56 protein-coding genes (1 of these 56 cut by a window edge) are annotated in these 56,449 nt (G+C 64.2%); 35 read left to right on the top strand and 21 right to left on the bottom strand.

Annotated features, from left to right (window positions below):
* The 13 genes from FNH21_RS00280 to nusB form a co-directional block, all read left to right on the top strand.
* Positions 1-1,103, top strand: partial view of an AAA family ATPase gene (locus FNH21_RS00280; RefSeq protein ID WP_191931454.1) — the 3' portion only. It extends 457 nt beyond the left edge of the window; the window shows 1,103 of its 1,560 coding nt (coding positions 458-1,560); its start codon lies beyond the left edge, outside the window; the stop codon is at positions 1,101-1,103.
* Between the two features lie 280 nt (positions 1,104-1,383).
* Complete coding sequence (gene rpsD, locus FNH21_RS00275; RefSeq protein ID WP_055771608.1) at positions 1,384-2,010, top strand: 30S ribosomal protein S4; 627 nt, start codon at positions 1,384-1,386, stop codon at positions 2,008-2,010.
* A 161-nt stretch (positions 2,011-2,171) separates the two neighbouring features.
* Positions 2,172-2,546 carry a DUF948 domain-containing protein gene (locus tag FNH21_RS00270; protein ID WP_152811508.1) on the top strand — a complete coding sequence of 125 codons (375 nt, stop codon included), beginning with the start codon at positions 2,172-2,174 and terminating at the stop codon, positions 2,544-2,546.
* A 24-nt stretch (positions 2,547-2,570) separates the two neighbouring features.
* The gene (locus FNH21_RS00265; RefSeq protein ID WP_241742673.1) at positions 2,571-2,852 is read left to right on the top strand and encodes a hypothetical protein; all 282 of its coding nucleotides are present in this window, start codon (positions 2,571-2,573) and stop codon (positions 2,850-2,852) included.
* Positions 2,853-2,980: 128 nt separating this feature from the next.
* Positions 2,981-5,659 (top strand): alanine--tRNA ligase, encoded by a 2,679-nt coding sequence (gene alaS / locus FNH21_RS00260; RefSeq protein ID WP_152811507.1) that lies wholly within the window; start codon positions 2,981-2,983, stop codon positions 5,657-5,659.
* Between the two features lie 8 nt (positions 5,660-5,667).
* On the top strand, positions 5,668-6,282 hold the full coding sequence (gene ruvX / locus FNH21_RS00255) for a Holliday junction resolvase RuvX (protein ID WP_152811506.1): 615 nt from the start codon (positions 5,668-5,670) through the stop codon (positions 6,280-6,282).
* Positions 6,279-7,508, top strand: a complete 1,230-nt coding sequence (locus FNH21_RS00250) for an endolytic transglycosylase MltG (protein ID WP_191931453.1) — start codon at positions 6,279-6,281, stop codon at positions 7,506-7,508. The genes ruvX and FNH21_RS00250 overlap by 4 nt, the downstream gene beginning before the upstream one ends.
* An 18-nt stretch (positions 7,509-7,526) precedes the next feature.
* A complete protein-coding gene (locus tag FNH21_RS00245) occupies positions 7,527-8,390 on the top strand; it encodes a shikimate dehydrogenase (RefSeq protein WP_338403096.1) in 864 nt (287 codons plus the stop codon).
* A gap of 32 nt (positions 8,391-8,422) precedes the next feature.
* Positions 8,423-9,631 carry a chorismate synthase gene (gene aroC / locus FNH21_RS00240; RefSeq protein ID WP_152811505.1) on the top strand — a complete coding sequence of 403 codons (1,209 nt, stop codon included), beginning with the start codon at positions 8,423-8,425 and terminating at the stop codon, positions 9,629-9,631.
* A complete protein-coding gene (locus tag FNH21_RS00235) occupies positions 9,631-10,284 on the top strand; it encodes a shikimate kinase (protein WP_206687013.1) in 654 nt (217 codons plus the stop codon). The genes aroC and FNH21_RS00235 overlap by 1 nt, the downstream gene beginning before the upstream one ends.
* Positions 10,274-11,368 (top strand): 3-dehydroquinate synthase, encoded by a 1,095-nt coding sequence (gene aroB, locus FNH21_RS00230; protein ID WP_152811504.1) that lies wholly within the window; start codon positions 10,274-10,276, stop codon positions 11,366-11,368. The genes FNH21_RS00235 and aroB overlap by 11 nt, the downstream gene beginning before the upstream one ends.
* Before the next feature lie 172 nt (positions 11,369-11,540).
* A complete protein-coding gene (gene efp, locus FNH21_RS00225) occupies positions 11,541-12,104 on the top strand; it encodes an elongation factor P (protein ID WP_055771376.1) in 564 nt (187 codons plus the stop codon).
* The gene (nusB, locus tag FNH21_RS00220; RefSeq protein ID WP_055771373.1) at positions 12,101-12,511 is read left to right on the top strand and encodes a transcription antitermination factor NusB; all 411 of its coding nucleotides are present in this window, start codon (positions 12,101-12,103) and stop codon (positions 12,509-12,511) included. Before efp ends, nusB begins: the two co-directional genes overlap by 4 nt.
* 99 nt (positions 12,512-12,610) lie before the next feature.
* Here nusB and FNH21_RS00215 read toward each other — a convergent pair whose 3' ends face one another.
* The 5 genes from FNH21_RS00215 to FNH21_RS00195 all read right to left on the bottom strand — a co-directional run bounded on the left by FNH21_RS00215 (position 12,611) and on the right by FNH21_RS00195 (position 16,192).
* A complete protein-coding gene (locus tag FNH21_RS00215) occupies positions 12,611-13,387 on the bottom strand; it encodes a GAF domain-containing protein (protein ID WP_152811503.1) in 777 nt (258 codons plus the stop codon).
* A gap of 133 nt (positions 13,388-13,520) precedes the next feature.
* Entirely contained in the window at positions 13,521-13,928 is a 408-nt protein-coding gene (locus tag FNH21_RS17350) for an ANTAR domain-containing protein (protein WP_152811502.1), read from the bottom strand.
* The gene (locus tag FNH21_RS00205; protein ID WP_152811501.1) at positions 13,925-14,359 is read right to left on the bottom strand and encodes a hypothetical protein; all 435 of its coding nucleotides are present in this window, start codon (positions 14,357-14,359) and stop codon (positions 13,925-13,927) included. The genes FNH21_RS17350 and FNH21_RS00205 overlap by 4 nt, the downstream gene beginning before the upstream one ends.
* Positions 14,360-14,369: 10 nt before the next feature.
* Complete coding sequence (locus tag FNH21_RS00200; protein WP_191931452.1) at positions 14,370-14,612, bottom strand: hypothetical protein; 243 nt, start codon at positions 14,610-14,612, stop codon at positions 14,370-14,372.
* Positions 14,613-14,857: 245 nt separating this feature from the next.
* Complete coding sequence (locus FNH21_RS00195) at positions 14,858-16,192, bottom strand: NtaA/DmoA family FMN-dependent monooxygenase (protein ID WP_152811500.1); 1,335 nt, start codon at positions 16,190-16,192, stop codon at positions 14,858-14,860.
* Between the two features lie 143 nt (positions 16,193-16,335).
* Between FNH21_RS00195 and FNH21_RS00190 the strand changes: the two genes are divergently transcribed.
* Entirely contained in the window at positions 16,336-16,725 is a 390-nt protein-coding gene (locus tag FNH21_RS00190; protein WP_152811499.1) for a MerR family transcriptional regulator, read from the top strand.
* Between the two features lie 54 nt (positions 16,726-16,779).
* On the opposite strand, the gene FNH21_RS00185 is transcribed toward FNH21_RS00190, so the two are convergent.
* Positions 16,780-18,183, bottom strand: coding sequence for a DHA2 family efflux MFS transporter permease subunit (locus FNH21_RS00185; RefSeq protein ID WP_152811498.1), 1,404 nt, complete (start codon positions 18,181-18,183; stop codon positions 16,780-16,782).
* 440 nt (positions 18,184-18,623) lie between these two features.
* Between FNH21_RS00185 and FNH21_RS00180 the strand changes: the two genes are divergently transcribed.
* Positions 18,624-19,358, top strand: a complete 735-nt coding sequence (locus tag FNH21_RS00180) for an NADPH-dependent F420 reductase (RefSeq protein ID WP_152811497.1) — start codon at positions 18,624-18,626, stop codon at positions 19,356-19,358.
* 325 nt (positions 19,359-19,683) lie between these two features.
* Here FNH21_RS00180 and FNH21_RS00175 read toward each other — a convergent pair whose 3' ends face one another.
* On the bottom strand, positions 19,684-20,199 hold the full coding sequence (locus tag FNH21_RS00175; RefSeq protein WP_206687012.1) for a hypothetical protein: 516 nt from the start codon (positions 20,197-20,199) through the stop codon (positions 19,684-19,686).
* Between the two features lie 515 nt (positions 20,200-20,714).
* Between FNH21_RS00175 and FNH21_RS00170 the strand changes: the two genes are divergently transcribed.
* The 3 genes from FNH21_RS00170 (at position 20,715) to FNH21_RS00160 (ending at position 22,677) form a co-directional block, all read left to right on the top strand.
* Positions 20,715-21,125, top strand: a complete 411-nt coding sequence (locus FNH21_RS00170) for a hypothetical protein (RefSeq protein ID WP_191931451.1) — start codon at positions 20,715-20,717, stop codon at positions 21,123-21,125.
* A gap of 236 nt (positions 21,126-21,361) precedes the next feature.
* Complete coding sequence (locus FNH21_RS00165; RefSeq protein WP_152811495.1) at positions 21,362-21,622, top strand: hypothetical protein; 261 nt, start codon at positions 21,362-21,364, stop codon at positions 21,620-21,622.
* A 362-nt stretch (positions 21,623-21,984) separates the two neighbouring features.
* Positions 21,985-22,677 carry a helicase associated domain-containing protein gene (locus tag FNH21_RS00160; RefSeq protein WP_206687011.1) on the top strand — a complete coding sequence of 231 codons (693 nt, stop codon included), beginning with the start codon at positions 21,985-21,987 and terminating at the stop codon, positions 22,675-22,677.
* Positions 22,678-22,769: 92 nt separating this feature from the next.
* On the opposite strand, the gene FNH21_RS17235 is transcribed toward FNH21_RS00160, so the two are convergent.
* Positions 22,770-23,294: an N-acetyltransferase gene (locus tag FNH21_RS17235; protein WP_191931450.1), complete on the bottom strand. Its 525-nt coding sequence runs from the start codon at positions 23,292-23,294 to the stop codon at positions 22,770-22,772.
* A gap of 322 nt (positions 23,295-23,616) precedes the next feature.
* Between FNH21_RS17235 and FNH21_RS00150 the strand changes: the two genes are divergently transcribed.
* The gene (locus FNH21_RS00150; protein ID WP_152811492.1) at positions 23,617-24,033 is read left to right on the top strand and encodes an NUDIX hydrolase; all 417 of its coding nucleotides are present in this window, start codon (positions 23,617-23,619) and stop codon (positions 24,031-24,033) included.
* A gap of 149 nt (positions 24,034-24,182) precedes the next feature.
* On the opposite strand, the gene FNH21_RS00145 is transcribed toward FNH21_RS00150, so the two are convergent.
* Complete coding sequence (locus FNH21_RS00145) at positions 24,183-24,482, bottom strand: hypothetical protein (RefSeq protein ID WP_241742672.1); 300 nt, start codon at positions 24,480-24,482, stop codon at positions 24,183-24,185.
* A 487-nt stretch (positions 24,483-24,969) separates the two neighbouring features.
* Complete coding sequence (locus tag FNH21_RS00140; RefSeq protein WP_152811491.1) at positions 24,970-25,752, bottom strand: alpha/beta fold hydrolase; 783 nt, start codon at positions 25,750-25,752, stop codon at positions 24,970-24,972.
* Between the two features lie 231 nt (positions 25,753-25,983).
* Here FNH21_RS00140 and FNH21_RS00135 point away from each other — a divergent pair, with 231 nt between their 5' ends.
* The 3 genes from FNH21_RS00135 (at position 25,984) to FNH21_RS00125 (ending at position 28,107) form a co-directional block, all read left to right on the top strand.
* Entirely contained in the window at positions 25,984-26,337 is a 354-nt protein-coding gene (locus FNH21_RS00135; RefSeq protein WP_152811490.1) for a hypothetical protein, read from the top strand.
* A gap of 41 nt (positions 26,338-26,378) precedes the next feature.
* Complete coding sequence (locus FNH21_RS00130) at positions 26,379-27,431, top strand: GAF domain-containing protein (protein WP_152811489.1); 1,053 nt, start codon at positions 26,379-26,381, stop codon at positions 27,429-27,431.
* A 505-nt stretch (positions 27,432-27,936) separates the two neighbouring features.
* On the top strand, positions 27,937-28,107 hold the full coding sequence (locus tag FNH21_RS00125; RefSeq protein ID WP_191931449.1) for a hypothetical protein: 171 nt from the start codon (positions 27,937-27,939) through the stop codon (positions 28,105-28,107).
* 21 nt (positions 28,108-28,128) lie between these two features.
* Here the strand turns inward: FNH21_RS00125 and FNH21_RS00120 are convergent, their stop codons facing one another.
* Both FNH21_RS00120 and FNH21_RS00115 read right to left on the bottom strand, forming a co-directional pair.
* Positions 28,129-28,320, bottom strand: a complete 192-nt coding sequence (locus FNH21_RS00120; protein WP_152811488.1) for a hypothetical protein — start codon at positions 28,318-28,320, stop codon at positions 28,129-28,131.
* A gap of 2 nt (positions 28,321-28,322) precedes the next feature.
* Complete coding sequence (locus FNH21_RS00115) at positions 28,323-28,541, bottom strand: hypothetical protein (RefSeq protein ID WP_152811487.1); 219 nt, start codon at positions 28,539-28,541, stop codon at positions 28,323-28,325.
* Positions 28,542-29,203: 662 nt separating this feature from the next.
* On the opposite strand from FNH21_RS00115, the gene FNH21_RS00110 reads away from it, so the two are divergent.
* Complete coding sequence (locus FNH21_RS00110) at positions 29,204-30,340, top strand: IS110 family RNA-guided transposase (protein WP_241742770.1); 1,137 nt, start codon at positions 29,204-29,206, stop codon at positions 30,338-30,340.
* 151 nt (positions 30,341-30,491) lie between these two features.
* Here the strand turns inward: FNH21_RS00110 and FNH21_RS00105 are convergent, their stop codons facing one another.
* From FNH21_RS00105 to FNH21_RS00095, 3 genes are read right to left on the bottom strand one after another with little or no spacing between them, the layout of a single operon-like run.
* Positions 30,492-31,970 (bottom strand): FAD-dependent oxidoreductase, encoded by a 1,479-nt coding sequence (locus tag FNH21_RS00105; RefSeq protein ID WP_422108755.1) that lies wholly within the window; start codon positions 31,968-31,970, stop codon positions 30,492-30,494.
* 22 nt (positions 31,971-31,992) lie between these two features.
* Positions 31,993-33,003: a thioredoxin-disulfide reductase gene (trxB, locus tag FNH21_RS00100; protein ID WP_152811485.1), complete on the bottom strand. Its 1,011-nt coding sequence runs from the start codon at positions 33,001-33,003 to the stop codon at positions 31,993-31,995.
* 56 nt (positions 33,004-33,059) lie between these two features.
* Positions 33,060-33,569, bottom strand: a complete 510-nt coding sequence (locus FNH21_RS00095; RefSeq protein WP_152811484.1) for an arsenate reductase ArsC — start codon at positions 33,567-33,569, stop codon at positions 33,060-33,062.
* 181 nt (positions 33,570-33,750) lie between these two features.
* Here FNH21_RS00095 and FNH21_RS00090 point away from each other — a divergent pair, with 181 nt between their 5' ends.
* The 3 genes from FNH21_RS00090 to FNH21_RS00080 all read left to right on the top strand — a co-directional run bounded on the left by FNH21_RS00090 (position 33,751) and on the right by FNH21_RS00080 (position 36,360).
* Positions 33,751-34,140 (top strand): ArsR/SmtB family transcription factor, encoded by a 390-nt coding sequence (locus FNH21_RS00090; protein WP_422108730.1) that lies wholly within the window; start codon positions 33,751-33,753, stop codon positions 34,138-34,140.
* A gap of 91 nt (positions 34,141-34,231) precedes the next feature.
* Positions 34,232-34,666, top strand: coding sequence for an arsenate-mycothiol transferase ArsC (locus FNH21_RS00085; protein WP_338403095.1), 435 nt, complete (start codon positions 34,232-34,234; stop codon positions 34,664-34,666).
* A 158-nt stretch (positions 34,667-34,824) separates the two neighbouring features.
* Positions 34,825-36,360 (top strand): arsenic transporter, encoded by a 1,536-nt coding sequence (locus tag FNH21_RS00080; RefSeq protein WP_206687010.1) that lies wholly within the window; start codon positions 34,825-34,827, stop codon positions 36,358-36,360.
* A gap of 64 nt (positions 36,361-36,424) precedes the next feature.
* Here FNH21_RS00080 and FNH21_RS00075 read toward each other — a convergent pair whose 3' ends face one another.
* On the bottom strand, positions 36,425-37,573 hold the full coding sequence (locus FNH21_RS00075; protein WP_152813686.1) for an MFS transporter: 1,149 nt from the start codon (positions 37,571-37,573) through the stop codon (positions 36,425-36,427).
* 313 nt (positions 37,574-37,886) lie between these two features.
* Here FNH21_RS00075 and FNH21_RS00070 point away from each other — a divergent pair, with 313 nt between their 5' ends.
* Both FNH21_RS00070 and FNH21_RS00065 read left to right on the top strand, forming a co-directional pair.
* On the top strand, positions 37,887-38,450 hold the full coding sequence (locus tag FNH21_RS00070) for a recombinase family protein (RefSeq protein ID WP_152811483.1): 564 nt from the start codon (positions 37,887-37,889) through the stop codon (positions 38,448-38,450).
* A gap of 52 nt (positions 38,451-38,502) precedes the next feature.
* Entirely contained in the window at positions 38,503-38,955 is a 453-nt protein-coding gene (locus FNH21_RS00065; protein ID WP_152811482.1) for a DUF488 domain-containing protein, read from the top strand.
* A 5-nt stretch (positions 38,956-38,960) separates the two neighbouring features.
* Here the strand turns inward: FNH21_RS00065 and FNH21_RS00060 are convergent, their stop codons facing one another.
* Positions 38,961-39,803 (bottom strand): hypothetical protein, encoded by an 843-nt coding sequence (locus FNH21_RS00060; protein WP_152811481.1) that lies wholly within the window; start codon positions 39,801-39,803, stop codon positions 38,961-38,963.
* A gap of 511 nt (positions 39,804-40,314) precedes the next feature.
* Here FNH21_RS00060 and FNH21_RS00055 point away from each other — a divergent pair.
* Complete coding sequence (locus FNH21_RS00055) at positions 40,315-41,703, top strand: ParB/RepB/Spo0J family partition protein (RefSeq protein WP_152811480.1); 1,389 nt, start codon at positions 40,315-40,317, stop codon at positions 41,701-41,703.
* A 396-nt stretch (positions 41,704-42,099) separates the two neighbouring features.
* On the top strand, positions 42,100-42,378 hold the full coding sequence (locus tag FNH21_RS00050) for a helix-turn-helix domain-containing protein (protein ID WP_152811479.1): 279 nt from the start codon (positions 42,100-42,102) through the stop codon (positions 42,376-42,378).
* A 17-nt stretch (positions 42,379-42,395) separates the two neighbouring features.
* Here FNH21_RS00050 and FNH21_RS00045 read toward each other — a convergent pair whose 3' ends face one another.
* On the bottom strand, positions 42,396-42,731 hold the full coding sequence (locus FNH21_RS00045; protein ID WP_152811478.1) for a hypothetical protein: 336 nt from the start codon (positions 42,729-42,731) through the stop codon (positions 42,396-42,398).
* A 386-nt stretch (positions 42,732-43,117) separates the two neighbouring features.
* Between FNH21_RS00045 and FNH21_RS00040 the strand changes: the two genes are divergently transcribed.
* Both FNH21_RS00040 and FNH21_RS00035 read left to right on the top strand, forming a co-directional pair.
* Positions 43,118-44,362 (top strand): IS110 family RNA-guided transposase, encoded by a 1,245-nt coding sequence (locus tag FNH21_RS00040; RefSeq protein ID WP_152811477.1) that lies wholly within the window; start codon positions 43,118-43,120, stop codon positions 44,360-44,362.
* A 54-nt stretch (positions 44,363-44,416) separates the two neighbouring features.
* Positions 44,417-45,172 (top strand): hypothetical protein, encoded by a 756-nt coding sequence (locus tag FNH21_RS00035; RefSeq protein WP_241742670.1) that lies wholly within the window; start codon positions 44,417-44,419, stop codon positions 45,170-45,172.
* A 1,454-nt stretch (positions 45,173-46,626) separates the two neighbouring features.
* Here FNH21_RS00035 and FNH21_RS00030 read toward each other — a convergent pair.
* Genes FNH21_RS00030 through FNH21_RS00020 form a run of 3 tightly spaced genes read right to left on the bottom strand, consistent with a single transcriptional unit; the run spans position 46,627 to position 52,492 of the window.
* Positions 46,627-47,820: a GIY-YIG nuclease family protein gene (locus FNH21_RS00030; protein ID WP_152811476.1), complete on the bottom strand. Its 1,194-nt coding sequence runs from the start codon at positions 47,818-47,820 to the stop codon at positions 46,627-46,629.
* Positions 47,817-49,781, bottom strand: coding sequence for a DEAD/DEAH box helicase (locus tag FNH21_RS00025; protein ID WP_152811475.1), 1,965 nt, complete (start codon positions 49,779-49,781; stop codon positions 47,817-47,819). Before FNH21_RS00025 ends, FNH21_RS00030 begins: the two co-directional genes overlap by 4 nt.
* A gap of 8 nt (positions 49,782-49,789) precedes the next feature.
* Complete coding sequence (locus FNH21_RS00020) at positions 49,790-52,492, bottom strand: DNA methyltransferase (RefSeq protein WP_152811474.1); 2,703 nt, start codon at positions 52,490-52,492, stop codon at positions 49,790-49,792.
* A 486-nt stretch (positions 52,493-52,978) separates the two neighbouring features.
* On the opposite strand from FNH21_RS00020, the gene FNH21_RS00015 reads away from it, so the two are divergent.
* From FNH21_RS00015 to FNH21_RS00005, 3 genes are all read left to right on the top strand, one after another.
* On the top strand, positions 52,979-53,821 hold the full coding sequence (locus tag FNH21_RS00015; protein WP_152811473.1) for a restriction endonuclease: 843 nt from the start codon (positions 52,979-52,981) through the stop codon (positions 53,819-53,821).
* A 1,015-nt stretch (positions 53,822-54,836) separates the two neighbouring features.
* Positions 54,837-55,034 carry a hypothetical protein gene (locus FNH21_RS00010; protein ID WP_152811472.1) on the top strand — a complete coding sequence of 66 codons (198 nt, stop codon included), beginning with the start codon at positions 54,837-54,839 and terminating at the stop codon, positions 55,032-55,034.
* Between the two features lie 89 nt (positions 55,035-55,123).
* Complete coding sequence (locus FNH21_RS00005) at positions 55,124-55,579, top strand: hypothetical protein (RefSeq protein WP_241742668.1); 456 nt, start codon at positions 55,124-55,126, stop codon at positions 55,577-55,579.
* Positions 55,580-56,449 lie beyond the last annotated feature (870 nt).

Below are 56,449 nucleotides of genomic sequence, written 5' to 3'. Positions count from 1 at the left end.
CCCTGCTGCCCGGCGTGGAGAACGGCTGGGTGGTGCTGATCGCCGCGACCACCGAGAACCCCTCCTTCTCGGTGGTCTCGCCCCTGCTGTCCCGGTCCCTGCTCCAGACCCTCAGGCCGCTCGACGAGGCCGACGTCAGGGGTCTCCTGGAGCGCGCCGTGACCGACGAGCGCGGCCTCGCCGGGTCCGTCGAACTGTCGGAGGAGGCACTCGAACACCTCGTCCGCCTCGCTGCGGGCGATGCCCGGCGTGGGCTGACGGCCCTGGAGGCGGCCGCCGGCGTCGCGCAGTCGGAGCAACCGGAGCAACCGGAGCAACCGGAGCAACCGGAGCAACCGGAGCAACGAGCACGACCGGAGGGGCAGGGCGACCCCTACGCGGGACGGTCCGGTGCAGACGACGGGGATGACGACGGGGATGACAGGGACGCAGCCGGCAGCGAACCGCCCGTCCTCCCCGTCCTCCCCGTTTTGGTCACGCTCGAGCATGCCGAGAAGGCTGTGGACGTCGCAGCTCTGCGCTACGACCGGGCAGGGGACCAGCACTACGACGTCGCCAGCGCCTTCATCAAGTCGCTCCGCGGATCCGACGTCGACGCAGCCCTGCACTACGTCGCGAAGATGCTCGAGGCGGGGGAGGACCCGCGGTTCATCGCGCGCCGGCTCATGATCTCCGCCGCCGAGGACGTGGGGATGGCCGATCCGTCGGCGCTGCAGACCGCCGTCGCGGCCGCGCAGGCCGTCCAGCTGGTCGGGATGCCCGAGGCGCGGATCATCCTCGCGGAAGCGGTGGTGCACATCGCGACGGCGCCCAAGTCCAATGCCGCCTACAACGGCATCAATGCCGCCATCGCCGACGTCAGGGCGGGGCGTGGCCAGGGCATCCCCGCGCACCTCAGGGATGCGCACTACCCCGGTGCGTCCCAGTTGGGGCACGGCAAGGGCTACGTGTACTCCCACGACGAGCCCCACGGGATCGCCCTCCAGCAGTACGCACCGGACGACCTCGTGGGTCGGGACTACTACGAGCCGACGGACCGTGGTGTCGAGCGCGACATCGCGTCGAGGGTGTCGAGGCTGCGCCGCATCATCCGCGGGACGTAGGCCCGGGCCCGGCGGATCAGCCTGGGTCCCCGTGATTCGGACCCGCCCGACGGCGCTGGTAGCATTGGACGCTGACTGGCAAGTCGTCGTGTACCAGCCTCCCCTCGCATCCCGGCAGTTCCGCTGATGGTGTGCGCGCGGGCGGCCAGGGTCGCGGCGGACTGTAGTACCGGGAAGCGGCCAATCCCGGCTCTCCGCAAGTGGAGGCCAGCGACACCAGGAAGTGCGGACGTCCCCGTGGCTCACTCCGCTTCTTCGCCGCAAAAATCGAAAGGTGAACGTGGCTAACAACACACGTGCCCGCCGCAAGGTCCGCATCTCGCGGGCCCTCGGCATTGCTCTGACCCCCAAGGCCGAGAAGTACCTCGAGCGTCGGCCCTACGCGCCGGGCCAGCACGGCCGCGCGCGTCGTAAGCAGGACAGCGACTACGCCGTCCGTCTGCGCGAAAAGCAGCGTCTCCGTGCCCAGTACAACATCCGCGAAGCGCAGATGGCCCGTATCTTCGAGGAAGCGCGCCGCACGGCAGGCCTGACCGGTGAGAACCTGATCGAGCTGCTCGAGATGCGTCTCGATGCCCTCGTGCTCCGCGCCGGCTTCGCCCGGACGAGTGCACAGGCCCGCCAGCTGATCGTGCACCGCCACATCATGGTCGACGGTGCCCGCGTGGACCGCCCGTCCTTCCGCGTGGCCGAAGGCCAGCTCATCCACGTGCACAGCCGCAGCGAGACCATGGTCCCGCTGCAGGTTGCCGCCGCTGGTGCGCACCGCGACGTCCTCCCCGCCGTCCCCGGCTACCTGGATGTCCAGCTCGACAAGCTCCAGGCGCGCCTCGTGCGTCGCCCGAAGCGCTCCGAGGTCCCCGTGACCTGCGAAGAGCAGCTCGTCGTCGAGTACTACGCACGCTAGTCGCCCGATACCGGCTGCGAACCAGCCGGCATCTTGCGAGGAGTGTGGACCAAGAGCCCGCGGCACACGCCGCGGGCTCTTCGTTCTGTAAGGTACTAGGAGCCAAGAATTCCCACGCCCGCCCATGGAGGCGGTGCACCCCTGCGTAAAGGAGACCGCCCATGTCAGGTGGAGATATTGCGGGCCTGATAGCTGCTGGCGTGTTCGCCGTCCTGGTCCTGCTGCTGGCCGTACCGATCTGGAAGCTCGGGCGGGTCCTCGACGAGCTGCGCAAGGCGATCCGGACCGTGACCGACGAGACGACGCCGCTGATCGAGGAAGTCACCAGCACCGTGAGCACCACGCACCAGCAGCTCAAGACGGTCGACGGCATCACCTCGAACGTCTCCGACGCCTCGGCCAACATCTCCGCGCTGTCCTCGCTCATCGCCGCGACGATCGGTTCCCCGCTCATCAAGGTGTCGGCGTTCTCCTACGGCGTCCGCTCCGCACTCGCCGGCCGGACCGCTCCCGCGCGCCGACGCCGCAGCCGCTAGCCCCACGAACCCCGGAGAGAAACGATGATCAGAAGAGCTTTCTGGCTGGCCGCCGGCATCACCATCGGCGTCGTCGCCGTACGCAAGGTGTCGCAGGCGAAGTCGAACCTCGGGCCCGAGGGGCTCAACCGTGCCGTCGGACAGATCAGCGACAGCCTCGCCGATTTCACCGACGCCCTCCGTTCCGCGATGTCCGAGCGGGAGAACGACCTCCGCGCCGCCCTCGGCGTAGAGGTGCCCGCGGCCCCCGCTGCCCCTGCGCCGGAGGCCGACACCGCTCCCGCCTCGCGCCGCTCCCTCCGTTAGCAGACCCTCCGGCACGCGGCACGTCCTGTCGGCGTCGCAGCCACGGGCCGGCGCCGGCGACCATGCCCGGACCTGCCCGGACGCGCCCACGGCAGCGTCCAGACCACTGAACGAAGGATGTTCCTCCCATGAAGTCCCACGAGATCGCCAGCCGCTGGCTGAGCTACTTCGAGAAGAACGGGCACACGGTCGTGCCGTCGGCCTCGCTGGTCTCCTCCGATCCCTCGCTCCTGTTCACCGTCGCCGGCATGGTGCCCTTCATCCCGTACCTCACCGCCCGCGAGGAGGCGCCCTACGACCGTGCGACCAGCGTGCAGAAGTGCATCCGCACGGGAGACATCGAGGAGGTCGGGAAGACCGCGCGCCACGGCACCTTCTTCCAGATGTGCGGCAACTTCTCCTTCGGCGACTACTTCAAGGCCGAGGCCATCCGCATGGCCTGGAACCTGCTGACCAGCGACGTCGCCGACGGCGGGTTCGGTTTGCCCGCGGAGAAGCTCTGGATCACCGTCTACCACGAGGACGAGGAAGCGCTGGGCATCTGGCGCGACAGCATCGGAGTCCCCGCCGATCGCATCCAGAAGATGGGCAAGAAGGACAACTACTGGTCCACCGGCCAGCCCGGCCCCGCCGGCCCCTGCTCGGAGATCTTCTACGACCGCGGCCCGGAGTACGGGATCGACGGCGGCCCGGAGGCCGACGACACCCGGTACGTCGAGATCTGGAACCTCGTGTTCATGCAGTACCAGCGCGGCGAGGGCACGGGCAAGGACGACTTCGAGATCCTCGGCGAGCTCCCCAGGAAGAACATCGACACCGGTCTCGGCCTCGAGCGGCTCGCCATGATCCTGCAGGGCGTCGAGAACATGTACGAGACCGACCAGGTGCGCCCCGTCCTCGACCGGGCCGCAGCGCTGAGTGGCAGGGCCTACACGAGCGCCGAGTCGCCCGAGGACCCCCACCACACCGACGACGTCCGGATGCGGGTGGTCGCCGACCACATCCGCTCCTCACTGATGCTCATCGCCGACGGCGTGTCACCCTCCAATGAGGGACGCGGGTACGTGCTGCGCCGCCTCATCCGCCGCGCCGTGCGCGCCATGCGGCTCCTCGGCGTCGAGAAGGCCTGCCTCCCCGAACTGCTCCCCGCATCACGCGACGCGATGAAGGGTGTATACCCGGAGGTCGAGAGCGACTTCGAGCGCATCAGTCGCATCGCCTACGCCGAGGAGAAGGCCTTCCTGCGCACCATCGCCTCCGGGACGGCGCGTCTCGAGGACGCCGTGCGCGAATCGCTCGCCGAGCAGCGCCCGCTCTCGGGCGAGGAAGCCTTCACGCTCCACGACACCTACGGCTTCCCCATCGACCTCACGCTGGAGATGGCGGAGGAGGCCGGCCTCGCCGTCGACGCCGACGGCTTCCGCTCGCTCATGCTCGAGCAGCGCCGGCGGGCGCAGGCGGATGCCCGGGGCAAGAAGGCCGGCCACGCCGACCTCTCCGTCTTCACCGAACTCCTCGGCCGGGGCCAGACCGTCTTCACGGGCTATGACGAGCTGACCACCGAGGCCATCGTCGTCGCGGTCCTCGACAAGGGCCAGTCGATCCCGAGCGCCCTGCAGGGCGACGAGATCGAGGTGGTCCTCGACCAGACGCCCTTCTACGCGGAAGCAGGCGGCCAGGCAGCCGATGTCGGGCTCATCACGGGTGACGGCTTCGTGGTCGAGGTCCTCGACGTCCAGCGCCCGGTCAAGGGCCTGAGCGTCCACCGCGCCGTCGTGCGCGAGGGTGAGATCGCGCAGGGCGCCACCGTCACGGCCGCCGTCGACCGGCAGCGCCGCCACGCGGGCGAGCAGGCCCACTCGGGCACGCACATCGTCCACGCGGCACTCCATGAGATCCTTGGCCCCGAGGCGCTCCAGCGCGGATCCTTCAACAAGGCCGGTTACCTCCGTTTCGACTTCTCCTGGGGTGAGGGCATCAGCGCCGCCGCGCGATCGGAGATCGAGGAGGTCTCGAACATCGCGATCCGCAACAACTACGAGGTCGAGACGAAGATCATGTCCCTCGCCGACGCGAAGGCGCTCGGTGCCACGGCGCTTTTCGGCGAGGCGTACGGCGACACCGTGCGGGTCGTCGAGATGAATGCCGAGTTCTCCCGGGAACTGTGCGGAGGCACCCACGTCGCCTCGACGTCGCTCATCGGCAGCCTGACCCTGCTCGGCGAGCAGTCCGTCGGGTCGGGGAACCGGCGCGTCGAGGCGCTGGTGGGGCTCGACGCCTTCCGCCACCTGGCGGCCGAACGCGCCCTGGTCTCCGAGCTGTCCGACATGCTCAAGGTCCCCTCCGCGCAGCTGCCCGAGCGGCTCTCCGCCACGCTGTCCAAGCTCAAGACGGCGGAGAAGGAGCTGGACCGCCTGCGGAAGGAACAGCTCGCCGTGGCCGCGGGATCGCTGGTCGACACGGCGGTGGACGTCGACGGCGTCCGCCTGATCGCCCATGATGCGGGCGAGATCGGAGGCGCGGACGAACTCCGCACCCTCGTGCTGGACCTTCGGGGCCGGCTCGGCTCCGAACCCGCCGTCGTCGCCGCCACCGGTGTCTCCCAGGAACGCCCGCTCGTCCTCGTCGCGACCAATGAAGCGGCGCGGGCCGCGGGCGTGAAGGCGGGTGCCCTCGTCCGCACCGCCGCAAAGATCCTCGGGGGCGGCGGTGGCGGCAAGGACGACGTCGCCCAGGGCGGCGGGTCCGACGCCGCACGCATCCCCGACGCGCTCTCGGCGATCCGCTCCGCGGTCGCCGAGCGCTGACCGGTCCGTTGTCCAAGGGCGGCGGGGGAGCGGAGGCCGGCCGGTCCGCGGCTCCGTACCCCTGGGGGCCCAAGCTGGGCGTCGACGTCGGGCAGGTCCGTGTCGGTCTTGCGGCGTCGGACCGTGACGGCCTGCTCGCCACGCCCGTACGCACCATGAAGCGGGACCCGCGCAGGAACAGCGACATCCGGATCGTGGTTCGGGAGGCCATCGAGCGGGGCGCCGTGCAGATCATCGTGGGGTTGCCGAAGAACCTGTCCGGCAGGGAAGGTGCCTCCGCGGAGATGGCGAGGACGTACGCCGACCTGCTTGTGGGGGAACTATCCCGGCAGTCCCATCCGTTACCGGTACGGCTGGTCGACGAGCGGCTCAGTACCGTATCCGCGCACCGATCGCTACATTCCGCTGGTCTGAGCAGCCGGGAGCATCGTAAGGTAGTGGATCAGGTGGCGGCCGTCGAAATTCTCCAGCACGCCATCGACATGCAACGTTCACGTGAACGGGACGTGGGGGATCCGGTTCCTGTGCGTGACGCACCGGGCGCTCAGGGCCCGTTGCTGACCCCTACGGAGGAGCCAGTTATCAAGCACAGCACGCCGAGCAGGAGGGACCAGGAGTCGTGAACAATCGGACCCACAACCCCTCCACGCCCCAGGACAGCCCGGACCAGCACGCGGACGAGTACGACGACGACGCCGACTACGCGCACCCCGAACCCGTCGAGGAGTTCTTCGCCGCCCAGGAGGCTCCCCGGCGCAACCGTCGCCGGCCGGCCTCCAAGGCCAAGCAGCGCCGGCGTCTCCGCCGGACGGTCGTCATGCTCGTGGTCCTCATGCTCTTCGCGGGAACGGTGTACGCGGCGGCGCTGATGCTCCGGGACGCGATCGGCCTGAACGAGGTTACGGACTATGCCGGACCGGGCGGCGAACCGACCGTCTTCACCGTTCCCGAGGGCGCCGGCGCGCTGGCGATCGGCACCGGACTCGAGAGCGCGGACATTGTCGCGGACTCGCAGACCTTCATCGACGCGCTCGGTGGTATCTCGGAGGGCCGCGAGGTGCAGCCCGGTGAGTACGAGATGCGTCTCCAGATGCCGGCCGCCGCTGCCGCAGAGGCACTCCTCGGGGAGGATCCGTCCCTCGTCTCCTACGCCGCGGTCGCCCGCGACCTGCGCCAGGGTGAGGTGTTCGACATCCTGAGCACGTCCACGGGTATCCCGCGGGCGGAGTTCGACGCCCTGGCCGCCGAGCCCACGCAGTTCGGGCTCCCACCCGAGGCGCTGTCCCTGGAGGGCTACCTGCACCCGGGCGAGTACCGCTTCGACGTCGAGGCCACCGCCACCGAGATCGTGGCGGAGATGGTCAAGGCGACCACCGATCGCCTCGCGCAGGACGGCGTCACCGACCCGAGCGAGCAGTACCGGATCCTGACCATCGCGAGCATCGTGCAGGCCGAAGCCGGCGAGGGCGACTACGCGACCGTCGCCGGGTCCATCAACAACCGCCTGACCCCGGGGAACACCGAGACGAACGGCCTGCTGCAGTCCGACGCCACGGTGGCCTACGGACTCGGGAAACGGACCTACCAGCTGAGTCCCGAGGAGAAGGCGGACACCAGCAATCCGTACAACACCTTCGCCAATCCAGGGCTCCCGAAGGGTCCGATCGGCTCGCCGAGCGACGAGGCGATCGACGCCACCGTCAACCCCGCCGACGTGCCGTTCTACTTCTGGGTGACCGTCAACCTTGATACGGCCGAGACCAAGTTCTCCGAGACCTATGCGGAGCACCTCCGGTACGTCGCCGAGTACGACGCCTGGTGCGGGGACAACCCCGGGCGCTGCGAGTAGGTGGTTCCGGGAGGATCGGTGGCGTGTGACCTGCGCGCCGCCGTGATCGGTTCGCCGATCGGTCATTCGAAGTCGCCCGTCCTGCACGCGGCGGCCTACCGCTTCATCGGCGTCGACTGCGACTACAGCGCCATCGACGTGCCGGAGTCCGCGCTGACCGGGTTCATCACCGACGTGAGGAGCACGCCGGGCTGGCGGGGACTGTCCGTCACCATGCCGCTCAAGCCCGGCATCGCACGGCTGGCCGACGGCGTCTCGGAGCTCGCTGCAGTCCTCGGCGTCGCGAACACCGTTGTGGTCGATCACGCCGGCGGTGGTATCCGCCTGCAGGCGTACAACACCGACGTCACCGGTATCTCGCATGCCCTGGCCGCCGCGGGTGTCGACGGTCCTGCGCGCGGCGTGATCCTCGGAGGTGGTGGCACCGCAGCCGCTGCGGTGGCAGGTCTGGCCGGGCTCGGAGCGCGCTCCGTCTCGGTGGTGGTCCGGCGCCCTGGTGCGGCCGCCGATCTGCTGCGGATCGGCTCGGCCCTCGGGCTCGACGTCTCCCTCCAGCCCTGGGACAGGGCGGGGGAACGCGTGCGGTCCGCTGACGTCGTCGTCTCGACGCTCCCGCCGCGGGCGGCCGACGGTCTCGGCAGGGAACTCGCCACCGATGCGCGCTTCCGGACGCAGGCGACACTGCTCGACGTCGCCTACGACCCCTGGCCGAGCGTGCTCGCGGACGCGTGGGAGCGCGCCGGCGGGACCATCGTCCCCGGCCTCGACATGCTGCTCCACCAGGCGGTGGAGCAGGTGCGCCTGTTCTTCCCCGAGGTGGCGCAGGACCGTGCCGCGGTGCTCGGCGTGATGTGTGACGCGGTCGGCGCGACCCGACGCTGATCACCGCCGTGCTGCATGGCAGTATGGGAGCCATGTTGCGTTGGCTGACGGCAGGAGAATCGCACGGCCCCGCCGTGGTCGGGATCATCGAGGGGATGCCCGCCGGGGTGGGTATCACGAGTACCGACATCCAGGAGTCCCTGGCCCGGCGCCGGCTCGGCTACGGTCGCGGCGCCCGGATGAAGTTCGAGCAGGACCAGGTCCGGATCATCGGCGGTGTGCGCCACGGCGTGACGCAGGGCGGTCCCGTGGCCATCGAGGTCGCGAACACCGAGTGGCCCAAGTGGGACAAGATCATGTCCGCCGATCCACTGAGCGAGCAGGACGCCGCCGAGCTCGCTGATTCCGCGCGCAACGCACCCCTCACGCGGCCGCGGCCCGGACACGCAGACTTCACCGGGATGCAGAAGTACGGCTTCGACGAGGCGCGCCCCGTGCTGGAACGGGCCAGCGCCCGCGAGACCGCCACGCGCGTGGCGCTTGGCGCCGTCGCCGTGAAGTTCCTCGAGGGCCTCGGCATCCGCCTCGTCAGCCACACGGTGTCCATCGCCTCGGTGTCCGTGCCCGAGGACGCCCCGCTGCCGAGGCCGAGCGACGTCATCGCCCTCGACACAGACCCCCTGCGCTGCTTCCACCGCGACACCTCGGACGCCATGGTGGCCGAGGTCGACGCCGCACACAAAGAGGGCGAGACCCTCGGCGGTGTCGTCGAGGTGGTGGCCTACGGCCTTCCGCCCGGGCTCGGCAGCTACGTGCACTGGGACCGGCGCCTCGACTCCCGGCTCGCCGCGGCACTCATGGGCATCCAGGCGATCAAGGGCGTCGAGGTCGGCGACGGCTTCGAGACCGCGGCGCGCCGCGGCACCGCCGCCCATGACGAGATCATCCGCGACGACGACGGCAAGATCGTTCGTGCCAGCAACCGTGCCGGCGGGATCGAGGGCGGCATGAGCATCGGGGACGTCCTGCGCGTCCGCGCTGCCATGAAGCCCATCGCGACCGTACCGCGGGCCCTGCGCACCGTGGACGTGAGCACCGGTGCCGCCGCCCGTGCCCACCACCAGCGGTCGGACGTCTGCGCCGTGCCCGCGGCCGGCGTCGTCGCCGAGGCCATGACGGCCCTGGTCCTCGCCGAAGCGGTCACCGAGAAGTTCGGCGGCGACTCCCTCGAGGAGACCAGGCGGAATCTCCGCACCTACCTCGAGAACATCCCGGAGTTCCTGGGCTCCGCGCAGGCCTGATGCAGCTGGACCGGCCTGTGGTGCTCGTGGGTCCCATGGCCGTGGGCAAGTCGACGGTGGGCCGGGTGCTGGCGCTGCGCACGGGTGCGCGGTTCGTCGACACCGACCGCACGATCGTCTCTCGCCACGGCAGCATCGCCAGGATCTTCGAGCGCGACGGCGAGCAGGGCTTCCGTACCCTCGAGGCGGAGGTGGTGGCCGAGGCACTGGTGCCCGGCGCGGTCGTGTCCCTGGGCGGTGGCGCGGTGCTGCACGACAGCACGCGGAAACTCCTCGCCGACGCCGTCGTCGTGTTCCTGGACACCGATCTCGCCACCGTCCTCCCGCGGATCGAGAAGGACGCCGCACGCCCCCTGCTCGCGGGCCGGCCCGCCGAGCGGTGGCAGGAGCTGTACCTCGCACGCCGACCGGTGTACGAGGACGTTGCCGACGTCGTCGTCGACTGCCGTGGATTGTCGGTCCGCGCGACGACGGACGCCGTCCTGAAGGCCCTCTCCCCCGATGCCGGCCGACCACCGGCGCATCCGTATCCCGCACCGTCGAAGCGGACCGGCACCCGGCAGCACGCCGAGAACGACCAGCACGACGGGCCTGACGACACGCCCGCCCCCGACCAGAACCACGAGATCGGACTCCACCCCCATGGCCCCTGACGACGCAACCATCATCCCGGTCACCGGAAGCACCACCGAGAGCACCTATGACGTCGTCGTGGGACGCGGGCTGCTCGGACGCCTCCCGGAACTCCTCGGTGAGCGCGTGCGCCGCGTCCTGGTGATCCACCCGCGCGCCCTGCGGGCCACCGGGGACACGGTCCGCGACGAACTGGCGGAGGCCGGTTTCACCGCGGTCACAGCGGAGATCCCGGACGCCGAGGAAGGCAAGCACATCCAGGTGGCGGCGTTCTGCTGGCAGGTCCTCGGACAGAACGACTTCACGCGCTCGGACGCGGTGGTCACCGTGGGCGGCGGCGCCGTGACGGACCTGGGCGGCTTCGTCGCCGCGACCTGGCTGCGGGGCGTCAAGGTGGTCCACCTCCCTACGAGCCTGCTGGGCATGGTCGACGCCGCCGTGGGTGGCAAGACGGGGATCAACACGGCCGAGGGCAAGAACCTCGTGGGTGCGTTCCACCCCCCGGCCGGCGTGCTCGTGGACCTCGATGCCCTGGGGACCCTGCCCAAGAACGAGCTCGTCACGGGGCTCGCCGAGGTGGTGAAGTGCGGCTTCATCGCGGACCCGGCGATCCTCGAGCTGATCGAGGGGGACATCACCGCGGCGACGGACGCCGGCTCACCGGTGCTCCGCGAACTCGTCGAGCGATCCATCCGGGTCAAGGCGGAGATCGTCTCCGAAGACCTCCGCGAGTCCGGCCGGCGCGAGTACCTCAACTACGGGCACACGCTCGGGCACGCCATCGAACTGGCGGAACGGTACTCCTGGCGGCACGGGGCCGCGGTGTCCGTCGGGCTCGTCTTCGCCGCCGAACTCTCCCGCATGGTGGGGCGGCTGAGCGATACCGACGCCGACCGACACCGCAGCGTCCTCGAATCCCTCGGGCTGCCCGTCACCTACCGGCGGGACCGCTGGGCCGCCCTGCTGGACGGGATGCGCCGGGACAAGAAGTCGCGCGGCGACCTGCTCCGCTTCGTGGTGCTCGACGGCGTCGGACGTCCCGGCATGCTCGAGGTCCCCGACACGTCGCTCCTCTTCGCGGCGTACCAGGAGATCGCCTCCTGACCAGGCCCCCGGCCGTTCCACGGACTGCTGGGTCCCTAGCAGCCGGTCCGCGTGCGCAGGGTAGACTGGACCACGGACTTTCGGCGCGCTCCGGCGTGCCCGCTGCGCCTCGGCCGGCCCATCCGCTCCCGTGTCCGACGACGACACGTACGAAACCGACGAAAGTGAATCTGTGGCGACCACGAACGACATCAAGAACGGCACTGTGCTGAAGCTCGAGGGCAACCTCTGGAACGTCCTCGAGTTCCAGCACGTCAAGCCCGGCAAGGGTGGCGCCTTCGTCCGTACCAAGCTCCGCAACATCCTCTCGGGGAAGGTCGTCGACAAGACCTTCAACGCCGGCCTGAAGATCGAGACGGCCACCGTGGACCGCCGCGATTACCAGTACCTGTACAAGGACGGCGAGGACTTCGTCTTCATGGACACCACGGACTACGACCAGATCACGGTCCCGGGCAAGACGGTCGGCAACGCGGCCAATTTCATGCTGGAGAGCCAGATGGCCACGATCGCCATGCACGAGGGTTCGCCCCTCTACGTCGAGCTCCCGGCCTCGGTCACGCTCGAGATCACCTACACGGAGCCCGGTCTGCAGGGTGACCGCTCCACCGGCGGCACCAAGCCGGCCACCGTCGAGACGGGCCACGAGATCCAGGTCCCCCTCTTCCTCGGCAACGGCACCAAGGTCAAGGTCGACACCCGCACGGGCGAGTACCTGGGACGCGTCAACGAGTGAGCGCACGCAGCAAGGCGCGACGCCGGGCCCTGGACATCCTGTTCGAGTCGACGCAGCGTGAGATGCCGGCCCTGGAGGTCATCCGCGCCCGCCGGGAGAAGACCGACATGGTGATCGCCGACTACACCGTCGATGTCGTCGAGGGCGTCCTGGAGCACCAGGAGCAGATCGACGAGTTCCTGAGCACCTACTCCCAGGGCTGGACCCTCGACCGGATGCCCGCCGTCGACCTCATGATCCTCCGGATCGGGAGCTGGGAACTGCTCTACAACGACGACGTCCCCGACGGCGTCGCCGTGAGCGAGGCGGTCGAGCTCGCGAAGATGCTCTCCACCGACGAGTCGCCCAAGTTCGTCAACGGGCTGCTCGGCCGTCTGCAGCAGCTGAAGCCGACGCTCCTGGCGTAGTCACCGCCCGCGCGACCCGAAGCTCCCGTCACCCGCCTCCCGCGGGACGGGGGCTTCCTGCGTCCAGCCGACGCATCCGATCCTGCCGCGTCGAGTATGTCAGCGGGCGATCTCGGCCTCGACCGCGAGGGCCACCTCCTGCAGGAACCGCTCGTCCGCTGCGCTGAAGTCGCGCGGCGCCTGGTCGATCGCGCAGAGGGTGCCCACGGTCCACCCGCCCTGGCCGCGCAGGGGATAGCCCGCGTAGAAGCGGATGCGGGGTTCCCCGAGCACCAGGGGATTCGAGGCGAAGCGTGCGTCCTCCAGGGCGTCCGGGACGATCAGCGGCCCTGCATTCCGGATCGTCGCATTGCAGAACGTGATCTCCCGGGGCAGGTTCTGCTCGATCGGTCCGAGGACTGACTTCAGGAACATCCTGTGGTCGTCGATCAGGGCGATGATCGAGGAGCTCACCCCGAGGTGCGTCCGCACCAGGGCGGTGTACCGGTCGAATCGCTGCTCCGAAGCGGTGTCCAGCAGGTGGGTGCGGGTGACGGCGTCGAGGCGCTCCTGCTCGGCCTCGCCGTCCGTGAACAGGAATGCGGCCGCCGCTCCCAGGGCCCTCCTCGGGTCCTGTTCCGTGCCGCCGTCGGACTGCGTCCCGCTCTGCGGCACCCGCGTCAGGACGGAGGTCTGCTCGAGCAGCTCGTTCATGGCGTCAGCGAGAAGATTCCGCTCCACTCCGGGCAGGATCAGCAGCCCACCGAGATACGCCTCCACCTCGTAACCCGAGACGGCCCCGCCGATCGCGTAGTACCGCATCCAGAGCTGTGACAGCTCCAGGTTCGCCTCGGACAACGCGCGGGTGGTCGTGGTGATCTGCACCTGGCTGCTCATGGAGTCTCCGAGATCGATGGTCCCGGTCGTCCGGTCCCATTCCGTGTGGTGGGGGCGAGGCGCGGACGACGCCGGTGATCGAGCGGCTGCATCCTGCACCTGTCATCATCCGGCACTCCTGCTACGAGGCGCATCAGGTGCCGAAGTGCGTGCGGGTCCCGGCTCCGCCTGCCTGGGTGATGATGCCCGCCGCGAGGTCCTTCAGCTTGATGTTGCGGGCCATCGAGGCGCGCTTGAGGATGCCGAAGGCCTCGTCCTGCGAGCAGCGGTTCTGGGCGACGATGATCCCGATCGCGATGTCGATGCCGGTCCTGGACCGCATGGCCGCCTGCAGGTCGTCCGAAAGCTTCTCGCTGGCCTTCAGCCGGACGTGCGCCCGCGCCGTCGCGCCGGCCTGTTCCGCGAAGACAGCCGCGGTGTGCTGGCGCTCCGGGGTGAAGAACGCGGCGGGGCGCGCGTAGAAGTTCAGAGCCGCTCGGTCCCCGCCGTCGAGGGCGAGGGGGATGCTGAGAATCGAGAGGAATCCCACCGCCGCGGTCACCGCGAAGAACGGGGGTAGGTCGGATCTCTCGTGTCATCAGCCACCTGCAGGCCCGGCGCCTCGAGGGCCAGGGGAGCGGGTCCGGCGTCCGCCGCATGCTGCGTGTTGAGGGCGGCGTAGAGCGCCAGAACCGCGGGGGAGACACTGAGGAAGAGTGCCTGTCCGCCCTCGCGCCTGAACATGAGACCGCAGGGTACCGCGCGATCAGCGCCGAAGAGCTGCGCGCCGAGGTCCGTCAACTGCTCAAGGACTGCCGGGGTGGCTCCCGATCGCGCCAGCGGGCTTGGCTCGCCGTCGACAGCAGGCGTCGATACCTCCGGTACCGTACCGCCGGAGCTGCGGAGGCTCGCGACTCCCTGCACGGCGCCAGGTACTCCGCCCGCTCCGCTCGTCGCGGAGTCGAGCGTCGCGGGACCAAGGGCATCGTGCATGAGGGAAAGCCTACAGACCCGACGGGCGCTCCGGCGCCGTCGCGCCGCCGCGCGCTCCGCGCCCCAGGCCCCACGCGACCGGGAAGCCGAGCCGACGGAAGGGGGGATCGTGGTCGCGCGTACATTCAGGACCGGCAGAATTGCACCCCGCGACGGGATACCTGACGGTGGGGGAGATCGCGCTGACCATGAGGGTGTAGAAGATGACGGTGTACAGCCCGGTGCCGTCAGGGACGCTGTACAGCGTTCGCATAGGCCGCTCGTACCGGATATTCCGCGCGGTACTCCAGCGGTACATGGACTCTCTCCACGGTGCGACCGGCAGCAGGTGGATGCCCAGTGGACACCACGCCCCGGCGCCGGGTACATCATCGACGACGCGCGGCGGCGGGAGGACGAGCCGATGAGGAAAGCTGCAGTACCACCCGCGCGGTGGTCCGCGTGGAGTCGGTACTCGCTCCAGTGACGGGTGTGCGGGTGTGCTGTGCGGCTGGTTCTTCATGACGTGGAGTCGCCGAGGCGTGGGTCGAGTCCGTATTGGGCGGGTGCGTGGAGGTGGTCGCGGAGGGTGGTGCCGTCGTAGTCGTGGTGGTAGATGCCGCGTTCCTGCAGGAGTGGCACGACCTCGTCGACGAAGGTGTCGATGCCGTCCTCGTTGACGTCGATGGAGACCCAGAATCCGTCGCAGGCGCCGGCTTCGAACCATTCCTGCATGTGGTCCGCGGTCACTGATGCTTCACCGACGGGGGTGGGGTGGTAGTCGATGACGCCGTGGGCGAGGATGTCGCGGAGCGTCCATCCCTCACGGGCGACCTCGAGCGCTCGGGGTGAGCGGGGGTCGAACGGGCTCGGGGCGGCGACCGCCAGCTGCTGAGCGGTCAGTGGTTCGTCGAGCTGGCTAGGGTCTAGGTGAAGGTTCAGCATCGAGCCGAGGTAGGGGACACGGGATGCTGCAGTGAGCTCAGCGAGTTGTACGCGCCGGTCAAGGGCGGCACGTTTGGTCTTGCCGATCGCGGGCATGACTCCGGCGAAGAACGTGATCTCATCCGGGTTCCGTCCTGCCGTGGCTGCGGCGTCGCGGTATGCCTGGCGCTGTGCGCGGGCGTCGTCGATGGTGAACGTGGCACCGATGACGCCATTGGCGTAGCGGCCGGCGATCTCAAGTCCGTTTGCGCCTCCACCAGCTGAGAAGATGACGGGCTGGCCCTGTTCGGACGGTGGAATGGGCAGCGGCCCGCGGGAGGCAACATGCCCGCCCTGCATGTTGACCGCCTGGATCTTTTCAGGGTCGGCGAAGCGGCCCGTTTTCTTGTCCTTGATCCAGGCGTCCTGCTCCCAGCTTCCCCAGAGGGCCTGAGCGATCTGGATCGTCTCGTGGGCGCGCTGGTAGCGGTCCGGGCGGGATGCCAGGGCCTGGCCGAAGTTCGCCGCAGCAGCTGGGTCACTGGTCGTGACCGCGTTCCACCCGGCACGGCCGTGGCTCATCACGTCCAGGGCCTTGAACTGGCGTGCGAGGTTGAAAGGCTCAGTGAAGCTCGTGGACCCGGTAGCGACGAGGCCGATACGCTCTGTGGCTCGGGCGATCGCCGCGAGGGTCATCATCGGTTCCAAAGTCATCGAGGGGGCCTCGTGGTCCACGTCGGCCTGCAGGCCGGGGAAGTCCGGGAGGAACAGGAAGGCGAACTTCCCTCGCTCGGCGGTCTGGGCGTAGCGGACCTGCGCGTCGAAGCTCGAGTAGTTCGCAGGATCGACGCCAGGGGCGCGCCAGGCTGAACTCTGGGATCCGTATCCGTTGCCCAAGTGCATGCCCAGGATCATCTGGTGGTTCGTCATCACTTCTCCTCGTTCATGCTGTCGTCCATCATGTTCGGCGCTGGTGGATCGCGACGGCGCCCGTGGCCGCATTGATCAGTGTGGACCCTGCCACTAATGTGAAGGTCAAGTCGATGATTGGCTCGTACGCCTTGGAGGGTCGGATGCGCATTGGTGAGCTCGCGAAGAAGACCGGTGTTCCTGCCCGGATGCTGCGGTATTACGAGGAGCAGGGGCTCATTTCCCCCCGGCGCCTGGACAACGGGTACCGGATGTATGACGACTACCTGGTGGACCGGGTGAAGAAGATCAGAGGGCTGGTCGATTCCGGTATCCCGACGAGGATCATCTCGAGCATCCTGCCGTGTCTGGACCAGCCGCAGACCATCGTCGTGAAGAACGCCGAGCCCGGGCTGCGGGAACTGCTGGTGACAGAGCGGGACCGCATGTCGGACAAGATCGACTTCCTCATCCACAACCGGGACTCCATCACCCGGTACATCGAGGCCATCGACGCCGCCGCCACTCAGGAGCAATCGCTCGAAGCCGGCTGAACCACTGGAGCTAACCCCCGAACCAGCTCCAGCGGTCTATGCGGTTCAGGCGGTTCAGGCGTCCTGGGTGGTGCGGGGCTTGCTGACGAAGAGGGTGCCGATGACGGCGCCGAGGGCGAGGATTGCGGCGACGGTGAAGGCAGCCTGTCCCGCGTCGATGCTCTGAGCGGCGCTGAGGGCACCTGTCCGGGTGGCATTCGCGCCGATGGTGAAGGCGGAGATGAGGATTGCGCCTCCTGCAGCGCCGGCAAGCTGCTGGACGGTGGAGAACGCGGCGGTGCCGTGGGGGTAGAGCTCGGCCGGCAGGGATCCCAGGGCCGAGGTGGTCATGGGAGCCCACATCAGTACCTGCGTGCCGGTCATGAGCAGGTAGACGGCGAGGACCAGCCAGATGCTGGTGTCCTCATTGATAGTGGTGAGGAACCAGATGGTTCCCACCCAGATGATGGAGCCGGGGATCGCCAGGGGCTTGGGTCCGACCTTGTCGTAGATGCGTCCGCCGAGTGCGGAGACGGTCGCGATCATCGCCCCTCCCGGGAAGAGGAACAATCCCATCTGCAGGGTGTCCAGACCGAGGACGGCGGTCAGAATGAGAGGCAGGACCAGGACCACCCCGAAGCCGTTCATCGCGACGAACGTCATGACGATCGTCGGCATGACGTACTGGCGGGCGGAGAAGATCCGCATGTCCAGGAATGCATCCCCGTGCTTCTGCAGCTTCACCTGGCGGTGGACGAACGCGGCCACGCCGGCTAGCCCGATGAGGATGGGGATGTAGGGGGCGACGGGTGCGTGCCCGGACACCGATTCGCCGATGGACGCCAGGCCGAAGACCAGCCCGCCGAAGCCGACGACGGACAGCAGCAGGGACACCACGTCCAGGCTCACCCGCTCCGGTGTGGTCACGTTCGGTAGTTTCAGCGCACCCAGGATCAGTGCCACCACGGCGATGGGCAGCATGAGGACGAACAGCCACCGCCAGGACAGCTGAGAGAGGATTACGCCGGATACCGCGGGACCGACTGCGGGGGCGATGGCGGGCACCGCGGTGACGAGGGCCATCATCCTGCCCCGCCGCGATGCCGGCACCAGGCGCATGGTCGTGGTGATCAGCAGGGGCACGAAGACCGCAGTGCCGATGGCCTGGATGATCCGCCCGGCGAAGAGTACTCCGAAGCCCGGGGCGACCGCGGCGACGACCGTTCCGAGAAGGAACAGCGACATCGAGCCCAGGAAGATCCCGCGCGTGGTGAACCGGCGCATCACGAACCCGGTGGCCGGGATCAGGACCGCCAGGGTCAGCAGGTACCCGGTGGTGAGCCACTGGCCGGTCGTCGGGGTGATGTCCAGGTCCGCGATCAGCGTCGGCAGGGCGACGCCGAGCATCATCTCGTTCAGCAGGACCACGAACGCCGAGACCATCAGCAGACCGATGATCATCGCGCTTCCAGGCGCCATCCGATCACCAGGAGCGCCGGCAGCAGTATCAGTAGCTGGGGGCCTCGTACCCGGGCTTTCATCAGGCGTGTACGCGGCTGCGGCGTCGGGGAGTGGGTGGGGTGCGGTCAGGGCTGTTTCATTCGGTGTCGATCCCGGCACGGGGTTCTCCTGGTCATGACGAAGGGGGTAGAAAACGAGGTAGCAGCATGTCTTCGAGCAGCTGGTGCTACCTAAGCTTCGGTCCGCTCGAGCCGCACTCACCGAGTGCGCAGAAGGCAGCGCGACAGAACCTCATGACCTATCGTGCGACCCTCTCACTAATGGCAGGGTCAAGCCGTGGGCCTATGAGAGTTGTCACATGACCTCCAGCAGGACCGGATTCACGCCGGGATTTGACCTTCACATTGGTGGAGGGTTGGAGACTGGTGGTTCACACCTTGCTCGATGGAAGGACATTCATGAAGATCGGCATCCTCGGAGCAGGATCCATCGGTTCGACGCTGGCGCAGAAACTCGCTGAAGCAGGCCATCAGGTGAAGGTCGCCAACTCCCGTGGTCCGGAAACCATCGACGAGACGGTCCTGGCAACAGGAGCGACCGCCGTCGAGGCGTCCGACGTCGTCCAGGACGTCGACGTGCTCGTGACCTCGATTCCCCTCGCCCGGATGGCAGGGATCCGTCCGCTCCTCGAGGAGCTTTCTGCGGACGCGGTCGTCATCGACACGTCGAACTACTACCCGCTGCGCGACGGTCACATCGAAGCCCTCGATGGCGGGCAGGTGGAAGGCCTGTGGGTCAGCGAGCAGATCGGGCGCCCCGTCGTGAAGGCCTGGAACGCGATTCTCTCGGGTACTTTCGAGGCCAAGGGCCGTCCTGCAGGGCAGGCCGGCCGCCTCGCCATTCCCGTTGCAGGCGACGATGAGGTCGGCAAGCGTGCTGCGATCAGTCTGGTGGAGGATACCGGGTTCGACACCGTCGACGCCGGTACACTGTCCGAATCTTGGCGGCAGCAGCCCGGAGCTCCGGCCTACTGCACTGAACTGACCCAGGAGGAGCTGCCGGCCGCCCTGGCACGCGCCCAGAAGGACCTCCTGGCCGGCCGGCGGGATCGGGTCATGGCAACCATCGGGGACACGTTCGGCTCCCTGACCTCCGACGACATCGCTGCCCTCAACCGAGCCACCTACGCATGAGGGCCGGGGGTGGATTCGCGCCCTGCCGAAATTCCTGGTGGAGTGCCTCGTAAGCCGGGAGGTCCTGAAAGCTCACCCTGCGCCAGGGTGCCACCAGACCGACCACACCGACGTTCGCGATTCTGTTTGCCTCAGTCAGGAGCACCCCTCCAACACTTCCGGCGGTGATGAGATGTGACTCAAGTCCGACGCTCGTCAGATTTGATGGTGATCGAAGTTCAACTCATCGTGAGCCCGTCGAAGGCAAGGACTCACGTGAGGAGCCCGACAACCTCACTCGAACCAGTCAGTCTGGGTGGCCGTTGACGCTGATCGCGGTGTCCGCTCACGTTGAATGACAGATCGGCTCGTGCAGGCTTGGGTAGACAGGGTTACGGCCATCTCCTCTCAGCGTGAGTAATCCCCCTGCCACGCCCCAGGACAGCTCGTACTGTTTGTCGCCGATCGGGCGGATCCCGTCGTCGGCCGTCCATGTTCCTGTGCGCCAGCCAACTCCTATCGGGTGTATCGAGTAGACCTGGCCCGCACCAGACATGAGGAACGAACTCTCCCGGACAACGGCCCTGCAGCCTCCCGGCGCGGAGGGCTTCAAAACGGTGTAGTTAGCAGAGAAGAAGGCGTCCCCGATGAACGCAACGACGCACCCGACGGCAGCCATCGTGCTCACAACGCGCCAGAGGACTGGCATTATCCGATCTTTCTCGCCAGTCCTTACACGCCGAGCGGTGTGGTTGAGGATGATCGCCGCGATCAACAGGGCGGTGCCTGGAATCCATGGAGGAAGGACAGACGGGCCGAACACCAGGATCAGTCCGCACCACCCCAACACCACAAGCATCATCGCAGCCACCGCGCACAGGACAGAAGTCCGGCCGAGCCGCCGTTCCGACAAGCGACCCGTCGAGCGCCGGGGCATAGTCATCGCGGAAGGGTACTACGCCTGTCTTGCGGCTTCCTCGTCCGCGGACTCGATCGTGTTGCCGTTGTCCCGAAGCCAGTACAGCGTTCGTCTACCGGTTCACGACCGTGGCCGCTTGGGTTCCCGTTCTCTCGGTTCATGCCGGTCTCTGTGCGGGCCACCTCTTCGCGGGTGCTCACTGAGGTGTCACAGGCCGATCTTCACTCTTCTCATCACTGGCTCCATTTCTTGGAGGTAAGGAAGTCTTGGACTGCCGGCCGGGGGAGTCCCAGCGTTTGAGCGACTCCTGCTTTCGCGCGCCAGCTCGGCGGGAACAGCCCGTCAACCTCCGGGCGGTGAGTATGGCGTCAGTGGGGCGTCTTACCCTGACCCGACGTACTTCCACAATGACGACCAGTAATCAGCCGCATGAGTCGCCTAGTAGGAAAGAGAAGCCCGTGACCAGCAACCCCGAGGTACAAGCGCTCACGAACGAGTATCACTGCGGGCTGAGGTCATGGGCGAAAGTTACCTACACGATCGAGGCAGCAACCGAGCTGCTGATCCGCGCCCATGAAAGCTGCTTTGTCAGGTCGGGACAGCCGTGGATTGGTATGGGCAGCCGCTGGCCCTACGTCGACTTCGAAGCGATCGAGGGCAACCTTGAAGGACTTTCCGGCGGCGAACGCCGGTTCATGCTGCTGGTTGCATCTCTTGGCGACGGGGGAGCGCTGGTGGACCTCGGCGACGTCATCCCGGGTTTGGACCGTGATGTGTGCTGGCACTTGTCCTCGCCGCGATCGCGCACGCTGGCGGAAGCCATGAACACTCAGGGTTCGAGTTCACCGAGGACGGTACGCCGACGTTGATCGTGCGCCTCGCCCGGCCCTACGACTGGCCCAACGCCAACGCCAACGCCAACGTCATCTAGAGCCGCTGCGCCGCACATCCGCCGCCGGCAGACAGTCCTCACTAGTGGTGCTCGCGGGGAGTGGGAAGTCCTGCCCAGGGTGCACGGTAGGTCGAGTACGACGGACACCCCGGACAGGACTCCACGACAGAGCGTAGAACACGGTCCTGACACCGCAGCTGACACACTGAACAGATGCCCGCGACCCGCCCCGACAATGACCAAGTGGCCGAATGCGCGGAATGCGGCAGGACCGCTCCGCTGACGCTCACCGGAGACGGAACGCCGAAGGACTGGGCGTACATCGTGGATGCAGGTGTGACGTTCTGTCCGCTGCACCGGCCGCGGATGCCCGAGGGCTGGCAGGACGTCATCAGGATCTACAAGAAGGGCGAGCTGGACAAGCTCGCCGGCGACCGAAAACCACCGCCCACCGGTTCGTTCGAGGACGAATGACGAAGGCCCCGGGGAGGCTGCGTGGATGGGGGATCAACACGCAGACGACCGGAGCCTTCAGGGATAGTTCTACTGGGTGGGAGCGCTCCCCAGATAGTTTCGATGCGGAAGGTGTGACCTGATGAGCACCGGCCCTGGCGCAGTGCTGCATCTGCCGCGCCACAGCCAAGCTCCAGGAGGAGGGACGGCCCCTGCCCGAGGGCTGGCTGTACAGGACGATTACCGTCGACGTCGGCCGCTACTACTGCCCCGATCACGCCCACAAAGCCTGACCGAGCTCGCCGATACGAATTCGCGGCTCGACAGAGGTGTCATTGTCGGTGACCGTCACCGTGCAGCATGACGGTGGTTGAGTAGTTGCCATGAGGTTTGATGACCTGCTGGTGCCTGAGGACGACTACCCCTCGGGTCCCTGTGAGAGTAGGCGCGAGTGGCTTCTCACGTACTCCCGAGGTGTCTCGGTCGATGTGATCGCGTCGTGGTGCAGGGTGACGCCGGCGCGGGTGCGCCGGGCGGTTGAGAAGCAGATCCGGCACAGTCCGAGCTGGTTCGACCAGTGCCTGCGGATCCATGACCAGCCCGCTGACCTTCGGGAGAAGTTCAACCGGCCGACCCGGGAAGGGTTGTGGTGGAAGCACTATAACGACGTCGCCGCGCACGTCTCTGCGCACGGAATGCTGCCGTCGCAGAACCATGGGGACCACGCCCGGGTGCTGTACCGGTGGATTGAAGCCCAGCGCCGGCAGAACGACGCCGGGAACCTCACGCACGACAAGCTCGAGGCCCTCGACCGGCTGGGCTCCTGGCAGGGCGTCCGCCGTGGACGCCCCGACGAGCACTGGACGCGGCGTTTGACCGAGCTGTGCCTGTTCCATCGGTCTCATGGGCGCCTGCCCATGTACGACCCGGTACGCCGGCCCGAGGAAAGACTGCTCGCGGTGTGGCTGATACGTCAGCGAACCTGGGAACGCAAAGGCCGCCTCAGACTCGATCGCCGGCACCGCCTGCCCGCAGCCCTCCCCGACTGGATGCCGGCCACGCCGACTACGAAGTAGACGCACAATCAAGCGACCCTGCAGTTGGCTGGCGATGGACCGGTGACAGGCAAGCTATCGGCCGCGTGGGTCAGATACGAGTCAGATGTAGGTCAGGTGTGGGTCGCGTGGTGGCTGGTGTATTGCTGGTACTGAGGATTGTCCGCTAGGAATGTGGAGGCCATCTGGCAGCGGGGGATGAGGTTCAGGCGGCGTTTGTGGGCGTCGAGGACGACGGCCCGCATCAAGGTTGTAGCAGCGCCCTGGTCCCGGAAGCCCGACAGCTCGTTACCCATGATCAGGGTCAGGTCCCCGCCGTTCATCCGGTACTGCATGTACGCGACCAGGTGTCCGTCGATGAACAGCTCGAACCGGGAGGACAGGGAGTTGTCCCGGAACTTCTCCCGCGTCGTGCTCACCGGATGCCGTTTCTTCGCTGCCTCGGCTCTGCGCTCGAGCTCGTCGACGAGCATCTCGTACCGGTCCACCGTCCGGCTGGGCGAGAAGCCGGTATCCATCAGCGTGTACGCCTGGTTCACGAGCATCCGCAGCCGGCGGATGGAAAGTGAAGCGAGAACAGCCGGCGTCAATGGTTCACCGTCGGTGGGGGAGTCGTCGGGTTCCTGCTGGGATTCCACCCACGCGGTCAGCTGCTCCGTGTCAATCGTCCCGAACTGACTCGCCCGGGTGAGCTTTGCCGACGTCCTTGCCCTACGGGGTCCTGTGAGGACCGTGAGCGGAGCTGCAGCGGCACTGGTGCTCGTGGGTGTTACGGGGTCTTTCAGAAGTTCGGTCATGGCCGTCTCCGCGTTTAATACACATCCCTGGCCTGTGTCTAGACCTATGTGTGATTCGAACACTAGACCTAAAGCCCGCAGAAGCAACCAGCATCAGCTGAACAGTTGGCGACGGCCGAGCGTGGCCGGCTGGTACAAGGTCCCGGGTTCATACACTGGTGGCATGAGTAGCGCCGGAGCCCGTGAAGGCTGCCAGATCATCCTGGTCAATAAGGTCGGTGCTGTCCTTCTGCAGCTTCGCGATAACAAGCCCACCATCGCCTTCCCGAACATGTGGGTCATCCCCGGCGGAATGCTCGACCCCGACGAGACAGCCGCTGCCTGCATCGCTCGGGAAGTCCGCGAGGAACTCGGCGTCACCCTGCCCGCTGAGTCGATTGAATTCCTCGGACGAACTCGCCGGTCCTACGGGGTTGAGAACACCTTCACCGCACCACTGGACGCTGCCTCGACCTCGATAATCCTGACCGAAGGTCAACGCATCACCTGGTTCACCGAGCCGGACATCCGCGCCATGGAACTGGCGTACGAGGACAACGCAGTGCTCGCGGACTACTTCTGCCGTCAATCAACTAGGTAGCTCCCCCACAGGTGGATGAGCAGAATCGCCCCGATCATCACGCCAACACCTGACCGCACCCCGCAGCCCCGGTAGATCCTCGCGCTTCTCCTGCCACTCCTGGGCTTTCCCCTAGACCGGCTTACGAAAGCTTTCGATCGTCGCCGGATCTACGGATTGTGCTTCCGGTCACGGAGGTTCTCGCTGAAGGGAGCACGCGGGCTCCGACACAGGTCGTCGTACATCTCATCGAGAGACTGAGACAGCAGGTCCCTGTCGAGCGCCGGCAGTCGCATCAGTCCGTGTAAGTATGCGTTGACCTCGAACTCGCCGACGCTGCCTCCGATGCTGAAGTAATGGACCCAGAGCTCACCCGCAGTGATGCCCGCCAAGTGCATGAGCGAAAATGCCGCAGCGTTCTGATCCGCGTCATCCTTCGAGTCGTCTGCTGTGTTGTCTGCGGCGTCCAAACTACTTTTCCAGCTCGTATGCGTGGGGTGCGCCTCTGCTCGACGTCAGTGCTTCCAGCCTAGGAGCAGGTTGCAGGACCAGGTAAGGCCGATCTGGTGCTTGCAAAGCCTTGGGTGGAGGGCAACGTCGCGGGCACCCGTTCATTACGACGTTGTTCACCATGACGTTGTTGACCATGACGTTGTTCACCGCGACCAGCCACAGCTGGACGTCCGCTGTTCTTCCCGACCGTCAGCTCGTGGAGGCCGTGCAAGTGAAGAACGGTCCAGGTGTCGGGCAACGACAACAGGGAGTGGGCCATTCTGGGTAAGCGGGTCGCCCCGGAGAGGGTCTGGCCGGAATCTACTCCTGCGTTGGGTTGGTTGCTTCCACCCGACAGCGGTGTTTGATTCAACGAACCACGGCGCACTGTGCCTTGCCGAGACGGAGAGCTTTTGCGCCTATAGGCGCGGTTCTTGAGGCGTACGAGGGGTAGCGAGTTAGGGTCTAGGCCGCGATGACGGCTCGCACGACCGTGCGTGAAACGGCGAGCACCTCCCGCTCGTGGCTGAGGTGGACCTCGTGTACGGCGCCGGGCCACGACACCAGGGGAGTGCCGAGGGCGGCCGCTACTCGCTGGTGTGCGCGCCGCAGGGAAGAGCCGGGTCTGCGGTCTGCGGTCACGACAGCTGCTGGTACCAGGGGAAGCTGCGCCTCAGTGAAGCTCTGTGCGATGCGTTCGAGGCCGGTGGCGGCCGTGCTGAGTCGTGGGAGGTCGACGTCGGCGATGGTTAGAGCAGCGGCCCGCGCCGCTGGAGTCATGGAATGTCGTGTCGCCGAACGGGTGGCGCTGCTGCGTAGCAGCGCCCTGAAGGCCCGGCCGAGGCCCGGCGCTTTTGAGAGAATCGCTGTCACCGAGGCTGTTCGCTCCATCTGCCTCGCGAGCGTCACATCGTTGACGGGTGTCGGATCGAGCAGCACGAGCCCGGCGACGTCCTCGGGATGATCGCGGGCCAGCAGCATTGCGACAGCACCGCCGAGGCTCTGACCGATCACGACGACGGGTCCGACGGATAGGTCGGTTAGCACGGTGTGGATCGCGTCGGTCGCGTCAGCCAGTCCGCCGCCGACCTCTGATGCTGCGGTGCCCGGCCGGTCGTAGAGGATGACGCGGCAGCCCGGATCAGCGACCAGCCCCTCGACCAGCCCCGGAAAGAACCCCTCGACGGCTTCGCCCCCACCCGGCAGCAGAAGCACGGCCTGCCCGCCTTCACCCAACACCTGAAGCATGCGGTCAGCCTAACCGGGACGCGTTCCGGGCACGACCGACGCAATCCTCCCGGGCCCCAGAAGGATTGCGTCGAATGCGAACGTCATGAGAGTCCAATGACGTGAGCGAGGGACAAGCATGAGCCCATCGAGCTCGCGGCCAGCTGCGTGCTGGAACGCCCCGTAGTCTGAAGACGTGGCCGCCGGGGCGAAGGGCCACACCCGGAGCTGTGGGTTTCCCTTGGAGGAGCCATGCACCAAGCTTTCGACATGAATGTTCTCGCCCGCCTATGCGACGAGGTCGGCGAGATCGCGGCCAGCGCATTCGTTCGATCCTTTTCCGACATGCTCGAGGAGCGTCTGATCCGCATCGACCTCGCCCACCCGGTGATGGATCCGCAGGAGTGGTCGAGTGCCGTCACTGGGCTCGGTACCAGTGCGAATAGGGCCGGGGCGCAACGAATCGAGCAGACATGCGCGAACCTGCTCACAATCGATCCGTCGGATGTGTTTGCTCTGGAGGACTCGAAGGGGCGTCTACGAACCGATGGGAGGATCTTCGCGTTGGCGTTCGCCTCATTCCTGAATGGGCAAACCTTGGCATAGGGCGAGCGACAGCGCACACTGAAGGCTAAGCACACTGATGATTGCGCCTGTACCAGACCCGGCCCGAAGCGCTGTGCTCGAACGCACCAGCAGCGAGGCACGTCATCAACGCACACGACCAGCAATGGCTCACGGCCCAGGTCCTGTCCCACTCCGAGATTCCCGTCGATGACGTATGGGTGCGCTACGTAGCTCTCGGCGGCATCGCTGACGCGGTCGCCATCGCGGCCTACCTCCACGGCCATCTCATCCTCGACACCATGCAACGCGACCTCATCACTCATGCCATCAACGAACTCCTGAGCGAAGCCGACAACACCACCGACAACCATCCCGGTGACAGACCCGAGGTCGAATTGCCGGGTCTACGAAGCTCAGGTGGAAGCGGTTCTGACGCGATCACCGATAGTGAGTTCGAACGGATCATGATGGGCCAGGATGCAGCCCAGGACCAGGCGAACTCCTCCCGGTTTCCGGCGTTTCGCGCCCCGTACGACCACGAGCCAGCCGGCACACCCCTCCTGGCGCTGAATGAAAAGGGACAGCCACAAGCCGACGTGGGGCTCGCGCGGCCCGGAGTGTCATGGCCTCCACTTCAAACCCGGCTGGTGTCGATGTTCAACCCCGCCGAGGCCGAGAACAGGCGCCTTGAAGCCCTGCGAGTGACCAGACTCTTCGACTCGGCGCCGGAGGAGCGCTTCGACCGGATCACCCGGGAAGCGCAGCAGACGTTCGGGACAAGTTCTGCAACGATCTCCTTCATCGGTCGTGATCGGCAGTTCGTGAAGTCATCCACCGGCCCCCTCGGAACCGATGTGCCGCGGGACAAGTCCTTCTGCTCGCACACCATCGCGGAAGACAGAACCCTGGTCATCCCAGATGCCACGATCGACAGCCGATTCGTCGATAACCTGCTCGTCAGCGAAACACCACGCATCCGCTTCTACGCCGGGCATCCCTTGACCGGACCCGGAGGCTGGCGCATCGGGGCACTCTGCATCCTCGACACCGAACCCCGGTCCTTCTCCGAAGAGGACCGCCGCAAGCTCCGCATCCTCGCCGGCCTCACACAGATGGAAATCATCAACGCCTGACACAGCCTGCTAAGTACGACAGCTGAAGCGTGACTTGTCTGAGCAGGGCCAGCGAACAGCCTTCACCAATCGTGCAGCGAAAATGGGCGGCCCGGGGCATCCGAGCTCCGAGCAGGGCAATGGGTCCTTCGCTTCGCTCCGGCCTGTTCCGGCCAGGCTGCTCCTTCGTCGTGGGTGCCGGCGTGACTGCGTTCAACCACACCCAACCTTCACGGTGAATAGAGGAAGGCCCCGGGGAGGCTGCGTGGATGGGGGATATACACGCAGACGGCCGGGGCCTTCACTGATAGTTCTACTGGGTGGGAGCGCTCCCCAGATAGCTTTGATGCGGAAGGTGTGACCTGATGATTACCCCGGCCCTGGCACAGTGCTGTGTCTGCCGCGAGGGACGGCCCCTGCCCGAGGGCTGGCTGTACCGGACGGTTACCGTCGACGTCGGCCGCTACTACTGCCCCGAGCACGCTCACCGAGCTTGACCGTGATGGCTTGAGCTACGCTGCCCAGCATGGATCAGGACACGACACCAGCTGACCTGTCGCGGGAACTCGGCGTCGACGCCAAGAGGATCAGGGACTTTCTACGCGAGCGGTACGGGCTTCTGCCACCGTACGAGAGCAGATGGCGACTGAACCAGGAGCGAGCCGACGCCGTTAGAGCGTACTTCCGCACGAGGTGAGCAGACGTCCGTTCACCCTGGTCAGCGGGTCAGTGATTTGCGTTGCTCACGCCGGTAGTCGAGGACCGAGCAGGTCAGGAACGCAGACGCAGCCAAAACCATGGCGAGGATCGACGCGGGACCCCACCAGGTCGGCAACCGCTCCGCGAGGATCGTCACGCTCATCCCGAACACGAGCGAGACCCAAAACAGATTACGAGTCCAGACAGTCATATCTAGTCGTCCTGGCGTAGCGCGACAATCGCTTTGGCTACGTACACGACAGCCATGATCGCGATCAGAAAGTAGCCAGCGACCATGTACCAAGCATCGAGGCTCGGGAAGGTCATTCCGGCAATCAGCGCGAGCATCATGCCTGCGAACCCATAGATCGCTGCTCCGCGCTTTGAGCTGCGCGATCGTGCCTGTGCGTGGTTATTCGTCCCCATAGTCATGGTCACAACTCTACGGAAAGTGTCATGGCCGGCGGGCCGCGGGTGTCTCACCTGTAGTGCTTCCCTGCTCTCCGCCAGGGGGCTCCGAGCAGGGCAATGGACCTCTTGCTTCGCTCCGGCCGAATAGGGCCCGGGCGCTCCTTCGTCGCACCCGACCCTGATGTTTTTTGTCTGCTGTCCTTCGGATTGTGTGCCCCCGCTCCACAGCGTCAATCGGCTGCGCCGACGAAAGCCGGCCATAAACCTCTACGGCGCTCCTGCGTCGCTTATTTCCTTCGAAGTTTCTGGCAGGCCTCTGTCCCTTCGGGGTTGACACTGCTCCGTCGGGGACGAGCGAGCGAGCTCGCCAGCAGGTAAAAAACAACTGTGAGTCTTGACGGTGGCTGGTCTGGGACTAGCTGGCAGTGTTGATGTCGGTCGTTCTGCCTGGCGCGTGACTCGAAAAAACAATTGCCCCGCCAGGGTGCATTTCCCCCGACTTGTCCGCGCTGGGTGGAGTGGCCGGCCTTGACCTGTCCCACGACGGTGGCTTGATTAGAAGCTTGCCCAGCCTCTGGAGGTTGTGGCTCATCACAGTATTGCCTCGACGTGACTCCTCCCAGGTCAGTGCCGGTCGTGATGCGACCAGTCTTGCCCGCTCGAAAGGAAGGAGGGTGGCCGCATTGACTATCGTTGCGCAGACCCGCCCATTCGTCATCGGCGTGGACTGCCACGCCCGCACCCACACCTACGCCATCATCGAGGCCAGTACCAAGCAACGGGTCGCGTGCGAACAGTTCCCGACCACCTCGGCAGGGCTTTCGCGCGCACTTGCCTGGGTAGGCCGACGGACAGGCGGCGATACGGCCTGTCTGTGGGCCGTTGAGGGTATCGGCTCTTATGGTGCACGCCTGGCCCGAGCAGTAGCCGACGCCGGCTACGACGTCGCCGAAGCTCCACGGATGAACGCCCGAGGCCGTCGGACAATCGGCAAATCCGACCCGCTGGACGCCGCCGCCATCGGAACCGCAGTCCTCAGCTTGGAGGAGTCCCAGCTCCGAATCCCGCGCCGGGATGAAGGAACCCGTGCCGGGCTCAGGATCCTCAGCGCAGCACGGGATCAGTTGACACGCGAACGAACAGTAAACGTCAACGCACTCATCGCCCTACTCCGGGCACACGACCTGGGAATCGACGCTCGTAAACCGCTGGTTGCCGCCCAGATCGCCACAATCACCAGATGGCGGGAACGAGACGAGCCAATCGAGTTGCTGATCGCGCGCGAGGAAGCAGTCCGGTTGGCGCGCCGCGTTCTTGAAGTGACCACTCAGCTGACTGCAAACCAAAAGCGCATGACCGAGCTGATCCAGCAAAGCCCAGCGGCGCCGCTGCTGGAGATGGTGGGCGCCGGTGCTGTCACTGTCGCCACCGTCCTGACAGACTGGTCGCATCCAGGAAGGGTTCGCAGCGAAGCTGCCTTCGCCTCACTGGCAGGAGTGAATCCCTTGCCCGCCTCAAGCGGTAACACTGTCCGACACAGGCTCAACCGGGGCGGGGATAGGCGCCTCAATCGTGCCTTGCATACCATCACCATGACCCGTATGGTCCACGACCCCGGAACGCGGGACTACGTCACCAAACGCACCCGAGAAGGCCGCAGCTACCGCGAGATCCGCAGATCTCTCAAGCGCTACATCGCCCGAATCCTCTACCGCCAACTCAACTCGCTTTACGCCACAGCGGATTCAGCCCGACCCCATGTTTCAGGGGAACAGCCCCACCAGGGAGAGGTGCGGTGTCCTTCGATTGCGCTTCCCTGATGTGGCACCTGCGCTTCGACTGCGGAGGGGTCGCTTGTGTTCGTCCTTCCTGGTGCGCTCACCGGCAGGCGAGTCCGCCTGCCGGGTCCTCCTTCAACTTGCTTGCCGGCCTTTATCCGAACCGGCCACCATTCCCAGTCCTTGGTCGGTGTCAGTAGTCGGGGTCGCCGGAACGGCCGTGGGCCGTGCCGGTGGGGAACCCGATCATGACCAGTTGTGGCTCGGGCGCGGAGCAGCACCCACCAGCACCAGCCTCAGAGGCCGCATCATCGGTGGTTCCAGTTCCGCAGGACGCACCAGTGGCCGCAGTGGTTTCAGCGGGTGCTGTTGCGGCAGGGGTGTCGCAGGAGCCGCCGAGGTCCGTGCTGCAGACCCCGGTTTCGGGCAGCTCGAGCTGGAGGCGGGATGCGGCTTCGAGGTCGCCGGCGATCGCTGCGGTCACGGAGCGGACCTGCTCGTACCCGGTGGCGAGCAGGAAGGTGGGTGCGCGTCCGTAGGACTTCATCCCGACGAGGTAGAAATCCTTCTCCGGGTGCGCCAGGACGTCCGCCCCATGGGCCGGGACTGTTCCGCAGGAATGGAACTCCGGGTCGATGAGGGGTCCGAGGGCACGCGGAGCCTCCACGGCGGGATCGAGTTCCAGGCGCAGCTCGCGCAGGATGTCAAGGTCCGGCCGGAACCCGGTCGCCGGCACGAGGACGTCGACGTCCATGGTCCGGGGGCCGTCCGGCGTCGACGCGGTCACCGCCAGGCCCGTGTCGGTCGTCTCGAAGCTGGTGATGGTGAAGTTGGTGACGAGCTCGACGACGCCGTCGCCGACGAGGGTGCGCAGGCGGCTGCCGAGCTGCCCACGTGCGGGCAAGCCGTCGAGGTCCCCGCCTCCATAGAGTTTCTGTGCAGATCCGCTACCGCGTACGGCCCAGAGGATGCGGGTGCCGGGTTCGTTCTTGGCGACCTGGCCGAGGTTGATGAGGGTATTCGCGGCCGAGTGGCCGGCCCCGACAACCATCACGGTCTTGCCCGCGAAGTGGTCGCGTTCGGTTCCGACGACGTCAGGCAGCGCGGTGGTGATGAACACGCACGCCGCGTCTTCTCCGGGAGCCTGCAGGCCGGCCTGGCCGAGGGGGTTGGGCTGGCTCCACGTGCCGGAGGCGTCAATGACGGCGCGCACGAGGTAATCGGTGGTGCCCTCGGGGCTGGTAACGCGAACGAGGAAGGGTGTGGTGTCGCGGTCCTTGGTGCGGGTCTTGTCCATGCCGAGGCGGGTGACCGCAACGACGGTGCTCTTGAAGCGCAGGGTGTCCCTGATCGCGGGGATCGCGGCGAGGGGCTCGAGGTAGGCCTCCACCAACTCGCGCCCGTAGGGGAGGGCGGTCTGGCGTGGTTCGGTCCAGCCTGTGGGTTCCAGAAGACGCCGGGCGGCGGAGTCGATGTTGTACTGCCAGGGCGAGAACAGGCGAATGTGCGCCCACTGACGCACCGCTGATCCGACACTATCTCCCTGCTCGAACACGATCGGGGTCAGCCCCTGCTCGAGGAGGTTCGCGGCCGCGGACAGCCCGATCGGTCCGGCGCCGATAACGGCGACCGGCAGATCAGTGAGCTCAGTGGACTCAGGGAGGCCAGTCATGGCAGCTGAGGCGGGGGTGGTGTCAGACATGGGCGTTCTCCTCGATGAGAGCGGTGGCGATGCTGGGGGCGTCCTCGAGTGCAGCGAGGTAGCGTTCGGCGTCCAGGGCTGCGGCGCAGCCGGATCCTGCTGCGGTGATGGCTTGCCGGTACCGGTGGTCGACGGCGTCGCCGCAGGCGAAGACACCGGAGAGGTTCGTCAGGGTGGTGGGCGCGTCGACGACGATGTATCCCTCGTCGTCGAGGGTGACCTGGTCCTGGACGAGGTCGGTGCGGGGCAGGTGCCCGATGGTTACGAAAATCCCGGTCGCATCCAGTTCCCGGGTGTCCCCGGTGATGGTGTCGGTAAGGGTGACCCCGGTGACTTTCGCGTCCCCGTGGATCTTGGTGATCGCGCTGGTATATGCGAAGCGGATTTTGTCGTTGTCCATGGCCCGCTGCGCCATGATCTTCGACGCCCGCAGGGCCGAGCCGCGGACGACGACGGTGACGGTGGCCGCGAAGCGGGTGAGGAACAGGGCTTCCTCCATGGCCGAGTCCCCGCCACCAACGACGATGATGTCCTGGTTGCGGAAGAAGAACCCGTCACACGTCGCGCACCACGACACGCCCCGACCGGACAGGCGCTTCTCATCGGGTAGGCCGAGCTCCTTGTAGGCGGAGCCGGTCGCGAGGATCACCGCTGGCGCCTGGTACGTGGTGCCGCTCAGCGTGGTGACGGTCTTCAGGGTCCCGGTGAGTTCGACGGTGGCCGCGTCGTCGTATTCGATGACGGCGCCGAAGCGTTCGGCCTGGCCGCGGAGGTTCTCCATCAACTCGGGTCCCTGGATGCCGTCGGTGAACCCGGGGAAGTTCTCGACCTCCGTCGTGTTCATCAGCGCACCACCGGCAGTCACGGCGCCGGCGATGACCCTCGGTGCCAGGCCCGCCCGGGCCGCGTAGATCGCCGCCGTGTACCCGGCGGGGCCGGAGCCGACGATGATGATCTTCTCCTGTCGCACGTCCTGCTGAGAATCTGTCTGTGTGCCTGTCATGACGGTGCCTTTCGAATCCTGGAAGCGCTGAGCGACGGGTGAAGGGAGTGCGCGGGTCAGGCGCTCGGTGTACCGGTGCTGGTGCTGGAGTCGATGGTGGGCAGCAGTTCCTTGATCAGCTGCTGGATGCGGCCCTTGATCTCGTCCCGAATGGGGCGGACGGATTCGACGCCCTTGCCGGCGGGATCCTCCAGGACCCAGTCCTCGTACCTCTTGCCCGGGAAGTAGGGGCACTCGTCCCCGCAGCCCATGGTCACGACGACGTCGGAGGCCTTCACGGCCTCGGTGGTGAGGATCTTCGGGGCCTCGGCCGTGATGTCGATGCCCTCCTCCCTCATGGCTTCGACCGCAGCGGGGTTCACCTGGTCCGCGGGCTGGGACCCGGCGGAGAGGACCTCGATACGTCCCATGGACAGGTGGTTCAGGTACGCGGCGGCCATTTGCGACCGACCGGCGTTGTGGACGCAGACGAACAGGACCGACGGCTTTTTCCCGGCGAGATCATCGGGCAAACCAGCGGTATCAGAGCTGGTCTCAGGAGTGGTTTCTGCTGTCTCGGCAGTCATGGTGATCCTTCAGGTCTCGCTCTGTTCCGGTGATCCGGACAGGCCTCGTGGATAGTGGGTAGGAGTCGAACCGCTCCTCAGACACTGCCTACTCAGGTGTCCGAGGAGAGATTGACTGTCTTCGATATTGAGTATGCGGAGATATATCGACGGTTGTCAATGTGCGGGTATGCTGGGTTGCATGACGACGATTTCCGAGCCCCGAACTATGGCTGCGAACACGGGCCTCGCGACTACTGAGATGGTTGATGAGGGTCGGTGCTGCGTGCCGTCCGGTGCGCCGGCGATGAGCGCGGAGCGGGCTGAGGCGTTGTCCAGGCAGTTCAAGGCGATCGCCGACCCGAACCGGTTGCGCCTGGTCTCACTAATCTCCGCCAGCGCCGAGAATGAAGCCTGCGTATGTGACCTCACCGAGCCCCTGGAACTCGGGCAGCCGACGGTGTCGCATCATCTGAAGATCCTCGTCGACGCCGGGATCCTGCACCGGGAAAAGCGCGGCGTGTGGGCGTACTTCTCCATCGTGCCCGGCGCTCTGGACGCCCTCGCCGGCGTCCTCACCGAACCCAAGTAACACCCCAGCCACCCGGGCCAAACCTAGTTCCCGTCCGGTTCCTGCTTGGCCCCTGCTTGATTCCTGATTTCCTTCCGTCCACTCAGAAGAAGTGAGTATCCCTGTGACTTTCAAGGCCGACAAGCCCTCTGTCCTGTTCGTGTGCGTGAAGAACGGAGGCAAGTCCCAGATGGCTGCCGGCCTCATGGACAAAGTCGCAGGAGATACTGTGACCACCGCTTCCGCCGGCTCGAAGCCCGGCTCCGCGGTCAACGATCTTTCCGCCCAGGTTCTGGCCGAGGTCGGGGTCGACATCAGCCAGAACGTCCCCCGCCAGATCACCGTCGAGGACCAGGAGCAGGCGGACATCGTCGTCATCCTCGGCCCCGAAGCGCAGGTCGACGACGTCGAAGGCACCCTCTACGAGCGGTGGGAAACTGACGAGCCCAGCGACCGCGGGATCGACGGCATCGAGCGGATGCGGCTGGTCCGCGACGACATCCTCGAGCGCGTCACCGACCTTCACGCCACTCTCACCACCCGATAACGCGCGCCCAACGCTCCTCGCACCGAACGACAACGGCCCTGTTCAACCGCCGTCGTCGCCCGGTGTTCACTCCCGAGTCCGTCACGACCTCACCACGACTTCACGTGTGAGTTCGTCGGCGCGCTTCTTTCTGCCCTCCTGTTAGGAGTCCTGCTGCTATGACTGCCATGACCGTGGTCGCTGTTCTGATCTTCCTCGCCACCCTGACCCTGGTCATCTGGCAACCCAAGGGCCTCGGCATCGGCTGGTCCGCCCTCGGCGGTGCTGCCCTGGCCCTGATCACCACGGTGGTGAGTCTCTCCGACATCCCGATCGTGTGGGACATCGTGTGGAACGCGACCTTCGCCTTCGTCGCGATCGTGATCATCTCCCTCATCCTCGACGAATCCGGGTTCTTCACATGGGCCGCACTCCATGTGGCCCGATGGGGGCGGGGTAACGGGCGGCTGCTGTTCACGCTCATCGTCCTGCTCGGAGCCGCCATCGCGGCGGTGTTCGCCAACGACGGCGCGGCCCTCATCCTGACCCCGATCGTCATCCAGATGCTCCTGGCCCTGAAGTTCCCGGCTAAAGCATCCCTCGGCTTCGTCATCGCCTGCGGGTTCATCGCCGACGCCGGTAGCCTTCCCCTGGTCGTGTCCAACCTCGTGAACATCGTCACCGCGGACTTCTTCGACATCAGCTTCGCCCGCTACGCCGCCGTCATGGTCCCGGTCGGTATCGTGTCCGTCGCCGCCAGCCTCGGCGTGCTCCTGCTGTTCTTCCGCAAGGTCATCCCACGCCGCTACGACATGAGCGCCCTCGAGGCACCCAGGTCAGCAATTGCGGACCCCCTTACGTTCAAGACCGGGTGGGTCATCCTCGGTGTCCTGCTCATCGGCTACTTCGCCGCCGAACCACTGCACATCCCACTGTCCGCCGTGGCAGGTGTCGGCGCCGTGGTCCTCATGCTGGTGGCATCCCGCAAACCTGCCTTCCTCTTCCCCCGCATGCCTGTTCCGGCAATGCGGGAACCTGTGTCCGAAGTTGATGCTGCGGGGCGGGCAGCCGACCCCGACTACGAAACTGTTGGAGCGGCCCACCGCTCCACCGGGGGCGCCGCGAACAGTGCCCACCCGGCCTCTGACACGCGCAACTCGGACGTGAACGACGATGTGTCCCTCTCCTCAGTTGGTGGTGGCGTGGCAGTGCTTCCGAACGGTCGGATCTCGGTGCCGCGGATCTTGCGCGAGGCGCCCTGGCAGATCGTCCTGTTCTCCATCGGCATGTACCTGGTGGTCTACGGGCTGCGGAACCAGGGCCTTACCGACGAACTCGCCGGCGTCTTCTCAGCCATCAGCAACAACGGGGTCCTGATCACCGCACTCGGCGTCGGCGTCATCGTCGCCGTCCTCGCGTCCCTGATGAACAACATGCCCACCGTCCTCATCGCCTCCCTCGCGATCGGCGCTGCAGGAGCTACCGGGCTGACCCAGGAAGCGATGATCTACGCCAACGTCATCGGCTCCGACCTCGGTCCCAAGATCACGCCGATCGGCAGCCTCGCCACCCTGCTCTGGCTGCACGTCCTGGACCGCAGGGGCATCCACATCGGCTGGGGCCAGTACTTTCGCACGGGCATCGTCCTGACCATCCCCGTCCTGATCATCACGCTCCTCGCCCTCGCCGGCTGGCTCACCATCATCGGGGTCTGAGGACTCGGTCGCTGCCGCGCCATCCTGTTCTGGTGGCTGTGGGCGTGGGACATTAGTTCTGCGGTTAGGCGGTGGTGCGGGTGCGGGTGCGTGTTGCGGTGACGACGCCGATCGTGGCGAGGACTGCCATGACGACACCCATGATGGGGTAGCCGCCGAGCACGGTCGCCAGGGCCGGGCCCGCGGCGGGAGCCAACGCGCCCACGATGGTGACGGGCGCGGCGAAGACACCCTGCAGGGACCCGAAGTTCCGGGTACCCCACCGCTCGGACACGGCCGTGGCCTGCAACAGGGTGTTGCAGCCGCGCACCATGCCGGCGAGGACCGCGACGACAACGAGTAGCCCGGTGGGTCCCGGCACCAGTGCCAGTCCCCATACGGAAGCGGCACCGGCCGCGGTCAGGACGACGGTCCGCCGTACAGCGGAAGTACGCGAGGGCAGGGCCGAATAGGCGACCCGCCCGATGACCTGCCCGACCCCGATCAGACCGAAAGCAACAGCGGCAGTCTGATAGTCCACTCCCCGCTCGAGGAACAGGGCGATCAGGTTGAACGTGACCGCATACAGGGCCAGGGTGGACAGCGCCATCGTCGCCTGCAGGAACCGGAACGGGGCGCTTCGCACCACTGCCCGAACATCCTGGGCCGGCTCCCCCTGCACAGGCGAAACCGGCCCGGATGTCCAGTGCGCGTTGAGGAAGAACCAGTGCAGCGGGATCGTCACGATGGCCAGGATTCCGGCCAGCGTGATGTAGGCCGTTCGCCACCCGAGCCCGTCGATCAGCGCGGCCGTGATGGGGGCGAAGATCGTCGACGCGAACCCTGCCACGAGGGTCAGAGTCGTCAACGCCCGCACCCGGTGCGTACCGTACCAGCGGGTCAGGACTACGAACGCCGGCTGGTAGAACACCGCGGCTTGTGCGAACCCCGCAACCAGCCAGGCGGCCGCGAACACCGCGAAGTTCGGAGCACCACTAACCAGCAGCAGAGCCAGGACGCCGATAATGCTTCCCGCAGTCATCAGGAGCCTCGGACCCCTTTGGTCCAGCATGCGACCGACCCGGACGCCAGCGAGGGCCGACACGATCAGGCCGGCTGAGAATGCCGCCGTCAGCGCAGGCACGGACCAACCAGTATCTGCGCTGATCGGGACCAACGCCACCGGTAGGGAGTAGTAGAGCAGGCCCCAGCTCGTCGTCTGCGAGACGCACATCGCCGCCAAGCCCCCGCGAGGCCTGTCCTGTCCACCACTGATCACTCGATAACCCTAGAGTCCACGCAAGAACTCACTGTCCTAGTCATCCACCTGTGGTCGGGTGGAGCCCGAAGGAGAGAGCTCAAAGCCGTCGACCGGTGGATGAGTAGACCCCATCCAACGTTCCGGCGGATGAACCGCAACGTTCCCTTCTTACGAACGACCGTCCATAAGACGGTCAGAAGGAACGTGGCCCGAGCGGCGCGTCGTGTTCTATGGCCCGTGTCCGCAAGCTACGTACTGTCAGGTACGTTGACGATACACTCTGGGTATGGCAGCAGTCGGATACGCCCGAGTCTCGACCCGGGATCAAAATCTTCATGGTCAGACCGATGCCCTCGAAGCGGCCAGGTGCGAGAAGGTCTTCATCGAACACGCTTCAGGAGTCTTGGCGAAGCGTCCCGCCCTCGAAGACGCACTCGACTACCTGAGGACTGTCGACACCCTCGTCGTTACAAAGCTTGACCGCCTCGGCCGGTCGGTGCGGAACCTCAAAGAAGTGGTCGACGGGCTCGAAAAGCGGGGTGTCGGTTTGAAGGCCCTCTCCCAGGGCATCGACACGACGACCCCGGGTGGGCGGTTGTTCTTCCACATGCTCGCGGCTATCGCTGAGTTCGAGCACGACCTCATCGTCGAACGCACAAAGGACGGCCTGGCAGCGGCTAGAGCCCGCGGTCGCAAGGGCGGCGGTCGGATCAAGATGAGCCCGACGAAGATTCGGCAGGCACGAGCGATGTATGACGAAAAGACGTACACCGTGCAGCAGATCGCAGAGACCTTCGGAGTCTCGCGGGGGACGATCTATCGCCACCTCGGTGACGACGTCAGAGCTTGAGGCTGCCGCAGAGGGCACGGGCTAGCCGAGCTGACCGTGACATCATCAAGGAATGGAACAAGTGACTCAACGGATCGTGGGGGTCGGATACGAGGGGCATAGCCTCCCGTCGTTCCTTGCTGCCCTTACGGCCGAGAAAGTCGATTGCGTCGTCGATGTCCGGTTGAACGCCATCTCGCGTAAGAAGGGATTCTCGAAGCGCATCCTGACCGCTTCGTTGGCCGAGGCGGGGATTGAGTACCTTCACCTCCCAGCCCTCGGTAACCCGAAGGAAAATCGGGACGGCTTCTGGAAGCCTGGAACAGACCTCGCGACTCATGCCCACGCAGAGTACCGGCGGGTGCTTCAGTCAGAGCAAGCGGTAGCCGCGATGCGGGAGCTAGTGGAAAAGGCCGCTACGGCATCAGTGGCTCTGCTTTGCTTCGAAGCTCGCGAAGAAACCTGTCACCGCCATCTGATTCTTGATGAACTCAACACCTTCCAACTCGCCGGCTCGCACCGGTAGCTCCGTTATCGAGATCGGTAGACCCCAAGCACGCTGAAGGCCAGAGGATGCTTCAGCTGATTGCCCACAAAGAACATGGGTCCCCGACTCGGCGAGCACATCTGCTCAAAGAACTTCTTCCGCAGTTCACCCATGGCGGCCACATCGTCTAGATGCTTCAACCGCCTCTCGAGAGCGACTAACTCCCAATCGAGCAGGCCCTGGTTATGACCCCTGCAACTGGCGTCCTCGCAGGAGTACGAGTACTTAGCCTCGAAACGTGGAGCTTCCAGGAGCTGCACCTTTGGCGCCGCCCCAAAAAGATCCTCCTGACCAAGATTGACCCTCAGCTTCTCGGCTTGTTCCGCTGTCCAACCAGGATGCCGCACCACCTTCAAGTCCGCGACCTCCAGTGGTCTGATTACAGCGAGAGACGGATACGGTCGCCCTTCCCTCAAAGCACCGAGAATCCCGCACATCGTCCATTGAGACGACAGTGGTGACAGATATGGGTGACGAGACTTCCACCCGTCGAGGTGCTCCACCGTAGTGATGGTCGAACGGTCGGGGATATAACTCTCACTTCGCGGATCCTTGCCCGACGGCTTCACCTGCACAGTAATGAGGTCGTACTTACTAAACCGCAGGTACTCTTCCATCGACCTGAAAGGGATGGGATACAAGCGCACCCACTCGGGTCCGTCAGGGCGCATTCGTATGCCGGCTACACACACGGTGTCTCCGTGCGCAGCTGAGGGCTGCGGGGCGGCCTTCACCGTTATAAGGATCTTGGCTGTTTCCCATTGATTTCCGTGTTCCTTCGGGTAGCAGCTACGACCTTCCCCATCGAGCGGCAGCATGTCGAACATCCGTGATTCCCCCACATTTTGGTGCTACTGAGACCATCTGAGTTCAGAACCTACCGAACAAGTATTCGTTGTGGTGGTTTCCCGACGAATCGAAGCCCTCGTGTCACGGACCTCGCTTCGCTCGGGCTGTAGAAGCGTTTTTCTGTTTTTGTCTGCTGTCCTTCAGATCGTACGTGCCCGCTCCACCTGCTCAACCGTCCTGCGGACGGCTGCGCAGTCGATGCGTTGTGTCGGCGCTTCGCTTATTTCCTCCTACAACCCATCGACTGCTTGCCCTTCGGGTTGCCCCGGCTCCGTCGGGCACAGCTCCGCAAGCTTCGCCAGCAGGCAAAAACGTCGGGGGAGAGGGGACGCTGGCCGGTCACCTAAGGCGCCCCGCCACCGGCAGACAACTTGGCCCGCACCCGCTGACGACCGCTTGATAAGACATAGAAGCGTCGGGGGAAGAGCCGAGCAGCACGTGCCACCACCACAGGCCCTCCCCACCTCGTGACCGAAGGAGCAACAACCCATGACCACCCAGACCAGCACCCCAGCGAGCACCACGGCTGTCTTTGAGCACCTCGACCCGACCCAGCTCACCATCGACGCCAACGTCCGTGCTGATGTCCGGCTCGATCCTGAGTTCCTGGCTTCGATCAAGCAGCACGGCGTCCTCCAGCCGGTCGTAGCCCACCGCACCGAGGCCGGTGTGCATGTCCTGTACGGGCAGCGCCGGACGCTGGCGGCCGTGGAGACCGCACAGCCGACCATGCCCGTGTACGTTGTTGCTTCCCTGAGTGAGGCTGACCGGTTGGTGCAGCAGATGGTCGAGAACGACCAGCGCCTGGCCCTGAACGACCGGGACCGCACCGAAGCGTTCCACCAGCTGTCCCTCATGGGCATCACGGCCGCGCAAATCGCTAAGAAGACCGGAACGAAGAAGACCCTTGTGGAGACCGCGCTGAAGGACCGCGCCAACACGACAGCCTCCGAAGCGCTCACCGCAGGGTGGACGTTGGAGCAGTCAGCCGCTTTAGAGGAGTTCAGCGACGAGGAGCTGTCCGTGAAGCGCCTGCAGCACATCCTCGAGGTCCAGCCCGAGCAGTTCGACCACCAGGTCGCCTACCTCCGCGCCGAGCGCACCACCGCCCGCCTCATGGCGGCCGCGAGGGCTGAGCAGGAAGCGCTCGGCAACACCGTCGTCGAAGGGGCCGGATACGGACAACCGGAGCACCAGCACCCCCACATGCTTCTGCGGGCAGACGGCGAGAAAGCGACCAAGGATGATGCGAACGCCGTGGTGATCAGCTCGACCTACCGGGGCGAGGTTCAGGTGACCGGCGTGGTCGCGAACTTCCGGGGCCACGGGTACACGGTCCGCGAAGGGCTCGGTATGAGCCCCGCGGCGGGCCAGTCCGGGCCGGTGACGGACGCGCAGAAGGAAGAGCGCCGCACGGTGATCCAGAACAATAAGAAGTGGGACGCGAGCACCGAGGTCCGGCAGGGATGGCTGACCACCCTGCTGGGGAGGAAGACCCCGCCGAAAGGATGGGCGCAGTTCACGGCAACGACCCTCGCGAACTACGGCAACTCGGTGGCCCGGGCGACGGCGCAGAAGCACGAACTCGCTGCCGGCCTCGCGGGCGTCACCGACCCCGACTACCGGGCCTACCGGGCGCTGGTGGAGAGGCCGACCACGAACCCTGACAAGGCTGTCCTGGCGATGATGCTCGCCGCGCACGAGGCGGACCTCAGCCGCGAATCATGGCGACGCCCCGGCCCCCAGGCCGCCTACTACCTCTTCCAGCTCGAAGAGTGGGGGTACACGCTCAGCGAGGTCGAATCCCTCATCACCGCCCACGCCATGAAAGACACCAAGGGCAGCAAGGACACGGAGTCGGCCGGGTCGGCAGGGTAGGGGAGTGAGGCGGGGCGGCAGGGGAGCGCAGTGCGCAGCGATCCTGCCGCCCCCGGGCGGGTTCTGCCCACTGTTAAAACAGAAGAGCCACCCGATCTCAGTAAGCACTCCACCGCGGCCCGACGCTTCTTCGGGTGTCACCCCCGAAGAACATCTTTCACACCTGTGCGTCACACAACGCAGACTCCCCTTGGGAGATGCAGTGCAGATAACGCTTTCAACAGCGCGAATAAGGCTCCCGCCCAGATAGGGAGCCCAACAGATTTCCTTGTCACGAGGGAAAACCGGAGACGGAACCATGTGGTGTGGTTCCGTCTCCACTCGCTTAAGGCGTGTTCCCGCGTCGATCCGGAGTCGATCAGGGGATGCAGCGTTTGTGGCTGGAATGCTGGGTACATGACAGACCAACCCCACGACAACGGGCAGCCCGATCAGCCGCCCAGGCCGCTGCGGTTCCTCACACTGCAGCAGGTAGCCGACGAGCTGAACACCAAGCACAGCACCATCCGGGCGCTCATCGCCTCAGGGGACCTGCCAGCCATCCAGATCGGCGGACGCGGCCAGTGGCGCATCGAACGCACCAAGCTCGAGGACTACATCACCGGCGCCTACGCCAAAGCCCGCACCGACATCGCACGCGGCGACGTCGGGACAACCTTAGAGGCAGTGGACTAGACGACCGGAGGGCTGGACTAGCTTCTGTCAGGAGACCCGGCAGCATCGGCCGGCGTGACAGCGTTCAGCCACACCCAGCCCTCACGCTGGATCTTGATCAGCGGTTCGAGGAACCGGATCTTCACCGCAGTGCGCGTGTACGCGATCGCGTGCGCCTGAACCCGGATCGCCTTCGAGGGGTACCGCACCCAGGCGTACACCCGGCGCGGTTCCGGGAAGTCGGTGGGCCGACAGTACTCGACATCGAGCTCAGCCGCCGTCAGCATGATCAGTTCCTCGCGCATGACGAACTCCTCGATCCGCTCGTCCATCAGCCGCCCATACGTGGCCGCGTACCGCTTGCTCTGGCCCACGTGGGGGACAGTACGAGGCAGCGCCGACAATCAGACCTTGAGAGCATCTTCAGGTTCTTGTCCCCAGCCCGCACCCATGGAGGCTGTGCACGGCTACCGCTCGCTCGAGGTGAGCTGCCCCGTGTCGGTGACGCAAGTGGTTGTGTGCAGGCGGGCCCTTGGTCCCTGCTGTGCAACGGTAATGATGGAATTGATCGTGAGTCCGGCGTGGCTCTTTGTGCACCTGACGTGACCATTGGCCTCTGTCCTCCACATGACTTGTCCGCCGGCTCACGATTACCTCACACGGCACGGTCATGGCCTCATAGGAGCCTGACACACATCCCCTTACCGTATTGCCTGCCCGTTCCATCGTGTGACGCCCCCACCAGCCTAGGAAGGGACACATGTCAGATCAGGAGCAACACCACATTTTCGCCGGTATCGACACCCACGCTGACACTCACCACGTCGCAATCATCACCGGCTACGGAAAACGAGTCGCTGACCAGGAGTTCGTGGCCACCAGCTCCGGACACCGCACAATCGTCGACTTCATTACCTCTCACGGAGTTCCCGGGGGAGTGGGCATCGAAGGGACAGGCACCTACGGGGCGGCACTGACAAAAGCCTTACGACGGGCAGGTATCCCTGTCACCGAGGTCAACCGGCCCAACCGCCAACAACGACGAAACCAAGGAAAATCAGACCCTCTCGACGCCTACCAAGCAGCACAGTCAGTCCTGGCAGGGACAAGCACAGCCGTTCCGAAAGCAAAGGACGGACCCGTCGAATGCCTGCGCGTTCTACGGGCAGGCAGGGCTTCCGCAATCAAGTCTAGGACCGCGACGATCAACCAAATCCGCGACCTGCTCGTCTCCGCAGAAGACGTTGTCAGAGCAAAGTATCGGGGCATGCCCACACTCCCGATGATCGCGATGATGGCCAGATCCCGTCCCACCGGCCACACCGCCGACCCTGAATACATCACCTCCCGGGTGCTGAGGACCCTCGCTCAGCGATATCAGTACCTGACCGTAGAAATTGAGGAGGCGAGTACCTCGTTGCAGAAGATCCTCGACCTGTATGCCCCTCTACTCTGCGACCTGCCAGGCGTCGGTACGGACGTCGCGTCCCAGCTGCTCGTCACCATGGGCGACAACAAAGAGCGCATCAACAACGAAGCCCAGTTCGCGGCCCTAGCCGGCGTGGCACCTGTCCCGGCATCGTCCGGCAAATCAACCCGTCACCGGCTCAGCCGCGGCGGCGACAGGCAAGCCAACAGCGCCTTGCACCATGTCGTCCTAGTCAGGATGGGCTCGGACGCTAGGACGAAGGACTACGTAGACAAACGCACAGCCGAAGGTAAAAGCAAACGAGAAATCATGCGGTGCCTCAAACGCTACGTCGCCCGAGAGGTCTACCGACAAATCACCCACCCAGTCCCAGCACCAATGATCACCGACCTACGACTACAGCGACGCGAACTCGGCATCACGCTGCAACAAGTGGCCGAGCACCTCCACCAATGGCCTTCCTACCTCTCTCGCCTTGAGCGCGGACGAACCCGCAACGATCTTCTAGCTGTGAGGTACAGGAGTTGGTTGAACGACCAAGCATCAGCTGAACGTCGGTCTTCAGATCGCCTCTGACTTGAAGGTCCTCATTTTGTCCCATGACGCATCCACCCATGAAGGACGGTGCGCATGGAGCGTGGAATGCTGGTCTTCATGGAACCCTTACGCATGGAACGACGCGTGATCGAGGCGGCAGAGACACTTGCCCTCACGCTCGGCAACAACCCCAACCACACGGTGGCTGCCGCTGCTATGGATACAAGTGGGCGTATCCACACCGCGGTAAATGTTTATCACTTCACCGGCGGACCTTGCGCGGAGCTTGTCACATTAGGAGTTGCTGCAACCGCTGAAGCTGGGCCCCTCGTCGCTATGGCGGCGGCCGGAGATAGGGGCCGCGGCCTGATCTCACCCTGTGGTCGCTGTCGGCAAGTAATGCTGGATCTGCACCCTGACCTTCTTGTTGCCGTCCCTACCGACACCGGTCCTCAGATGAAACCAGTTGCAAAGCTACTATCGGATACGTACTTCTTTCCAGATGCCCAAGCAGAGCGAGTATTCCGCTTCAACCGGCGCTATTACGATGCAGTTGTCAGCGGACGGAAAACTTCTACCGTTCGGTGGGATGAGGACATCACAGTTGGTCCTGCGATCCTTTATTTCGAGGATGATGCAGAGCTTTCGCCACTGCACGGCGAGATTCTCGAAGCCCAGCGATACCACGTTGATGACCTGAGTCCAGAACGCCTCCGGCTTTCTGAGGGCGGAACGGTGGCTGCGTACATGGAGGGCCTCCGACAGCACTACCCCCTCATGCCCGCCGACGCGTTCGTTGATGTCGTCGACTTCCGTGTGGTCACCCCAGATACCAGCTCTAACCACTAGGGGAAGATAGCACCGCCTAGGCATCGTCCATCAGGGCAAGGCACTCAATAGTTGAGTTATAGATCTTGGGGTTGAGGTATCAAGCGACGTAGCTGACGGAAGTTGACAGCTATAGGAGCGTCGGTAATGATGGAATTGATCGCGAGCATGGGGTGACCCTTCGTCCACATAACGAGGCTTCTGGCTTCTGTCCTGCACTTGACTTGTCCGCCGGCTCGCGATCGCCTCATACGGCATAGGCATGGGTTTGAGACCGCTGATGCATAACAGGATCAGCGAAGCGACACTTACACATGAAGGTATCTCATCGCATCGACAGGTTAGGGCGAAAGGGAGTTGTGACGCACCAAGTTGCCCGGCAAAAATTGGGATCTTGTTAGCTAGGAGCGTGCAAGATGCAGGTCTGAGTGTGCAGCGAAATTAGGGGCGGTGTGCGCGTTGTAGGCACCGCACGGTCTGCCGATAAGTAGGTCTACGGCCGCTTCGACGTCTTTGGTTTCCGCCGAGATCCCCCGGCGGACTCGGCCTTCTGCGTTCACAGTGATGTATCCCCACCCGAACAACGCGTCACAGCCCAGGCTGCAGACGAGCATCGCCACTGACCGGAAGTCTTTGCGCTCCTGCTCAGTGCAGTCCCTACGAGGCTTGATGTGGGCGGCGATCAAGAGCTGCTGCGGGAGTTCTTCCCCACAAATTGAACACGCTGCTGTAACCCGGCCTCGCAGTAGATGTCGACGTAAATATTCCTGTTCCTGGCGGACATTCCCCAGGGACACTGCATCTGTGTCCTCACCTTTCCAGAAATCGTCAGGCCGTCCGAAAAGACTTCCTCCATCGGTGGTGGCAGGAGCAGGCAAATCGAGCTCGGCCAGGAGTGCCAGCCCGTCCTCCTCCGATAGTGCCGACAGGTACTTTTGTTGAGGTACACGGTTTATGTTGAGAGGTGCACTGTCTCCCACCCGAATGAGCTGGGCAACCCGAGTGTAGTGCAGCATCAGGTTGGTTCTAATAGGGTCAACGGTGACCAGCCAGCCGTCGTCGCCTTCCCCCTCGCGTTTAGAGGAATAGCCCTCCGGGCGGGGGTAGGGGTTCCATGACTCCCTCACGCTACTGACCGCACGCAGAAAACTTTCTGCGTGGTGGAACACAATATCTCCTGGTTCCAATGACTTAATCAGACCCCGCGAGACCGGCACTGTCCCGTTAGGTCGCGGGCAAGTCCACAGAGTTCCAAGGGGGATAACTAGGCGGTAATTGTCATTCTGGCTCGCCCACCAGTAATTGACCATGTAATGCTCCCGAGTGAGTAGCTCCGCGCTAATAATCTATCGGAGAGAGATGCACTGGCTGATGTAACCGGCCGTTATCGGCGCTTTCCTACCTTGGACTACCTGTTGCTCATGGCGCGGCTGTGCGTCACGCACAGCATCTCGCAGTCTACTGAGACCCCCTGCTTATCCGCGTTCGACCAGTTGCTGCAGCGCCTTGTCGTAGACGTAGTTCGTGATCTCGCCGGACATGATCATTGCGACAGCCTTGTTGATGGTCTCCAGCGGAACCAAGAACCACTCCGAGGGGTCGTAATCGCGTCCTTTCCGGTCGACCTGCGTCAGGTCCAAACGTACCTCGGCGAAAACGCGGTGCAAGAGGTGCTCCAGCCTCGACGCACGCACGTTGTAGAGCCGGTAGTCCGCCAGCACCTTCACGGGTGCCATCAGATAGGTCGGCGAATACGCTGCGTTCTTGATGCGGGTCTCGACGTTGCTGGTGGAGAAGCCGATCTTATGGAGATTCTTTATCCCCGCGACAGCAGGGTCCTCGCTGAGCGACTGCAGTACATAGATATGACCACTCTCTACGTCCGCGTCGAGGACCTCGCCCGCATCGTGGCCTGTCCGTGCCAGGACTTGGCCCTGCGCCTCGTACATACGGGTCATGAGGCTCTGCTTGTACATCGCCGACTCCGTGCCGTTCTCGAAGACGACGCGCAGGCGCTGCTTCTGCCTGGGCTTGCCACCGACGACCAGGTCTACGTCCTCGCCGACCTCAGCCACGAAGCACATGACGCCGTTCAGCACGAAGAACGCACCCATGCGGATGAGATCCATGCCAGTAAAAGGCATCAGCTTGTACGCGCCCTCGGCAAGCTCAGCGTGCTTCGCCTTAAACAGCGGCTCGAACAGGTCGAAGTCCTCGGACTTCACGCGCTGAGCGACCGAGTCTGGAGACTCGGGACGCTTGATCACGGGTAGATCCGACACGTCGAGGATGCCGCTCTCGTCGCCCAGCAGATCGTCCAGGTCATCGCTCTCGAGAAGCTCGTCCAGCGACTCGGCAGCTGCCTCTACAGCCAGCAGCTCGAACTCCGTGTCGAGGTGTCTGAGCGCCGCGACCTTCTCGTCGTTGGCGAGGATGCCCTCGAGGCGGGCCCCGAGCTTCCGCTCGGCGATCTCCCGCGTCGCTGAGCTCGGCAGGCGCCCGTGCGTCCGGCGGAACTCCACGATCTCCAGGAACGCACGCTCGAGCCGGTCGGACGAGCTGATCTTCTTGGGCTTCTCGGGCGCGTCGAGCAGCCCGTCGAGGTCGTTGTCGATGAGGTCCTGCAGGGAGGACGGTGCCGCCTCGAAGATGTCGTCGTTCTCGCTCATTCGTCCGTCGCAATTTCCGTTGCGCGCTTCTGGGCTTCGAGCTTTTGCTTGGCCCGCTGAAGCCACAGCAGTGCGTCCGCGTACCGTTTCTCGGTCGGCTCCTCGGCCCTCGAGTCCGGTCGCCGACCGTTGACCTTGATCCAGTTCTTGATCCGGGGAACGAGTGCTAGCGCCTCTTCTTCCGTGAACTCGACACGGGTGGCCGTGATCTGGTCTTGGATGATCCGGAGTACCGAGGGAGTCACCGACTTGGACATAACCTCGAAGGCGCGCTGGAAGGGGTTCACCGAGTCGATGAGGTTTATGGTGAGCTCGTCGATGTTGACAAACTTTTCGGCCATCTTGATGAACCGTTTGTCTCCGACTTCGCGAACCTCACCGTTCTTGACCACCGAGTCCACGACGACCTGCTGTCGCACCTCCTCAACCTGCGAGTCGCTGAGGTCCGGGTACTTTTCCCGGATGATCTTCGGGATCAGGACCTGGTTGGCGGTCTCTGCGTCGATCGAGCCCGCTGCTGCGCGTGCGAAGGTGTCGTCTTGCAAGATCGTAGCTTTCAAATCGTTCAGGTCCGTCTCGACGATTTGCCTGACACGCTCCGTCGAGGGCTCCTTGAAGCCCTTGATCTTCAGTTGACCGGGGATCTTCGAGTCGTCCCCGTCGAACTTCTTAGTTTTGAAGGTGAAGTTCTGTGCGAGTACCTGCTCCATCAGCAAAGATGCCGTAATGGCTTTCAGCATGTTATTCACCGAGACCTTCACTTGACCCTGAGTGGCGTCGGGCTCAGCGATCAGGTTCGTGAACTGGGCATGCTCCTTGCCGGGGCTGTCGCGGGTGACGCGGCCGATAATCTGGATGACCTCGGTCAGCGAGGCCCGGTACCCGACGGTCAGGGCGTGCTCTGCAAATGGCCAGTCAAAGCCTTCCTTCGCCATGCCCAGGGCGATGATGATGTCCACAGCGTCGCGCTCTTTCGAGGCGACATGGGATAGATAGTGGAGCGTGTCAGCACGTTTTTTCTGGTCAGTGTCATCCACGAGGTCGGCGACGCGAAGAATTTCACCGGTGTCTTTGTGGCGAATGCTGATGATTCCGGTATCGGGGTCAGTGGCTTCGACCTGGCCGATCGCATCGATGATGAACCCGACCTCTTCGATTTTGTCCTTGGTGGACTCCCCCGAGTTGACGTTCGGAATATGAACAATGGTCTTCTTGTCTAGGTGCAGGACCTCACCAATCGCATCGGTATAGCGGCCTTGGTAGAAGTGATGCCCGATGCCGAGCGAGTGCAGGTGCTCATAACCGTTGAGCTGGTCGTAGTAGTTGAACGTGACCGGCGTGAACCGGGCCTCGTCTTCAGCGGACAGCACGGGCACTGAGTCTCCGCGGAAATATGAACCGGTCATCGCGACAATGTGCACGTCCGAGCCATTCATGACCTCACGCAGGAGCGCGCCGAGGCGGTTGGCTTCAGTGTCCGCAGAGACATGGTGGAATTCATCGATCGCCAGCACGGTGCCGTTGAAGGCTTCCGGTGCGAGTTTCTCAAAGGCGAACCGCAGCGTCGCATGCGTGCAGACCAGCGTGGCGTTGGGACCTTGAAGAAAGTCGATGAATGCTCCGACCTTGCCCTGGGAGGAACCGGCATCGCAGAGGTTGTGATCGTCTTTGATTTCCCAGTCTGCAAAGAACCCGTGCGAGGTGAGCTTCGTCGAAGAGAAGGACCCGCCGATCGAGCGTTCAGGAACGGCGACAATAACCTTTTGTCGGCCCTGGTTATAGAGCTTGTCGAGCGCAACAAACATCAGCGCACGCGACTTGCCTGAGGCCGGCGGTGCTTTGACCAGCAGGTGCTGGGCATCTCTCTTGGCGAAGACACGCTGCTGCATCTCACGCATGCCCAGGGCATCGGTGTTGACCGACGCCTTAGTGCGGGCATAGGTCACATCAACGATGTTCATCGGCTTGTTCACTTCTTCTTGTTCCCCCTGGCAGATTCTGCTGCTGTCATTGCCTCATACATAGCAAAGAGGTCTGACAATCTCTGCTCATCGGTTTCGTAGACGCGCTTGGAGTAGATGGAATCCACCAGGGTGTCGACCTCGGCGTGTGCCTGCCGCAGATCGGCAGGCATAAGGTCCGGATCGTACAGCTCAGCGAGCGTCTTCTCGCAGTGATACTCACGCACATCCAGTACCCGCAACGCTGCAACTGTGAGCTGCTCTTTCATCGAACCCGAAAGTGGCGGCACCGGGAAGTTGTTATAGACGATGTATGCTCCGTACCGAATGCTCGTTCCAAGCTGACCCGCAACGGCTCTGGTCCAGATGTTATGCATCCGAGAAGTGAGCAGAGAGAAAAGCCAAGACTCTGCATCGTAGACTGCATTTGCCAGGTCAGAAACGACCGTTTCCGTGTCGAGAAAGCCAATGGGGATATATTCGCGACGCTCTGAAGAGACGCGCGGGACCACAATCGACTCAGTGGGCTTATATGCGACTTGCTTGAATCGGTTCGGGTAGGCGGCAAATGCCTTTACGCCAACTTCATCACGACTATCCCGCCACGCGGCCACTGCATCAAGTCTCGCCGCTATAGGGGCGACCTGCTTCGCCGCGGCGAGCTCGCCATCAGACACCCAAATGCAGTAGCGCTCGATGTCATTGATAAACTCTGCGGACCCCAGGTACTTCTTCAAATAGCGATCTGCAGTTGCATCGTCGGTAAGCGCTCGTCCTCGTTCAGCCGCGTCAAGAATGAGGTGTCCTCCATCTTTCGGCATGGAGCCCAGGACCATCCGTGGCAACTGCGAGCTCAGCGGGCGTGAACGTCTGTATATGAATACCGAGGGCGCATCGGCAAGATAGCCATTAATATTCTTCGCTTCGATCTGCAAGCCCTCAGTGAAGATGTACTTTGCACCAGGGCGTTCCATGCGCAGATTGATGACCACCACAGTGACGCCGGCGTTGCGCTTGGCGTTGTTCTCCCACTTGAAGGAGGTGAAGGCGTACCCAATCTCAACGCGCTTGGCAAAGATCATCGGGAACATCAGCCCGACGTGCTCACCCTGAGACACGGAGTTCGTGGTCACGAACGCAAGCTCCGCTCGGGTTCCCTCGATGTAGTCGGTTCCCTTGACGAACCACAGTGCGATGTAATCGAGATCCTTGGAATAGGGACGGTTCCCGAACACGAACGGATAGTCCGCCTTCATCTCCCTGTTCTGTGACTTCCCTCCCTTGTACGGCGGGTTCCCGATGAGATAGATCTCTTCGGTCCCGTCGTTCGGGCACAGGCTGTTCCAATCGACGCGAGTCGCGTTGCCCGCCTGGATCTGGCCTGTCTCCTTCAGCGGGATCAGCGGGATGGAGAGATTGAACTTTTCCTTGAACTCAGCGTTCATCTGATGCTTCGCGATCCATAAGGAGAGGATCGCCACTTCGACAGCGAAGTCGTCGATCTCCAGGCCATAGAAGTGTTCAATATTGATCTTCGACTCGGCGTACAGCATCTGGTGTTTCGGATCAATCTCAAATAGTCGCTCCAGGATTGCGTGCTCCAGACGGCGCAATTCCTTGTACGCAATGATGAGGAAGTTGCCGGACCCACAGGCGGGATCGAAAACCTTGATCGCACTGATTCGCCCGAGGAGCGCTTCAAGCTTCTTGACGGAATCGAACCCTTCATCAAGCTGTTGCTTCAAATCATCCAAAAATAGCGGCTCGATTGTCTTGAGGATGTTCGGCACCGAGGTGTAGTGCTGACCCAGATCGCTGCGCTTGCCCGGGGTGACGATCGCCTGGAACATCGAGCCGAAAATGTCCGGGTTGATGTCGCGCCAGATTAGCGTGCCTGACTCAATCAGCAGGTCGCGGGCCTTTTTCGTGAATTGCGGCACGACATGCTCTGGTGCCATCGTGAACAGGCGACCGTTGACGTAAGGGAACTGTGCCAGGTGCTTAGGTTTGTCTTCGGTCCGTTCGGTATCGAGGGCTGTGAACAGGTCGGTCAAGAACTCTGCGACGTCCGATCCGTCGGCTTGGGTGTGGGAGCCGACGGCGTTGGTGAACCCGCCTTCCTCAAAAATCGCGGTGTCTTCGGCGAAGAAACAAAACAGGAGCCTGGTGAAGAAGACGTTGAGAGCGTGACGCCCGTGTGCAATGTCCAGCATTCCGGGGTTCGACGCGAGCAGCTCGTCGAATAGTTTGCCCATCCGCTCGGCAGCTTTGACATCCGCGTGTGCCTCGGCAACGTATTGGGCCTTCTCCATGCCGGCCCATGGCAGGAAGAACGTGAAGTGCTGGTCGATGTCCCGGATCGGGATCATCAGGTTCTCGCCGGTCTTCGTGTCGATGGCAAGCAGTTCCGTGTAGTCGGTGACAATCACGAAGCGGGTGTTGTACCGGACGACCAACGGTGAAGTCTTCAATTCGTCGATGACCGCGAGAGGATCACCGGTCGTCTCCTTAAAGTAGACGACGTTCTTCTGCGCGACCTCAGTGGACGGGTCGTAGGCAACGTTGAGTGAGCCATTGCGCAACCTCGTCACGTTGCCTTGGGGCTTGCCGTAGGCCAGCAGCAGGCTGAAAATGAGCTCGCGGTCGTAGGATTCACGGTTGCCGAGTGGGGCGACGCGCTCCTCGACAGCTTTCAGGTTGAGCTTCACCATGGAAGGTCTTCTTCTCTCATAAACGTGGTCCCCTACTAGATTCGCCGATAGCCGCGGCTCACTCAAGTGGGACTCAAATCATTGACAAGCGAGCAGTGGCTGCCTGCCGAGACATTATCAGGACTGTGCGGTGTGACAGGTTTGCCTCTTCCGGGGTGAGCCCGAACGGCCGCGACGGCGTGGATCCGTACGGATTATGAACCCGGACTGGAGTCGGTCAGGCAGGACGACGTCGGTGGGGGCCGATGAGCGGGACAGGTGAAGGAAGCGATTCCTGTGGCAGGTGAGCGCGGATGGAACTTGCTATTGCCACGAGGGCTCACATTGAATTCGTAGTCTGCGTCATTCGGTACGAGGGAATACCCTCGTTGTACTCGATGAAGAGGTTTGGTGATAACCGCGCCTGTCGATGAGTTGTTTATCGGTTGGCTCGATGTTGGCCCCGACCGAACAGCTTCCTATCGGCCTCCTTCGTATACTCAGGTGATGACAACGGAGCCTGACGAGCAAGCACCCGTAGGCGAGCCGGACGGGGATAAACCAGACGATCAGGCGGTCGAACTCGCCGAGTTGGACGACGACTTCGCTCTTGGCTCCCTCGACTTCGACGGGCTATCTCCCACTGACTTCGAGGAGTTCAGCTTCGACCTCATGGCTGAGAGCGGCTTCTCTAACGTGGACTGGCGGAAGGGCACACCCCTGGCGGCTTCACCCTCCGACCGGGGCCGGGACATCGTTGCTCGAAAGCCGCTGCAAGACATTAACGGCCACGAGTACGAGGAAACCTGGTTCGTCGACTGCAAGCACTACAAGCGTGGAGTGCCACCCGACGCCCTCCAGGGCACTCTCGCTTGGGCTACGGCCGAGCGTCCCGCAGTCGTGCTCTTCATCGCTTCCGGCTACCTCACCAACGGTGCGAAGGACTGGATTGCGGACTACCAGCGCACCAACCGGCCGCCCTTCCGGATCCGCGTCTGGGAGAAGCCCCAACTCCTCAGGCTCGTGGAGAAGAATCTGGATCTCGCCTTCCGCCACGATGTAGGCACGAGTACGCTGCGGCGGGTGTCCGAGATTCTCAAGGCCGAGTCGGAGTTCATGGATCGGCTCTGGTACGGCAGAAAGCCCGCGGATAAGGACATTCATCTCTACGATTGGGCGGACGACGTCAAAGCGGGGATGCTCGCGTCTAAGCGCCGTATGGAGGAGCAGTACGGTGTCGAAGAGTTGGCGAAGGACGTGGAGTCGGACTGGGCTTGGGGTTACCTCTCGGGCCGGATCTCTGCGCTGCGTTGGGTTCTCGGCGACGAGTGGCACATGCTCGACAGTTGAGCACACGGGGCGCAGCCGCCGCCCGCCGGCCCAAGATTACATGCAACGCATTTCTAGTTCACGAAGACCTTATATATGGCGGCTGTCGTGATGCCCGTAAGGGCCGCCCACATAAGTGATCTCTGTGGTGCACTTATGGCTGGGTAGGCATCGTTCAAAAACGACCGATTGTGCACCACTGTTCTGGTACATGCTCGGTTCCTTAGCTACGCGGAGGGTAGCTCATAGGCAACTCTTCTTCTCGTGGAGCTGGGCGCATTTGGGATTCGTCTAGGTTGCTGCTTTTTTTCTTCGGTTCACAACCTCCGCGGACTACTATCGAGCGAAGCTCACTACGCGATACGAGGACGGCAGCATGGTCAGCCTTCACCCGGCCCGCCTAGGAATTCTGACGGTCGTTCTTAGTGCTGCGTTGACGGTTGCCTCTTGTACGACTGACTTCATGCCAGGCGAAGGACCAACCGACGCACCCGCTGGAACACCTGCCGAGACGGCTGGTGGAACGGCGGAGGGGACACCTACCTCTGAGCCAATGTCTACGGTTCCTTCATCACCTCCGTCGACGAACGCGGGTAGCCCGTCGAGTACAGCCTCGGCTTCTCCTACTGTCATCACTGACGATGAGCTGTCCGGTGACGCACTCAAGACCTTCTCGGAAACGTGGGAGGACGTTGACTACGCGTTCGATCTGCCGTCAGGTTGGGCTGTTGTGGATGACCCTTCCGGGCCTGCTGGGGTGTCCGTCATCAACTCACAGAGCGTTCGGGTGGCAAGTCTTAGCATCCTCGTGGCATGGGGCGCGGAGTGCTCGCCTGACAACTGTGTTGACCGTCCTGTCACCTATCTGGGGGATTGGGCGGGCGGGGCGCCGTTGTCGAAATCCGGCCCCTTTCTTGTCCGAAGCGTCGCGATGGATCTGTCGGCCTTTCCACGAGAGCGCGAGGTGAATGATTGGCCAACGAATGTTCAGATGGTTACCTCTCTGAGCTCCAATACAGCGGCACCCTCGCAAACCATGGTGCCTCGATACATGTATGGGCTGGGCCAGGTCGAGACGGACGTCGTAGCTTCCAACGGGGTGACTAGTCGGACCATCCTCTTCATCTCAACCCGGGACTTCAACACGCTGCAGGAAGCACAGGACTACGCCGGATCGGACGAGCACCGGAAGATCCAGAAGATCATTGCGTCCTTCCGCGAGCAGAAGAACTAGGCGCGCTGTCCGAGTCCCTGCACCTTCATCATTCGATCAGCTCGGCTGACTCGTCCTGCGTCATCGGAGCCATGTGTCAGGGTGAGTTCATGAAGAAACTCACGACATCGGTCGCCCTTACTTTCGCTGCTGCTCTAGCCCTGTCCGGTTGCGGGGAAGCGGACACCCCAACGACCGAGACAGTGGAGTCAGCGGAATCGGTAACAGAGGACGCACCCCAGATTCCAGATCTGGTCGGGTCATGGAAGCAGAGCAACCCGAACAGCGAAGAGAACTACCAGCAGGCCACAGTGACAGCGGACACCATCACGATCGAATGGGTCGCCGACGGCGGTAACACGACGTCGATCTACTGGATCGGGACATTCGAAGCACCGACGGAGGAAAACGGATCCTTCACCTCCGTACGGGACAAAGAGGCAACCAACTCTGCCTTATTGGCATCTACCGAAGACAGCAAGGACTTCATGTTCGAGGGCGAAACCATCACCTACAAGGTCAGCGCGCTCGGAACGACGACAACGGTCGAACTCGAAAAGAACTAGAACAAGCAACGCCCCGATGAGCCTCGCTCATCGAGGCGCCTTGGTACGGGCAGCTCAGGCGTCCGTAGTAGTGCGGGCCTACCTCTGGGCTTCGTTGTAGGCGTCGACGATTGCTTGGGTGATGCGTCCGCGGGAGCTGGGGTTGTGGCCATAAGTCAAGCCATCGACCAAGCTCAAAGCGATTGCATAGCGAAAATTCACCTTGCCTTCCGGCCAGGAGAAAGCAACGAGCACAAAAAAACGACAAAAGCGACCACAGTATTAGTTGGTACCCAGTCGCCTTCCTCGGACAGTGGGGCTATGGCTATGATGGGGACCGCAAGCAGAAGTGCTCCCGGGTCACCTTTGATCGGTTATCGGGTATTTCTTTTTCCATTGTGCCCTCCAGATTTGTGCCAGATGCCCCTACCTAGGAAAAGGGTAACTCCTTTGAGGTGGATCGACTATCAGGGGATCAACCGGGTGATCAAAGATCACTTAGTGTTGACGTTAAGAGTCCACCCCAGTTGTTAGTCCCTAGTGTCGCAGGGGGCGGTGTTGGGTAGACAAATACGTCACAGACCGATCTCCGTCGATGATGTATCGGATTAAGGTCAGTTTCGGGACTTTGCAATGAAGGTCAGTGAGATTCCAGATAAGACGCGTTGGACTGGGCAAAGTGCCAAGTGGTGCCTGTTAGGCCCCAGCACGGTGGCGACACCGGGATGAGCGGCAGTGTGCCTAGCTGACGTCTTGAAAAAGGATGGTGGTCTCAACCGGTCAATGCACCACTCCTTGGCAGGATGAGTGGTGGAGGTGCGTGTGGAGTTCACAGAGGAGCAGCAACAAGCGATTTGGGAGGGGTGGCGGAACGGTGAGTCGTTCCGTCAG

The organism is Arthrobacter bussei, from assembly GCF_009377195.2.
In the GTDB taxonomy this organism is placed as follows: Bacteria; Actinomycetota; Actinomycetes; order Actinomycetales; family Micrococcaceae; genus Arthrobacter_D; species Arthrobacter_D bussei.
The sequence above is the reverse complement of the archived record's forward strand: the minus strand, read 5'-3'. Positions and strand labels throughout refer to the sequence as shown.

Excerpts from the sequence above, each read along its gene's own strand:
- FNH21_RS00035 (WP_241742670.1), top strand. The coding sequence starts at position 44,417 with ATGGAGCGTGGAATGCTGGTCTTCATGGAACCCTTACGCATGGAACGA.
- FNH21_RS00195 (WP_152811500.1), bottom strand. The coding sequence starts at position 16,192 with ATGACGAACCACCAGATGATCCTGGGCATGCACTTGGGCAACGGATAC.
- FNH21_RS00140 (WP_152811491.1), bottom strand. The coding sequence starts at position 25,752 with ATGCTTCAGGTGTTGGGTGAAGGCGGGCAGGCCGTGCTTCTGCTGCCG.
- FNH21_RS00060 (WP_152811481.1), bottom strand. The coding sequence starts at position 39,803 with ATGTTCGACATGCTGCCGCTCGATGGGGAAGGTCGTAGCTGCTACCCG.
- FNH21_RS00030 (WP_152811476.1), bottom strand. The coding sequence starts at position 47,820 with ATGAGCGAGAACGACGACATCTTCGAGGCGGCACCGTCCTCCCTGCAG.
- FNH21_RS00200 (WP_191931452.1), bottom strand. The coding sequence starts at position 14,612 with ATGCGAACGCTGTACAGCGTCCCTGACGGCACCGGGCTGTACACCGTC.
- FNH21_RS00165 (WP_152811495.1), top strand. The coding sequence starts at position 21,362 with ATGCCCGCGACCCGCCCCGACAATGACCAAGTGGCCGAATGCGCGGAA.
- aroC (WP_152811505.1), top strand. The coding sequence starts at position 8,423 with ATGTTGCGTTGGCTGACGGCAGGAGAATCGCACGGCCCCGCCGTGGTC.
- FNH21_RS00015 (WP_152811473.1), top strand. The coding sequence starts at position 52,979 with ATGACAACGGAGCCTGACGAGCAAGCACCCGTAGGCGAGCCGGACGGG.
- FNH21_RS00125 (WP_191931449.1), top strand. The coding sequence starts at position 27,937 with ATGGATCAGGACACGACACCAGCTGACCTGTCGCGGGAACTCGGCGTC.
- FNH21_RS00050 (WP_152811479.1), top strand. The coding sequence starts at position 42,100 with ATGACAGACCAACCCCACGACAACGGGCAGCCCGATCAGCCGCCCAGG.
- FNH21_RS00095 (WP_152811484.1), bottom strand. The coding sequence starts at position 33,569 with ATGACTGCCGAGACAGCAGAAACCACTCCTGAGACCAGCTCTGATACC.
- FNH21_RS00020 (WP_152811474.1), bottom strand. The coding sequence starts at position 52,492 with ATGGTGAAGCTCAACCTGAAAGCTGTCGAGGAGCGCGTCGCCCCACTC.
- FNH21_RS00265 (WP_241742673.1), top strand. The coding sequence starts at position 2,571 with ATGATCAGAAGAGCTTTCTGGCTGGCCGCCGGCATCACCATCGGCGTC.
- trxB (WP_152811485.1), bottom strand. The coding sequence starts at position 33,003 with ATGACAGGCACACAGACAGATTCTCAGCAGGACGTGCGACAGGAGAAG.
- FNH21_RS00175 (WP_206687012.1), bottom strand. The coding sequence starts at position 20,199 with ATGATGCTTGTGGTGTTGGGGTGGTGCGGACTGATCCTGGTGTTCGGC.
- FNH21_RS00215 (WP_152811503.1), bottom strand. The coding sequence starts at position 13,387 with ATGAGCAGCCAGGTGCAGATCACCACGACCACCCGCGCGTTGTCCGAG.
- aroB (WP_152811504.1), top strand. The coding sequence starts at position 10,274 with ATGGCCCCTGACGACGCAACCATCATCCCGGTCACCGGAAGCACCACC.
- FNH21_RS00235 (WP_206687013.1), top strand. The coding sequence starts at position 9,631 with ATGCAGCTGGACCGGCCTGTGGTGCTCGTGGGTCCCATGGCCGTGGGC.
- FNH21_RS00205 (WP_152811501.1), bottom strand. The coding sequence starts at position 14,359 with ATGCACGATGCCCTTGGTCCCGCGACGCTCGACTCCGCGACGAGCGGA.
- FNH21_RS00150 (WP_152811492.1), top strand. The coding sequence starts at position 23,617 with ATGAGTAGCGCCGGAGCCCGTGAAGGCTGCCAGATCATCCTGGTCAAT.
- FNH21_RS00115 (WP_152811487.1), bottom strand. The coding sequence starts at position 28,541 with ATGACTATGGGGACGAATAACCACGCACAGGCACGATCGCGCAGCTCA.
- FNH21_RS00120 (WP_152811488.1), bottom strand. The coding sequence starts at position 28,320 with ATGACTGTCTGGACTCGTAATCTGTTTTGGGTCTCGCTCGTGTTCGGG.
- FNH21_RS00105 (WP_422108755.1), bottom strand. The coding sequence starts at position 31,970 with ATGACTGGCCTCCCTGAGTCCACTGAGCTCACTGATCTGCCGGTCGCC.
- FNH21_RS00090 (WP_422108730.1), top strand. The coding sequence starts at position 33,751 with ATGACGACGATTTCCGAGCCCCGAACTATGGCTGCGAACACGGGCCTC.
- FNH21_RS00190 (WP_152811499.1), top strand. The coding sequence starts at position 16,336 with ATGCGCATTGGTGAGCTCGCGAAGAAGACCGGTGTTCCTGCCCGGATG.
- FNH21_RS00065 (WP_152811482.1), top strand. The coding sequence starts at position 38,503 with ATGGAACAAGTGACTCAACGGATCGTGGGGGTCGGATACGAGGGGCAT.
- FNH21_RS00070 (WP_152811483.1), top strand. The coding sequence starts at position 37,887 with ATGGCAGCAGTCGGATACGCCCGAGTCTCGACCCGGGATCAAAATCTT.
- FNH21_RS00005 (WP_241742668.1), top strand. The coding sequence starts at position 55,124 with ATGAAGAAACTCACGACATCGGTCGCCCTTACTTTCGCTGCTGCTCTA.
- FNH21_RS00180 (WP_152811497.1), top strand. The coding sequence starts at position 18,624 with ATGAAGATCGGCATCCTCGGAGCAGGATCCATCGGTTCGACGCTGGCG.
- FNH21_RS00135 (WP_152811490.1), top strand. The coding sequence starts at position 25,984 with ATGCACCAAGCTTTCGACATGAATGTTCTCGCCCGCCTATGCGACGAG.
- FNH21_RS00080 (WP_206687010.1), top strand. The coding sequence starts at position 34,825 with ATGACTGCCATGACCGTGGTCGCTGTTCTGATCTTCCTCGCCACCCTG.
- FNH21_RS00075 (WP_152813686.1), bottom strand. The coding sequence starts at position 37,573 with ATGTGCGTCTCGCAGACGACGAGCTGGGGCCTGCTCTACTACTCCCTA.
- FNH21_RS00160 (WP_206687011.1), top strand. The coding sequence starts at position 21,985 with ATGAGGTTTGATGACCTGCTGGTGCCTGAGGACGACTACCCCTCGGGT.
- FNH21_RS00025 (WP_152811475.1), bottom strand. The coding sequence starts at position 49,781 with ATGAACATCGTTGATGTGACCTATGCCCGCACTAAGGCGTCGGTCAAC.
- FNH21_RS00270 (WP_152811508.1), top strand. The coding sequence starts at position 2,172 with ATGTCAGGTGGAGATATTGCGGGCCTGATAGCTGCTGGCGTGTTCGCC.
- alaS (WP_152811507.1), top strand. The coding sequence starts at position 2,981 with ATGAAGTCCCACGAGATCGCCAGCCGCTGGCTGAGCTACTTCGAGAAG.
- FNH21_RS00055 (WP_152811480.1), top strand. The coding sequence starts at position 40,315 with ATGACCACCCAGACCAGCACCCCAGCGAGCACCACGGCTGTCTTTGAG.
- FNH21_RS00185 (WP_152811498.1), bottom strand. The coding sequence starts at position 18,183 with ATGGCGCCTGGAAGCGCGATGATCATCGGTCTGCTGATGGTCTCGGCG.
- FNH21_RS00040 (WP_152811477.1), top strand. The coding sequence starts at position 43,118 with ATGTCAGATCAGGAGCAACACCACATTTTCGCCGGTATCGACACCCAC.
- FNH21_RS00010 (WP_152811472.1), top strand. The coding sequence starts at position 54,837 with ATGGTGCCTCGATACATGTATGGGCTGGGCCAGGTCGAGACGGACGTC.